This window comes from Streptomyces sp. CA2R106 (assembly GCF_037034245.1).
Classification (GTDB): domain Bacteria; phylum Actinomycetota; class Actinomycetes; order Streptomycetales; family Streptomycetaceae; genus Actinacidiphila.
In genome coordinates this window covers 56,321-112,485 of sequence record NZ_JBAGKC010000007.1, presented here as the reverse complement: position 1 = coordinate 112,485, position 56,165 = coordinate 56,321, and the positions used below count along the sequence as shown (strand labels likewise).

51 protein-coding genes (1 of these 51 cut by a window edge) are annotated in these 56,165 nt (G+C 74.1%); 20 read left to right on the top strand and 31 right to left on the bottom strand.

What is annotated here, in order from left to right:
* Positions 1-816, bottom strand: partial view of a Re/Si-specific NAD(P)(+) transhydrogenase subunit alpha gene (locus WA788_RS13020; RefSeq protein WP_335976920.1) — the 5' portion only. 753 nt of this gene lie to the left of the window's left edge; 816 of the gene's 1,569 nt are visible here — the first part of the coding sequence; its start codon is at positions 814-816; the stop codon falls past the left edge of the window.
* A gap of 299 nt (positions 817-1,115) precedes the next feature.
* Here WA788_RS13020 and WA788_RS13015 point away from each other — a divergent pair, with 299 nt between their 5' ends.
* The gene (locus WA788_RS13015; RefSeq protein ID WP_335976524.1) at positions 1,116-1,562 is read left to right on the top strand and encodes a cold-shock protein; all 447 of its coding nucleotides are present in this window, start codon (positions 1,116-1,118) and stop codon (positions 1,560-1,562) included.
* 157 nt (positions 1,563-1,719) lie between these two features.
* Here WA788_RS13015 and WA788_RS13010 read toward each other — a convergent pair whose 3' ends face one another.
* The gene (locus tag WA788_RS13010) at positions 1,720-2,550 is read right to left on the bottom strand and encodes a M55 family metallopeptidase (protein ID WP_335976522.1); all 831 of its coding nucleotides are present in this window, start codon (positions 2,548-2,550) and stop codon (positions 1,720-1,722) included.
* 10 nt (positions 2,551-2,560) lie between these two features.
* Positions 2,561-3,508 (bottom strand): N(4)-(beta-N-acetylglucosaminyl)-L-asparaginase, encoded by a 948-nt coding sequence (locus WA788_RS13005; protein WP_335976520.1) that lies wholly within the window; start codon positions 3,506-3,508, stop codon positions 2,561-2,563.
* 329 nt (positions 3,509-3,837) lie between these two features.
* Between WA788_RS13005 and WA788_RS13000 the strand changes: the two genes are divergently transcribed.
* Positions 3,838-5,529 carry a discoidin domain-containing protein gene (locus WA788_RS13000; RefSeq protein WP_335976519.1) on the top strand — a complete coding sequence of 564 codons (1,692 nt, stop codon included), beginning with the start codon at positions 3,838-3,840 and terminating at the stop codon, positions 5,527-5,529.
* A 38-nt stretch (positions 5,530-5,567) separates the two neighbouring features.
* Here the strand turns inward: WA788_RS13000 and WA788_RS12995 are convergent, their stop codons facing one another.
* The 6 genes from WA788_RS12995 to WA788_RS12970 all read right to left on the bottom strand — a co-directional run bounded on the left by WA788_RS12995 (position 5,568) and on the right by WA788_RS12970 (position 12,229).
* Positions 5,568-5,846, bottom strand: coding sequence for a DUF6126 family protein (locus tag WA788_RS12995; protein WP_335976517.1), 279 nt, complete (start codon positions 5,844-5,846; stop codon positions 5,568-5,570).
* Positions 5,843-6,487: a helix-turn-helix domain-containing protein gene (locus WA788_RS12990; RefSeq protein ID WP_335976514.1), complete on the bottom strand. Its 645-nt coding sequence runs from the start codon at positions 6,485-6,487 to the stop codon at positions 5,843-5,845. Before WA788_RS12990 ends, WA788_RS12995 begins: the two co-directional genes overlap by 4 nt.
* A gap of 99 nt (positions 6,488-6,586) precedes the next feature.
* Entirely contained in the window at positions 6,587-7,912 is a 1,326-nt protein-coding gene (locus tag WA788_RS12985) for a cation:proton antiporter (protein ID WP_335976511.1), read from the bottom strand.
* Between the two features lie 59 nt (positions 7,913-7,971).
* Positions 7,972-9,483: a cytochrome P450 gene (locus tag WA788_RS12980; protein WP_335976509.1), complete on the bottom strand. Its 1,512-nt coding sequence runs from the start codon at positions 9,481-9,483 to the stop codon at positions 7,972-7,974.
* Positions 9,480-10,586 carry an alpha-hydroxy acid oxidase gene (locus WA788_RS12975; protein WP_335976506.1) on the bottom strand — a complete coding sequence of 369 codons (1,107 nt, stop codon included), beginning with the start codon at positions 10,584-10,586 and terminating at the stop codon, positions 9,480-9,482. The genes WA788_RS12980 and WA788_RS12975 overlap by 4 nt, the downstream gene beginning before the upstream one ends.
* Positions 10,583-12,229 carry an NAD(P)-binding domain-containing protein gene (locus tag WA788_RS12970; protein ID WP_335976503.1) on the bottom strand — a complete coding sequence of 549 codons (1,647 nt, stop codon included), beginning with the start codon at positions 12,227-12,229 and terminating at the stop codon, positions 10,583-10,585. The genes WA788_RS12975 and WA788_RS12970 overlap by 4 nt, the downstream gene beginning before the upstream one ends.
* Before the next feature lie 251 nt (positions 12,230-12,480).
* Between WA788_RS12970 and WA788_RS12965 the strand changes: the two genes are divergently transcribed.
* The gene (locus WA788_RS12965) at positions 12,481-14,100 is read left to right on the top strand and encodes a class I adenylate-forming enzyme family protein (RefSeq protein WP_335976500.1); all 1,620 of its coding nucleotides are present in this window, start codon (positions 12,481-12,483) and stop codon (positions 14,098-14,100) included.
* Positions 14,101-14,162: 62 nt separating this feature from the next.
* Entirely contained in the window at positions 14,163-16,775 is a 2,613-nt protein-coding gene (locus tag WA788_RS12960; RefSeq protein WP_335976497.1) for a bifunctional FO biosynthesis protein CofGH, read from the top strand.
* Between the two features lie 49 nt (positions 16,776-16,824).
* On the opposite strand, the gene WA788_RS12955 is transcribed toward WA788_RS12960, so the two are convergent.
* The 3 genes from WA788_RS12955 to WA788_RS12945 are packed head-to-tail and all read right to left on the bottom strand — an operon-like array spanning position 16,825 to position 20,374.
* Positions 16,825-17,211 carry a UBP-type zinc finger domain-containing protein gene (locus WA788_RS12955; protein ID WP_335976495.1) on the bottom strand — a complete coding sequence of 129 codons (387 nt, stop codon included), beginning with the start codon at positions 17,209-17,211 and terminating at the stop codon, positions 16,825-16,827.
* Positions 17,208-18,695: an ATP-binding protein gene (locus WA788_RS12950; protein ID WP_335976492.1), complete on the bottom strand. Its 1,488-nt coding sequence runs from the start codon at positions 18,693-18,695 to the stop codon at positions 17,208-17,210. The genes WA788_RS12955 and WA788_RS12950 overlap by 4 nt, the downstream gene beginning before the upstream one ends.
* The gene (locus WA788_RS12945; protein ID WP_335976490.1) at positions 18,692-20,374 is read right to left on the bottom strand and encodes an FAD-dependent oxidoreductase; all 1,683 of its coding nucleotides are present in this window, start codon (positions 20,372-20,374) and stop codon (positions 18,692-18,694) included. The genes WA788_RS12950 and WA788_RS12945 overlap by 4 nt, the downstream gene beginning before the upstream one ends.
* Before the next feature lie 140 nt (positions 20,375-20,514).
* Here WA788_RS12945 and WA788_RS12940 point away from each other — a divergent pair, with 140 nt between their 5' ends.
* Positions 20,515-20,910 carry a TOBE domain-containing protein gene (locus WA788_RS12940; protein WP_335976489.1) on the top strand — a complete coding sequence of 132 codons (396 nt, stop codon included), beginning with the start codon at positions 20,515-20,517 and terminating at the stop codon, positions 20,908-20,910.
* A 54-nt stretch (positions 20,911-20,964) separates the two neighbouring features.
* On the opposite strand, the gene WA788_RS12935 is transcribed toward WA788_RS12940, so the two are convergent.
* On the bottom strand, positions 20,965-21,765 hold the full coding sequence (locus WA788_RS12935; protein ID WP_335976486.1) for a class I SAM-dependent methyltransferase: 801 nt from the start codon (positions 21,763-21,765) through the stop codon (positions 20,965-20,967).
* A 384-nt stretch (positions 21,766-22,149) separates the two neighbouring features.
* Here WA788_RS12935 and WA788_RS12930 point away from each other — a divergent pair, with 384 nt between their 5' ends.
* A complete protein-coding gene (locus WA788_RS12930) occupies positions 22,150-23,448 on the top strand; it encodes a cytochrome P450 (RefSeq protein ID WP_335976483.1) in 1,299 nt (432 codons plus the stop codon).
* A 38-nt stretch (positions 23,449-23,486) separates the two neighbouring features.
* Complete coding sequence (locus WA788_RS12925) at positions 23,487-23,684, top strand: ferredoxin (protein WP_335976481.1); 198 nt, start codon at positions 23,487-23,489, stop codon at positions 23,682-23,684.
* 80 nt (positions 23,685-23,764) lie between these two features.
* On the opposite strand, the gene WA788_RS12920 is transcribed toward WA788_RS12925, so the two are convergent.
* From WA788_RS12920 to WA788_RS12900, 5 genes are all read right to left on the bottom strand, one after another.
* Positions 23,765-24,892 (bottom strand): serine hydrolase domain-containing protein, encoded by a 1,128-nt coding sequence (locus tag WA788_RS12920; RefSeq protein ID WP_335976478.1) that lies wholly within the window; start codon positions 24,890-24,892, stop codon positions 23,765-23,767.
* Positions 24,889-25,812: a DUF6895 family protein gene (locus WA788_RS12915; RefSeq protein ID WP_335976476.1), complete on the bottom strand. Its 924-nt coding sequence runs from the start codon at positions 25,810-25,812 to the stop codon at positions 24,889-24,891. Before WA788_RS12915 ends, WA788_RS12920 begins: the two co-directional genes overlap by 4 nt.
* Positions 25,809-26,837: a DUF6895 family protein gene (locus WA788_RS12910; RefSeq protein ID WP_335976475.1), complete on the bottom strand. Its 1,029-nt coding sequence runs from the start codon at positions 26,835-26,837 to the stop codon at positions 25,809-25,811. Before WA788_RS12910 ends, WA788_RS12915 begins: the two co-directional genes overlap by 4 nt.
* A gap of 140 nt (positions 26,838-26,977) precedes the next feature.
* Entirely contained in the window at positions 26,978-27,760 is a 783-nt protein-coding gene (locus WA788_RS12905; RefSeq protein WP_335976473.1) for a hypothetical protein, read from the bottom strand.
* A gap of 16 nt (positions 27,761-27,776) precedes the next feature.
* A complete protein-coding gene (locus WA788_RS12900; protein ID WP_335976471.1) occupies positions 27,777-27,962 on the bottom strand; it encodes a hypothetical protein in 186 nt (61 codons plus the stop codon).
* Positions 27,963-28,217: 255 nt separating this feature from the next.
* On the opposite strand from WA788_RS12900, the gene WA788_RS12895 reads away from it, so the two are divergent.
* On the top strand, positions 28,218-30,614 hold the full coding sequence (locus tag WA788_RS12895; RefSeq protein ID WP_335976469.1) for an excinuclease ABC subunit UvrA: 2,397 nt from the start codon (positions 28,218-28,220) through the stop codon (positions 30,612-30,614).
* A gap of 85 nt (positions 30,615-30,699) precedes the next feature.
* On the opposite strand, the gene WA788_RS12890 is transcribed toward WA788_RS12895, so the two are convergent.
* The gene (locus tag WA788_RS12890) at positions 30,700-32,004 is read right to left on the bottom strand and encodes an amidase (RefSeq protein ID WP_335976467.1); all 1,305 of its coding nucleotides are present in this window, start codon (positions 32,002-32,004) and stop codon (positions 30,700-30,702) included.
* 33 nt (positions 32,005-32,037) lie between these two features.
* Entirely contained in the window at positions 32,038-32,451 is a 414-nt protein-coding gene (locus WA788_RS12885; RefSeq protein WP_335976465.1) for an ATP-binding protein, read from the bottom strand.
* 275 nt (positions 32,452-32,726) lie between these two features.
* Here WA788_RS12885 and WA788_RS12880 point away from each other — a divergent pair, with 275 nt between their 5' ends.
* On the top strand, positions 32,727-33,110 hold the full coding sequence (locus WA788_RS12880) for a VOC family protein (protein ID WP_335976464.1): 384 nt from the start codon (positions 32,727-32,729) through the stop codon (positions 33,108-33,110).
* 20 nt (positions 33,111-33,130) lie between these two features.
* Here WA788_RS12880 and WA788_RS12875 read toward each other — a convergent pair whose 3' ends face one another.
* Both WA788_RS12875 and WA788_RS12870 read right to left on the bottom strand, forming a co-directional pair.
* A complete protein-coding gene (locus WA788_RS12875) occupies positions 33,131-33,907 on the bottom strand; it encodes an SDR family oxidoreductase (RefSeq protein WP_335976918.1) in 777 nt (258 codons plus the stop codon).
* Between the two features lie 222 nt (positions 33,908-34,129).
* Positions 34,130-35,353, bottom strand: a complete 1,224-nt coding sequence (locus WA788_RS12870; RefSeq protein WP_335976460.1) for a lipase family protein — start codon at positions 35,351-35,353, stop codon at positions 34,130-34,132.
* 335 nt (positions 35,354-35,688) lie between these two features.
* Between WA788_RS12870 and WA788_RS12865 the strand changes: the two genes are divergently transcribed.
* Entirely contained in the window at positions 35,689-37,038 is a 1,350-nt protein-coding gene (locus WA788_RS12865) for a PucR family transcriptional regulator (RefSeq protein ID WP_335976458.1), read from the top strand.
* Positions 37,039-37,137: 99 nt separating this feature from the next.
* On the opposite strand, the gene WA788_RS12860 is transcribed toward WA788_RS12865, so the two are convergent.
* The 3 genes from WA788_RS12860 to WA788_RS12850 all read right to left on the bottom strand — a co-directional run bounded on the left by WA788_RS12860 (position 37,138) and on the right by WA788_RS12850 (position 40,417).
* Positions 37,138-37,986, bottom strand: coding sequence for a carbohydrate ABC transporter permease (locus tag WA788_RS12860; RefSeq protein WP_335976916.1), 849 nt, complete (start codon positions 37,984-37,986; stop codon positions 37,138-37,140).
* A 68-nt stretch (positions 37,987-38,054) separates the two neighbouring features.
* Positions 38,055-38,975 (bottom strand): carbohydrate ABC transporter permease, encoded by a 921-nt coding sequence (locus tag WA788_RS12855; protein WP_435135920.1) that lies wholly within the window; start codon positions 38,973-38,975, stop codon positions 38,055-38,057.
* Positions 38,976-39,073: 98 nt separating this feature from the next.
* Positions 39,074-40,417 carry an ABC transporter substrate-binding protein gene (locus WA788_RS12850; protein ID WP_335976452.1) on the bottom strand — a complete coding sequence of 448 codons (1,344 nt, stop codon included), beginning with the start codon at positions 40,415-40,417 and terminating at the stop codon, positions 39,074-39,076.
* 562 nt (positions 40,418-40,979) lie between these two features.
* On the opposite strand from WA788_RS12850, the gene WA788_RS12845 reads away from it, so the two are divergent.
* From WA788_RS12845 to WA788_RS12820, 6 genes are all read left to right on the top strand, one after another.
* A complete protein-coding gene (locus WA788_RS12845) occupies positions 40,980-41,981 on the top strand; it encodes a beta-ketoacyl-ACP synthase III (protein WP_335976449.1) in 1,002 nt (333 codons plus the stop codon).
* Positions 41,982-42,350: 369 nt separating this feature from the next.
* Positions 42,351-43,625, top strand: a complete 1,275-nt coding sequence (locus WA788_RS12840; protein WP_335976445.1) for a phosphodiester glycosidase family protein — start codon at positions 42,351-42,353, stop codon at positions 43,623-43,625.
* Between the two features lie 431 nt (positions 43,626-44,056).
* Positions 44,057-44,455, top strand: coding sequence for an RNA-binding S4 domain-containing protein (locus tag WA788_RS12835; RefSeq protein ID WP_335976442.1), 399 nt, complete (start codon positions 44,057-44,059; stop codon positions 44,453-44,455).
* A 149-nt stretch (positions 44,456-44,604) separates the two neighbouring features.
* The gene (locus tag WA788_RS12830; protein WP_335976441.1) at positions 44,605-45,792 is read left to right on the top strand and encodes a thiolase family protein; all 1,188 of its coding nucleotides are present in this window, start codon (positions 44,605-44,607) and stop codon (positions 45,790-45,792) included.
* Positions 45,793-45,936: 144 nt separating this feature from the next.
* A complete protein-coding gene (locus WA788_RS12825; RefSeq protein ID WP_435136593.1) occupies positions 45,937-46,818 on the top strand; it encodes a metallophosphoesterase family protein in 882 nt (293 codons plus the stop codon).
* A complete protein-coding gene (locus WA788_RS12820) occupies positions 46,815-47,522 on the top strand; it encodes a 4'-phosphopantetheinyl transferase family protein (protein ID WP_335976436.1) in 708 nt (235 codons plus the stop codon). Before WA788_RS12825 ends, WA788_RS12820 begins: the two co-directional genes overlap by 4 nt.
* Before the next feature lie 96 nt (positions 47,523-47,618).
* Here WA788_RS12820 and WA788_RS12815 read toward each other — a convergent pair whose 3' ends face one another.
* A complete protein-coding gene (locus tag WA788_RS12815; RefSeq protein ID WP_335976433.1) occupies positions 47,619-48,668 on the bottom strand; it encodes a LacI family DNA-binding transcriptional regulator in 1,050 nt (349 codons plus the stop codon).
* Here WA788_RS12815 and WA788_RS12810 point away from each other — a divergent pair.
* The 3 genes from WA788_RS12810 to WA788_RS12800 all read left to right on the top strand — a co-directional run bounded on the left by WA788_RS12810 (position 48,565) and on the right by WA788_RS12800 (position 51,315).
* Positions 48,565-50,082, top strand: a complete 1,518-nt coding sequence (locus WA788_RS12810; RefSeq protein WP_335976430.1) for an alpha-L-fucosidase — start codon at positions 48,565-48,567, stop codon at positions 50,080-50,082. The two genes, WA788_RS12815 and WA788_RS12810, sit on opposite strands and share 104 nt — an antisense overlap.
* Before the next feature lie 133 nt (positions 50,083-50,215).
* On the top strand, positions 50,216-50,713 hold the full coding sequence (locus WA788_RS12805) for a MarR family winged helix-turn-helix transcriptional regulator (protein WP_335976427.1): 498 nt from the start codon (positions 50,216-50,218) through the stop codon (positions 50,711-50,713).
* A gap of 62 nt (positions 50,714-50,775) precedes the next feature.
* Positions 50,776-51,315 carry a hypothetical protein gene (locus WA788_RS12800; protein WP_335976425.1) on the top strand — a complete coding sequence of 180 codons (540 nt, stop codon included), beginning with the start codon at positions 50,776-50,778 and terminating at the stop codon, positions 51,313-51,315.
* 22 nt (positions 51,316-51,337) lie between these two features.
* On the opposite strand, the gene WA788_RS12795 is transcribed toward WA788_RS12800, so the two are convergent.
* The gene (locus WA788_RS12795) at positions 51,338-52,225 is read right to left on the bottom strand and encodes an aldo/keto reductase family oxidoreductase (protein WP_335976424.1); all 888 of its coding nucleotides are present in this window, start codon (positions 52,223-52,225) and stop codon (positions 51,338-51,340) included.
* A 133-nt stretch (positions 52,226-52,358) separates the two neighbouring features.
* On the opposite strand from WA788_RS12795, the gene WA788_RS12790 reads away from it, so the two are divergent.
* Positions 52,359-52,775, top strand: coding sequence for a winged helix-turn-helix transcriptional regulator (locus tag WA788_RS12790; RefSeq protein WP_335976420.1), 417 nt, complete (start codon positions 52,359-52,361; stop codon positions 52,773-52,775).
* A 73-nt stretch (positions 52,776-52,848) separates the two neighbouring features.
* Here WA788_RS12790 and WA788_RS12785 read toward each other — a convergent pair whose 3' ends face one another.
* The 4 genes from WA788_RS12785 to WA788_RS12770 form a co-directional block, all read right to left on the bottom strand.
* Positions 52,849-53,655: a DUF6227 family protein gene (locus WA788_RS12785; protein ID WP_335976418.1), complete on the bottom strand. Its 807-nt coding sequence runs from the start codon at positions 53,653-53,655 to the stop codon at positions 52,849-52,851.
* A 143-nt stretch (positions 53,656-53,798) separates the two neighbouring features.
* Positions 53,799-54,467, bottom strand: coding sequence for a ThuA domain-containing protein (locus WA788_RS12780; RefSeq protein WP_335976415.1), 669 nt, complete (start codon positions 54,465-54,467; stop codon positions 53,799-53,801).
* Positions 54,464-54,703 (bottom strand): hypothetical protein, encoded by a 240-nt coding sequence (locus tag WA788_RS12775; protein WP_335976412.1) that lies wholly within the window; start codon positions 54,701-54,703, stop codon positions 54,464-54,466. The genes WA788_RS12780 and WA788_RS12775 overlap by 4 nt, the downstream gene beginning before the upstream one ends.
* Positions 54,700-55,896 carry an AraC family transcriptional regulator ligand-binding domain-containing protein gene (locus WA788_RS12770; protein ID WP_335976408.1) on the bottom strand — a complete coding sequence of 399 codons (1,197 nt, stop codon included), beginning with the start codon at positions 55,894-55,896 and terminating at the stop codon, positions 54,700-54,702. The genes WA788_RS12775 and WA788_RS12770 overlap by 4 nt, the downstream gene beginning before the upstream one ends.
* Positions 55,897-56,165 lie beyond the last annotated feature (269 nt).

The window sequence follows — 56,165 nt, the reverse complement described above, 5'->3', positions numbered from 1 at the left end:
TGGCGCCGGGCGGCCGGGGATGAGCGCGGTGGTGATGATGATGTCGACGTCCGCGGCCTGCTGGGCGTAGAGCGCGGCCGCGCGGGCGTTGTAGTCGTCCGACATCTCCTTCGCGTAGCCGGTGGCGCTGACCTCGGCCTCCACCGACTCCACCGACAGGTACTCGCCGCCCAGCGACCTGACCTGGTCGGCGACCTCCGGCCGCGGGTCGGTGGCGCGCACCACGGCGCCGAGGCTGCCTGCCGCGCCGATCGCGGCGAGCCCGGCCACCCCCGCCCCGGCCACCAGGACCTTCGCCGGCGGCACCTTGCCCGCCGCGGTGACCTGCCCGGTGAAGAACCGCCCGAACAGGTGGGCCGCCTCCACCACCGCCCGGTACCCGGCGATGTTCGCCATCGAGCTGAGCACGTCCAGCGACTGGGCCCGCGAGATACGCGGCACCGCGTCCATGGACAGCGCCGTCAACCGCCGCCCGGCGAGCGCGTCGACCAGCTCCGGGTGGGGGGCCGGGGCGAGCAGTGCCACCAGTACGGCGCCGTCGCGCAGCAGCCCGATCTCCTCCGCCGTGGGCGCGTTGACCGCCAGCACCACGTCGGCGCCCCACGCCCGGGCCCGGTCGACGACCGCCGCGCCCGCCTCCTCGTACGCCTCGTCCGACAGGCTCGAGCCGGCTCCCGCACCGGCCGCCACGACCACGTCGTAGCCGAGTCCGCGAAGTTGTCTCACCGTTGCCGGGGTGGCCGCGACCCGGGTCTCCCCGGGTAGTGACTCCGCCACGACCCCTACGACACCCACTGGTTGCGCAGACTGACTCATCATGGTCCCTTCTGGCCCGGACGGGTTCGCTTACGCAGCCTGCCATGCATTACCAGGAGGGCCTTGTTCATTCGCGATCAGCGACATCGACTTGGTTACACCGGGAGCACACATCGGCCAGGTCACGCCGTCGGCCGGCACGTCGCGCCGCCGGCCGCGCCGGGGCGTCAGCGCTGTCAGGGGAGTGTCAGCCGGCGGCGCGCGCCGGGGGCCCTGTATCGGACGGCGCGGTGCGGGCGTTAGGATGCCGGGCAGGTCATTCGGGCAAGGGGCCCGGGAGTGGTTGCTGGGGGTTTGGCATGGTTGCCGGTCGGGTTGTTCGGTTCGACGGTGCGCGCGGTTACGGGTTCATCGCACCGGAAACAGGTGGTGAGGACGTCTTCCTGCACGTCAACGACCTGCTGATCCCGGAGTCGTTCGTACGCTCCGGTGTCGCGGTCGAGTTCGAGGTCGAGGACGGCGACCGGGGGCTCAAGGCGTCCTCCGTCCGCCTCGCGCACAACGCGGACGGGGTGCCCGGCGGCATCACCAGCTCGCGCGGCTCCGCGGTTTCCTCGGCGCCCCGCTCCTCTGGCAGCGTGGACCTCGACGACCCGATGTGCGACGTGCTGAGCGAGTTCGAGTACACCCGCGAGGTCACCGAGCTGCTGCTGAAGTCCGCGCCATGGATGACCGGCGAGCAGATCGTGCAGGTCCGCCAGCAGCTGGCGCGCTTCGGCAAGGGCCACGGCTGGATCGAGGACTGACCCCTCCCGGGAGGCGCCCCGCGACCGCGGCGGCGACCTCCCGGCAGTCTGCTTTCGGCGGGAACCGGCACGTCCGGTTCCCGCCGAAACGCGTATCCGGGGCCGGCTCCTTGCCCCCAGCGCTGCGGTGCCGCGGGCAAGGGTCCGGCCCCGGCGGTTACTCCGCGATGCCGCGGGTGAGCAGCACCACGGTGACGAAGGTGCGGTACAGGCGGACCGGGTCCTCGTCGGTGAGGGTCACGGTGAGCGGATCGGCCGGGTCCGGCTCGACCCCGGTGATCCAGGTCGCCATCTCCGCCAGGTCGGGGTTGCGCATCCGCACGGTGAGGGTCGCGGGCAGCTCGATCGCCGGGAGGGACGCCGCACCGAGCGTCTCCACCGCGCGGCGCGCGGCCGTGCGGATCACCTCACGCGCGTCCTCGGGGTGCAGGCTGTCGGCCGCGAACCGCGACACCGACGACTTCACCACCGCGCCCACCGCGTCCGGGCAGAAGGGCCGCAGCTCCGCCGCGGTGGTGTCGTCGCCGGTGACCAGCACCACCGGCACCCCGTGGCCGAGCGCCACCAGGGCGTTGATGCCGCTCTCGCCCGCGACCACGCCGTTGAGCCGCACCTCGGCGATCGCCGCCGGGTTGTAGGTGTGTGACAAGGTGGCGGGCGCCCCGGTCATCGAGCCGTGGTAGGAGACGAAGAAGACCGCGTCGAAGCTGCTGTCCAGACCCTGCATCATGTACAGCGGCTTGTGCCGCCCGGACAGGTAGCGGGCCCGCCCGGCCAGCGCGTCCGGGCGCAGGTTCGCCATCGTGGAGTGCGAGTCGTTGACGAGGAACGCGCTCGCCCCGCCCGCCGCCGCCCCCTCGATCGCGGCGTTGACCTCCTCCTGGAGCAGCGTGCGGTAGTACGCGTACTCCGGCTGGCCGTGCCGGCACTGCGACCAGTCGACGACCCCGGCGGTCCCCTCCATGTCGGAGGACAGGAAGATCTTCACAGCGCTCTCCTCACAGCACGATCCGCGGCCGGAACTCCGGCTCGGTGGACGCGTCGGTCATCAGGCCGTAGACGCTGCCCTGCTGGCCGGCGGCGCCGCCGTGCCGCCCGTCCGGGGTCATCGCCAGCGCCCGCAGCTCCGCCCGGAAGTCGTCCGGCAGCGAGGCGGCGTCGGCCAGCGCGGCCCGGCACGCCTCGGCCGGCTCCTGCCCGGCCGAGATCAGCTCCACGATGGTGCGGGCGGTGCCGCCGCGCATGCTCAGCTCGCCGCGGCCGGTGCAGGCCGCGCCCCCGGCCCGCAGGTCGCACCAGTTCCCGGCGCCGGGCAGCGCCGAGTCGCCCACCCGGCCCGGGTACTTGTACGGGTAGCCGGAGGTGGACACGCCCACGCACATCTCGCCGGTGGCGTCGAGCGCGATGATGTTGATGGTGCCCCACGGGCCGTCGTGCGGCGCGAGCCGGCGGATCAGCGCGAGGGCGCTCTCCCGGTAGCGGGCGTCGCCGTCGGTGGCGGCGGTGTTCTCGCCCTCCACCGACTCGCGGGAGTCGGCGACCTGCTTGCGCCACAGCTCGCGCGACTCGTCGGTGATCAGCTCCGCGGTGGTGAAGCCGCACTCCTCGGCGAACAGGGCGGCGCCCTCGCCGACCAGCAGGCTGTGCTGCGGCAGCTTCTCCAGGACCGCGCGGGCCACCGAGATCGGGTTCGGGTAGCCCTTCAGCGCGCCCACGGCGCCGAAGCGCCGGCCGGAGCCGATCATCAAGGAGGCGTCCAACTCCACCTCGCCGCGCGCGTTGGGCAGTCCGGCGGTGCCGACGTAGTGGTCCGCCGGATTGTCCTCGCAGCGCCGCATCGCCGCCTCCACGGCGTCCAGTGCCGAGCCGCCGCGGCGCAGCACCTCCATGCCCGTCGCCAGCCCCGCCTCGCTGCGTTCGCTGCCGATGATCGTCGCTTCCGCCACGTGTCCTCCCGATCCGTGTCCGCGGCTGTCCCCGCGGGCGCAGTGTCGCACCCCCTGACCTGCCCCGACCACCCGCCCCCGCCCCCGTACCTGCCCGCCCCGGCCCGCCCGGCAGCCCGCCCGGGCGCCCGCCGCACGCCCGCCCCCGGTCCGCACAACGCTTCTTGCGTCGATCAAGCCGAATATTTCGTATCCTGCGCGCTCTATTGCCGTCCCGTGTCTGCCTCGTTACGATCCCGGCACCAGCCGCCGGGCCGGGCCGGGTCGCTCCGCTACCGCGCAACACGCCCCGGGGCTCAAGGAGTTGACGACCGATCGGAGGAGTCCGGATGGGTGTCACACGGAGGGTCTTCCTACAGGCCGCGGTGGCCGCCGGCGCGACCGGCACCGCCGTCCTGGCACAGCCCGCGGCCGCCGGCGCGGCGACGGCGGCGAGCGGCCCCGGCGACGTGGTCGGCAAGGTGACGGTCGGCTACCAGGGCTGGTTCGCCTGCATCGGCGACGGCGCGCCCATCGACACCTGGTGGCACTGGAGCGCGAACGGGTCGGCGCCGCCCTCCCCGTCGAACACCGGCATCGTCGCGTGGCCGGACGTCCGCGACTACACCCACACCTACCCCACCGGCTACGCGGCGCTCGGCAACGGGCTGCCCGCCGCGCTCTTCTCCTCCTACGACCAGCAGACCGTGGACACCCACTTCAGCTGGCTGAAGGAGAACGGCATCGACGCCGCCGCACTCCAGCGCTTCAACCCCAACGGCAGCGAGGGACCGACCCGCGACGCCATGGCGGTGAAGGTGCGCGCCGCCGCCGAGCAGTACGGCCGGAAGTTCTACATCATGTACGACGTCTCGGACTGGACCGCCATGCAGGCGGAGATCAAGACCGACTGGACCGCCAAGATGCGGGCCCACACGGCGAGTCCGGCGTACGCGGTGCAGAACGGCAAGCCGGTGGTGTGCGTGTGGGGCTTCGGGTTCGCCGACGACCAGCGGCCCTTCAGCGCCGACGCGTGCCTGGACGTCGTCAACTGGTTCAAGAACCAGGGGTGCTACGTCATCGGCGGGGTGCCGACCTGGTGGCGCACCGGGGACCGCGACTCGCGGCCGGGCTTCTCGGACGTCTACCACGCCTTCGACATGCTCTCGCCCTGGATGGTCGGCCGGATCGGCAACGTCGCGGACGCCGACAACTTCTACAACGTCGCCACCGTGCCCGACCTCGCGGAGTGCGCGGCCCACGGCATCGACTACCAGCCCTGCGTGCTGCCCGGCGCGGTCACCCTGCGCCAGCGCGCCCACGGCGACTTCATGTGGAGGCAGTTCTACAACATGGTCCGGGCCGGGGTGCAGGGCGTCTACATCTCGATGTTCGACGAGTTCAACGAGGGCAACCAGATCGCCAAGACCGCCGAGAGCCAGCAGTGGGTGCCGGCGGACTCGGGGTTCCTCGCGCTCGACGAGGACGGCACGGCCTGCTCCGCGGACTACTACCTGCGGCTGACCGGCGACGGCGGCCGCATGCTCAAGGGGCAGCTCGCGCTCACCGCCACCCGCCCCACGCAGCCGGTGCCGGACGGGGGCGGCACACCCCCGGCGGGCGGGAACCTCGCGCTGCACCGCGCCACCGCGGAGAGCAGCCACACCCAGGACTACGTCTGCGCCCACGCCACCGACGGCGACCCGGACTCCTACTGGGAGTCGGCCGACGGCGCCTTCCCGCAGTGGCTCCAGGTCGACCTCGGCGCGCCGGTCGCGGTGGGGCGGATCGTGCTGTCCCTGCCGCCCGCCGCCGCGTGGAGCGCCCGTACGCAGACGCTGTCGGTGCGGGGCAGCACCGACGGTACGGCGTTCACCCAGCTCGCCGGTGCCGCGGCGTATGCGTTCGACCCGGCCGCCGGCAACACCGCCACGCTCACGCTGCCGGCCGCGGCCACCACCCGCTACCTGCGGCTGGACTTCACCGCCAACACCGGCTGGCCGGCCGCGCAGGTGGGCGAGGTGGCGGTCTTCGCGAGCTGAGCCGGCCGCGGGGTCCTTTCCGAAGGGCCCGCCGGGGATCAGCGCTTGCCGATCACCGCGAACATCAGCCACAGGAAGAACGCCATGAAGTGCGCCACCGCGACGTAGATCAGGACGCGCAGCACGACCGCGCGCTCCTTGTGCTTCTCGGTGCTGCTGGGCTCGGGCGTCACCACGAGGACGGGCACCGGTTCGGGTACGGGCGCGGTGGCCGGGGCGGCCGGGGCTGGCGGCTGGTCCGGGCCCGGGCCGGACTGCTCGGGGCCGGGCTGTCCGGCTCCGGGCTGGACGCGCGGCTCGGCGGGGTTCGCGTTCATGAACGGCCTCCTCGGGGGGTGGCGGGCCCGTTCGGCACGACGCACAGCGCCGACGTCTCGCTCTGCATGAGGGTGTGGACGAAGAGCAGGTCGACGCCGTCCGGCCCGCCGGCCGCCAGCCGGTGCGGTACGAGCGAGTCGAAGTGCGCGGAGTCCCCGGCGCCGAGCGTGTGGTCGCGGTCGCCGAGGGAGAGTTCGAGCACCCCGGCGGTGACGTGCAGCCACTCCTCGCCGGGGTGCACCCGCACCAGGCCGCCCTGGGCGTGGGCGGGCACATGGACGCGCAGCGCCTGCATGGCCCGCCCGGTGCCGCCGGCCCGCCGGTAGGTCCAGCCCCCCGCGGGCACCGCGGCCATGGCGGCGCCGCGTACGATGGGGTCGGGCTCGGCGGCCGTCTCGCCCAGCAGGTCGGAGACGGTGGTGCCGTACAGGCGGGCGAGCCCGAGGAGCACCGGCAGCGACGGTTGCCGCAGGCCGGACTCCAGGCGGGACAGATGCGCTGCCGAGAGGCCGGCGCGGTGGGCCGCGGCCTCCAGGGTGAGACCGCCCGCGCGCCGGCGGTCACGCAGCCGCGGGGCCAGGGTCGGGGCGTCGGCACCGGCCGCGGGAGCGGCGTCGGGGGTGGCGGTCGCGGGGTCCATGCCTCCATGGAACAGCAGGATGTGCCTCACGGGCAAAAAACTTGCCCGTGAGGCAAAGGCGCTTCGGGTCGGGTCCGCGCGTCGGGCGGCCAGGGCAGGTCAGGCGGTGCCGCCCTCCGCCGCCCTCGCCACGCCGACCGGGGCACCGGCCTCCGCAACCGTACGGCCGCCCGCCTCACCGCCGGGCGGCGGCGCGTCGTACACCCCGCCGTCGCGCCGGTCCCACAGCCGCAGCAGCGGCGTGGCCATCACCGTGGTCACCACCGCGACGACCACCAGCACCGTGAACATCGAGGGCGACACGATGCCCTCGGACAGGCCGACGTTGATCGCGATGAGCTGCATCAGGCCGCGGGCGTTCATCAGGGTGCCGATCCGCAGCGCGACCGCGGGCGGCTGCCCGCCCAGCCGGGCGGCGGCCCAGCACGCCGTGAACTTGCCGACGACCGCCGCGGCGGTGCAGCCCACCGCGAACAGCAGCAGCTTGGGGTCGCTGAGCAGGCCGGTGTCGGTGTTGAGCCCCGAGTAGGTGAAGAACAGCGGCAGCAGCAGCGCCCGGCTCAGCGGCGCGGTCGCCTCGACGGTGCGGTCGATCCGCGGCGAGCGCGGGAAGGCGGCGCCGAGGCTGAACGCGCCGAACACCGCGTACAGGCCGACCCGGTCGGTGTACCAGGCGGCCAGGCAGAGCAGCAGCAGGACCGCGAGCAGGAGCTGCTCGTCGCCGATCCGCTCGGTGGCGGTCAGCAGCGGCTGCCGCAGCCGGATGAAAGCGGCCAGCAGGACGACCAGTCCAGCGGCGCCGACGGAGGCGAGCAGCACGGCGTGCGCGCTGCCGCGGGCGAGGCTGACCACGCCGGCGAGCATGATCCACGCGGCCACGTCGTCCATCGCGCCGGCCGCCAGCGAGATGGTGCCGAAGGACGTGCCGGACAGGCCGTTCTCGGTGATGATCCGCGCGAGCATCGGGAAGGCGGTGATCGCCAGGGTGACGCCGACGAACAGCACGGTGACGTGCAGCGGCACCCCGGGCGGCGAGGTGTCCACGGAGCCGTGCACCGCCCAGGTCAGCCCGGCGCCGAGCAGCAGCGGGGTCACGCTGCCCGCCGCGGAGATCAGCGCCGCCGACCGTGCGACCGGCTTGATCCGCTCCAGCCGGAAGTCGTAGCCGGACTGGAACATGAAGAGCACCAGGCCGAGTTGGCCGGTGACGTAGAGCATCGGGCGCAGGTCGGCGGGGAAGAGGTGGTGCTCCACGGAGGGCAGCACCAGCCCGAGGACGGACGGTCCGAGCAGCACGCCCGCGATCATCTCGGCGACGACCGGGGGTTGGCCGAGCGGCCGCAGCAGCAGCGCGACGAGCCGGCACAGCACCAGGATGACGACGACGGCCAGCAGGAAAGCGGTACCCAGTTCGGTGGTCGACATGGGGAACGGCCCTTCGGCGGGGACGGTGTGGGGGAGTGCGCGCCGCGGTGCGGGCGGGCTCAGCCGCGGCGGTGGTACGGGCAGCCCGGCGCAGCCCCGCCGGACGGCGGTTCGGCGGCGGACTGCGGATCGGCGGACGGTGCTTCGCCGGACGGCGGGGGCAGCGGGCGGCCCTGCGTGTCGTGCTCGGCGAACCAGTTCTCCGCCATCCGCAGCCGCCGCGCGTCCACCACCATCCAGGTGCCGAGCACGAACTGAAGGGTGCTGCGCCCCACGTCCTCCCAGCGGTCGCGGACCCGCAGCGCGGCCAGCGCCGCGTTCCTGCGGTGCCGGGGCAGCGGGCGGTCGCGGGGGACGAGCAGGCAGGGCGCCCGGTGCGGGATGGAGCGGGTGTGGGAGACCGACGAGTGCAGCGTGAAGCGGCGCAGCACCTCCCGGGTGGCGGCGCGCATCACCAGCGGTGCCAACCGCCATGCCGGGCAGGGCCGGTTGGCCGCGACCCCGAACGGGATGTGGTGCGCGTCCTTCACCGACAGCCGGTCCCAGCGGCCGGGGTCGAAGACGTCCGGGTCGGTGTAGCCGGTGGCGTGGTAGGCGGGGTAGTCGAAGCAGAGCACGGTGCCGGCCGGGTAGCCGGCGCCGTCCCCGAGGTCGATGTCGGCGCCGGTGATCCGGTGCGCGATGCCGAACAGCGGGTACAGCCGCAGCGTCTCGTTCATGACGTTGCTTAGGTCGCGGTCGTCGTCCGGGTGCGCGGCCAGGCGCTGCTGGACGTCCTGGTGCTGGGCGAGCACCAGCAGCAGGTGCGCCATCGCCTCCGACATCTGCACGACGGCGGTGTTGAAGAAGGCGCCCTGGAGGTAGTGCGCGCGGTCCAGCGGCGTGGCGAGTTCGGCGGGCAGGTCGTGCGGCAGGTCGCCCGCGGCCAGCCGGCGCAGCAGGTAGCGGGTCAGCCGGGTGCGGCGGCGCATGTGCCGAAGGCGGGTGTTCTTCAGGGAGTTGACGACGTCCTCGGCGTTGCCGACGATCAGGCGCCGCGCGTCGGGCGGGCACGGCTCGTGGAAGACCAGTTCGTGGAAGAAGTCGGCCCAGACCGGCATCATCAGGTCGCGCAGCCGCACCAGGTGGGCCCGGCGGCCCCGCGTTCCCGGCCGCGCTGGCGGCAGGTGGCCGTCCAGGACGCGTGCGGTGCAGCGGGCCGCGGCGGCGGACAGCTCGGCGCTGGACCCGGCGAGGATCGCGGTGGTGGTCCGGGCCACCGCGTCGTAGCGCGGCCCGGGTTCCAGGTGCTCCTGGTGCACCTCGGGCCCGGGGGACAGCCAGTACCAGAACAGGTCCGACAGCCCGGCGCCCTTGCTGCGCCCGTCGGCGGCGGGGTGCGCGTACAGCTCGGCGAACCGCTCGGGGCCGACCTGCTCGTTGGGGACGATGACGCCCTCGGGCCCGTTGACCTTCTCGAACACCTTGACGCGCAGGGCGACCAGGGACTTCGGCAGCCAGTACGGGCTGGACAGGGCGGCGGCGGTGGCCGCGGCGGCGACCGTCAGCCGCCGTACGGTGCTCGGCCTCATCCCAGCCCCACCCCCGGCAGCCGCCCGCGGACGACCACCTGGCCGCGGTCCAGGTCGGTGCGGTCGCGGGCCCCGCACAGTGCCAGCACGTGCGCGGTCTGCCCGGCCAGCTCCGCCAGTACCCGGGCCACGCCGGCCTCGCCCTCGGCGGCCAGCCCCCACAGCACCGGGCGCCCGACGCCGACCGCGGTGGCGCCGAGCGCGAGCGCGGCCACCACGTCGGCGCCGGACCGTATCCCTCCGTCGAGCAGCACCGGGACGCGGCCCGCGACGGCGTCGGCCACCGCGGGCAGCGCCTCGACGGTGGCGGGCGCGGCGTCGAGCTGCCGGCCACCGTGGTTGGAGACGATCACCCCCGCGGCGCCCTCGTCGACCGCGATCCGGGCGTCGTCGGGGTGCAGGACCCCCTTGACCAGCACCGGCAGTTCGGTGCGCGTGCGCAGCCGGCGCAGGTCGCGCCAGGACAGCCCGGGGCTCATCGCGATGTCGAGGGTGCCGCCGGGCGGTGCCCCAGGCAGGCCGCGCATGTTCTCCGCGGCGTAGCCCGGCGGCAGGTCGTGGAAGCCGTTGCGGTCGTCGCGGCCGCGGCGGCCGAAGACGGGGGAGTCGGCGGTGACCACCAGCGCGGTGCAGCCGGCCTGTTCGGCCCGCCGCACCAGCGCGTCGGTGACCTCCGCCCGCGGTTGCAGATAGAGCTGGAACCAGACCGCCGCGTCCTGCCGCACCTCCCGGGCGGCCGCCGCCACCTCGGCGACGGCGGTGGTGGCCGCCATGGAGGTGGTCAGCACGGTGCCGGCGGCCGCGGCGGCGCGGGCGGTGGCCCGTTCGCCGTCGGGGTGCGCCAGGCGGTGGAAGGCGGTGGGGGCGACCAGGACCGGGGTGGCCGCGCGGGCGCCGGGCAGCTCGACCGCGGTGTCGGGCGGCCCGGCGCCGCGCAGCACCCGGGGCAGCAGGGCGAGGCGGCCGAAGGCGCGGACGTTCTCGGTGAGTGCCTGTTCCCGGCCGGCGCCGCCCTCGAAGAAGTCCCGGTGGACGGGGTCGAGTTGGACCAGCGCCTTGCGGTGCAGCTCCTCGAGGGCGTCCGGCGGCGGCTGCGCGGTCACGGCGTCTGCGCGGCGGCGGGCTCCTCGGCGGGCGCCGCGGGGAAGAGGTGGGTGGCCAGGAAGCGGACGAGGGGCGCGCGGTGCACGTCCTCGCTGTCCCACTCGTTCTCCAGGTTCTCGGTGAGGTGGTGCTCGGTGAGCAGCTTCCCGTCCTGCCACAGCCGGACCACCGGGTGCAGGTAGCGGCTGTCGAGCCCGCCGGTGTCCTGTTGCGAGAGCCGGTTGACGGTGACGTCGAACGGGTTCACCTTGTCGTGGTCGGCGCCGTACTCCAGGGTGACGGTCAGGTAGTGGTCGACCGGCCCGAACTCGCCCTCGCCCACGGCCCGGTGGAGGTGGTCGACGGGCACCTCGTCGTAGTAGCCGACCGCGTCGGGGCCGACGAGGACGGCGTCGCCGAGGAAGCCGAACATCTGCCAGAGCGCCGAGGTGCGGTTGATCCGGGTGACGACGGCGTCGGCGACGGCCTCGGCGTTCGCGGGCAGTTCGGTGTGCGGCCACTGCTCGTCGTGGTAGCGCCTGTTCAGCACCCGGCTGAGCGCCCGCACGCCGTAGCGGAAGCCGTGGATGAAGCCGCTGGTGGACTTCTTGAAGTCGCGGGCCTGGGTGATGGTTCCCACGAAATACACATCGGGTACATTTGTGGACTCCCACGCATCGGTCTGCGCGGGGAAGCGGTCCTTGATGGTCAGTTCCGGCCGGCACTCCTCGTCGAAGAGCGACGCGTCGAAGCGGAATCCGGTGGCCATGATCACGCGGTCGTAGGATATTTCCTTGACTACTTCGTTCACCCGGACGAACTTCACCGCGACATGGTATTTTCCGTCCGATTCAGACTTTTTGATGGAGGCGATCTCGCCGTCCAGCAGGGCGTTCTGCGACTTCAGCTGATAGGTGTCCAGGAAGTTGTTGTTGACTGCCCTGAGGTGGCCCACGAAGTGGGTCTGCCAGGCCAGCTTGAGCGATCCGGGGCCGAGGACGTGAATGACGGCGGCGCGCTCGATGAGATTGTCGGCGGTCTCGAACGCGGAATTCCCGCGGCCGACGATCAGCACCCGCTGGTCGGTGAAGTCGTCCGGGTCGACCGAGACGTCGCTGTACTGCTCGGCGAGTTCGGCACCGGGAATCGGCGGAATGTAGGGGCGGGTCACCCCGGTGGCCATGATCAGGCGCTTCACCCGCAGCAGCGAGCCGTCGGCGGTGTGGACGAGGAAGTCCCCGCGCGGGGCGGCGCCGTCCGCGGCGCTTCCGGCGGCCGCCTCACGACTGATCCGGGTGACGCGGGTGTGGTAGCGGATACGCAGTTCGTGGGTGCGGGCGAAGTCCGCGAGGTAGCCGACGAAGTCGTCCGCGGGCGGGAAGTAGCGCGAGGTGACCTCGGTGAAGAGCGGGCTGCTCTCCTCCGAGAGCAGCGAGTTCCAGTCCGTGCGCAGATTCAGTTCCGGGTCGTCCCAGCCGGTGTGCACCTTGTTGCTGGATATCAGGGTCCGGTGCCGCGGGAACTTCGTGAAAAACGTGCCGGGCGCCGTGCCCGCCTCCACCACGAGATAATCGCGGCCGGCGCGTTCGAGGAAATATGCGGCCTGGATTCCGGCTGGCCCTGCGCCTACCACAAGGTAGTCGATCCGCTCTTCTCCGGACATTCTTCCTCCCGGTTGTCCCGACGGGTTCAACACCATAATTGATGTTTCAAGGATCGCTCCAGGGTTCCTGATGTGATCCATGTCACATGGCTTTGCGAGATTGGAAATGCTGTCGTGCGGATAATGTCGCCAACGACCAGGAGTGCGCACCCGCCGGCGCCTCCGCAATGCCCGTGCGCCGCCGAGGCGGTTTACCCGCTTGCCCGTGGCCGAAATGCCTGCCGGGCCGGCCGCGCGGATCGGAGGGGACGATGAACAATCCGGCCGAATCGCCGTTTCCGCAGGCCCTGATCGACGCGTTCGCCCACGACCCGGACACTCCGGCATTCGAGTTCCGGACCCGGCCGGTCGGCCGCGGCCGGGTGCTCGCCCTCGTCCGGGCCTGCGCCGAGCGCCTGGCCGCCGCCGGACTCGGCCCGGGCCGCGGGGTCGCCCTCACCACCGCCGTGACCCCCGCGGGCTTCGCCGCGCAGATCGCCGCCCACCTGCTCGGCTGCCGCGTCACCGGGCTGCGCCCGGGCCTGACGCCCGCTCAGCTCCACCATGTGCTCGCCCAGGACATCGACGCCGTCCTGGTCGACGACACCACCCGCACCGAACCGCTCGCCGACGCGGCCAAGGCGGCGGGCGCCGCCGTCCTGGACGTCGAACGCGACCTGCTCGACGGCCGCAGCGGCGACGGCGGCATCCACGACGACGGCACCCCCGCGCCCGGCACACCGTACGACGGCGCGCCCGGCGCCGGACTGGTCGCCCGCGGCCGCCCCGACGACGTCGCCCTGATCACCCTCACCAGCGGCAGCACCGGCCACCCCAAGGGCTGCGCCCAGACCTACCGCGCCCTCGCCGCCCACTGGTCCTGGCAGCCGGCCGACCGCTGGAGCGACACCGCCCGCGAACTCGCCGCCGGATACCGCCGGTTCCTCGTCTTCGGCACCCTCACCAGCGCGGTCATGCTCGAACACCTCGCGCTGTGCCTGCTCAGCGGCGGCACCGCGATCATCCCCGAACCCCCGGTCTCCTTCCCGCACACCTGGCAGCGCCACCGCGTCACCGCCTGCCTGTGCACCGTCCCGCGGCTGTACCAGGTGCTGGAGACCCTGCGCACCGAGGACGTCGACACCAGCAGCATGCGTGTGCTGCTGGTGGCCGGCTCGCCGCTGCCCGCGCACCGCCTCGCCGAGGCCGCCGAACTCCTCGGCCCGGTCGTCCACCAGGGATACGGCCAGACCGAGGCCGGCATGCTCGCCCTGCTCACCCCCGGCGACCAGGCCCGCCACGGCGCCGCGGTGCACGACTCCGTCGGCCGCCCGATGCCCGACGTGGCGATCTCGCTGCGCGACCCCGAAGGGCGCGAGGTGCCCACTGGCACCCCCGGCGAGGTCTGGGTCCGCTCGGCCGGCGCCATGTCCGGCTACTGGCGGGACCCGGAGCAGACCCGCGAGGTCGTCCAGGACGGCTGGATCAGGACCCGGGACCTCGCCACCCTCGCCGAGGACGGCTTCCTGCGCCTGCTCGGCCGGGCCCGCGAGGTCGTCTTCGTCAACGCGATCCTCTACTACACCGCCGCCATCGAGGCCGCGCTCGCCGGCCACCCGGACGTCGACCAGGCCTACGTCGTGGCCGCGCCCGACGAGCGCACCGGGGAGGCCCCGCACGCCTTCCTCGTCCCGCGCGCGCCCGGCCGGCCGCCCGCCGCCGGCGAACTGCGCGCCGCCGTACGCGCCGCACTCGGCGCCGACGCCGTGCCCGCCACGATCACGGTGCTCGACACCGTACCCGTCGCGCCCAGCGGCAAGCCCGACAAGAAGGCCCTGCTGGCGCGGGTGACGGCGGCCGCGGCCGGCGCGGCCGGCGATCAGCACGCGTAGCGACGCCGCCGGGGCACCGGGGGCGCCGGATGTACAACGGCCGGTGTGCTTATGCTCGAACAATGACGACGCGTGAACCTGAAGAGCCCGCCGCCGCGGGGACGGAGAGCCGGCCGACGGCGAACGCGATGCGCCGCGCGCTGCACCGCGCGGCGGAAGGGGTCGCCCTCGACGCCGCGGAGGCGGCCGTGCTGCTCCAGGCGCGCGGCGCCGACCTGGAACGGCTGTCGGACATCGCGGGCCGGGTCCGGGACGCCGGACTGGCCGCCGCCGGCCGCCCCGGCGTGATCACGTACTCGCGGAAGGTCTTCATCCCGCTGACCCGGCTGTGCCGCGACACCTGCCACTACTGCACCTTCGTCACGGTGCCCGGCAAGCTGCGGCGGGCCGGCGAGGGGATGTTTCTGTCCCCGGACGAGGTGCTGGACATCGCCCGGCGCGGCGCCGAACTGGGCTGCAAGGAAGCGCTGTTCACCCTCGGCGACCGCCCGGAGGACCGCTGGCCCGAGGCCCGCGAGTGGCTGGACGCGCACGGCTACGACGACACGCTCGCGTATGTGCGCGCCATGGCCGTCCGGGTGCTGGAGGAGACCGGGCTGCTGCCGCACCTCAACCCCGGTGTGCTGGGCTGGACCGACCTCGCGCGCCTCAAGCCCGTCGCACCGTCGATGGGCATGATGCTGGAGACCACCGCCACCCGGCTGTGGTCGGAGCCCGGCGGCCCCCATCACGGCTCGCCCGACAAGGAACCCGCGGTCCGGCTGCGGGTGCTTGAGGACGCCGGCCGCTCCAACGTGCCGTTCACCACCGGCATCCTGATCGGCATCGGGGAGACGTACACCGAGCGGGCCGAGGCGCTCTTCGCGATCCGCCGCACCGCCCGGCAGTACCACGGCATCCAGGAAGTCATCGTGCAGAACTTCCGCGCGAAGCCGGACACCGCGATGCGCGGCATGCCCGACGCGGAACTCGGCGAACTCGCCGCGGCCATCGCCGTGGCCCGGATCGTGCTCGGCCCCGCCGCCCGCATCCAGGCACCGCCCAACCTGGTCGACGGCGAGTACGGCAGGTTCGTCGCCGCCGGGATCGACGACTGGGGCGGCGTCTCACCGCTGACCCCCGACCACGTCAACCCCGAGCGCCCCTGGCCGCAGATCGACGAACTGGCCGCGCGCACCGCCGAGTCGGGCTACACCCTCAAGGAGCGGCTGACGATCTACCCGGAGTACATCCGCCGCGGCGAGCCCTGGCTCGACCCGCGGCTGCTGCCCCACGTCACCGCGCTCGCCGACCCCGCGACGGGCCTGGCCCGCGAGGACGTCCGGCCGCAGGGCCTGCCCTGGCAGGAACCCGACGACGCCTTCCCCGCCGCCGGCGGGCGCACCGACCTGCACCGCACCATCGACACCCACGGCCGCAGCGCCGACCGGCGCGACGACTTCGACGACGTGTACGGCGACTGGGCGAGCCTGCGCGAACAGGCCGCGCCCGGGCTGGTGCCCGACCGGGTGGAGGCCGACGTCCGGCAGGCGCTGTCGGTGGCCGCCGACGACCCGACGCGGCTGACCGACGCCCAGGCCCTGGCCCTGCTGCACGCCGACGGCCCGGCGCTGGACGCGCTGTGCCGGATCGCCGACGACGTGCGCCGCGACACCGTCGGCGACGACGTGACGTACATCGTGACGCGGAACATCAACTTCACCAACGTCTGCTACACCGGCTGCCGCTTCTGCGCGTTCGCCCAGCGCCGCACCGACGCCGACGCGTACACCCTCTCCCTGGACCAGGTCGCCGACCGGGCCGAACAGGCGTGGCAGGTGGGCGCGGTGGAGGTGTGCATGCAGGGCGGCATCCACCCCGACCTGCCCGGCTCGGCCTACTTCGACATCGCGCGCGCGGTCAAGGCGCGGGTGCCGGGCATGCACGTGCACGCCTTCTCCCCGATGGAGGTGGTCAACGGCGCGACCCGCACCGGCATGTCGATCCGGGACTGGCTGACGGCCGCGAAGGAGGCCGGGCTCGACACCATCCCCGGGACGGCGGCCGAGATCCTGGACGACGAGGTCCGCTGGGTGCTCACCAAGGGCAAGCTGCCCGCCGCGACCTGGGTCGAGGTGGTCAGCACCGCGCACGAACTGGGCATCCGCTCCTCGTCCACGATGATGTACGGCCACGTGGACCAGCCCCACCACTGGCTCGGCCACCTGCGGCTGCTCGCCGAGATCCAGCAACGCACCGGCGGGTTCACGGAGTTCGTGACGCTGCCGTTCATCCACACCAACGCACCGGTCTACCTCGCCGGGATCTCCCGGCCGGGCCCGACCCTGCGCGACAACCGCGCGGTCACCGCGATGGCGCGGCTGCTGCTGCACCCGCACATCCCCAACATCCAGACCAGCTGGGTGAAGCTGGGCGCCGAGGGCGCCGCGGAGATGCTGCGCTCGGGCGCCAACGACCTCGGCGGCACCCTGATGGAGGAGACCATCTCCCGGATGGCGGGCTCGCGTTACGGGTCCTACCGCTCGGTGCGCGACCTCGTCGCGATCGCCGACGCGGCCGGCCGCCCCTCCCGCCCGCGCACCACCCTGTACGGGCAGGTGCCGCAGGAGCGGATCGACGCGGCGCTCGCCTCCGACGGGCACCTGCCGGAGCTGCTGCCGGTGCTGGGCGACTGAACGGCGGTGCGGGCGGCGGCGTCGCACCGCCGCCCGCACCGGGTGCGCGCTACTGGTTGAGCCGGTCGCGCCAGTCCGGCGGCACCCGCTCCGAGGGCCCCGGCACGCCCTGGTCGGCCGGGTGGCTCTGCGGCGCCGCCAGTTGCGGGCCCTGCTCGACGTACTGCTCCCTGGCGTAGTCCCAGAACCAGTCCTCGCCCGGCTCGAAGCTGCGCACCACGTCGTGGCCGGTGGCGGCCGCGTGCGCGCTGGCGTGCTGGCCCGGCGAGGAGTCGCAGCAGCCGATCCGGCCGCAGGCCGCGCACCGGCGCAGGTGGAACCACCACCCGCCGTCCGCGTCGCAGCTCGCGCAGCCGGTGCCGCTGGGCGGCACCGCGGGGTCGATCGCGGGGGCCCCGGAGTCGCCGGGTGCGCCCATGTCGTCCGACGGGGTCATACGGTCTCCTCCTCAGTGTCCTGGCCGGCCTCCGGCGTGTTCAGCGGCAGGTACACCCGGAAGCGGGTGTCGCCCGGCTCGGACTCGACCTTCAGGTCGCCGTGGTGCTTGTTGACCACGATCCGCCAGGAGATGTCGAGGCCGAGGCCGGTGCCCTGGCCGACCGGCTTGGTGGTGAAGAACGGCTCGAAGATCCGCTGCCGGATCTCCGCCGGCACACCGGGACCGGTGTCGCGGAACTCCACCACCAGCCTGCCGTGCTCCGCCGAGGTCCGCACGGTGAGCGTGCCGGCGCCGTCCATCGCGGCCACCGCGTTGTCCACCAGGTTGGTCCACACCTGGTTCAGCTCGCCCGGGTAGCCAGGGACGCGCGGCAGGGTGTGGTCGAACTCCCTGACCACTTGCACCCCCGCGCCGATCTTCCCGGCGAGCATCTGGAGGGTGCTGTCGAGCAGGTCGTGGACGTCGACCACCTGGTAGGGCGCCCGGTCCAGCTGCGAGTACTGCCGGGCGGCGCCCACCAGGCCGGAGATCCGGGAGGTGGAGTCCTCGATCTCGTTCATCAGCAGCTCGGTCTCGACGGTGTAGTTGAGCCACCGCACCGCGCTCTCCAGCACCTTGCCGTCGACGGCCGCGGCGACCTGGTCGAGCCACTCCTCGTCCAGCCCCGCCTGCACGAACGCCGGCGCCAGGTCCCAGCCGCCGGCGATGCCGTGCGCGTCCATCCAGTCCGCGATCGCGTCCTCGCGGTCGGAGGCGTCCATCGGGCTGAGCTGCTCGGCCTTCGCGACCCGCTCGGCGGCCCGCTCCTGGACGCTGACCAGGGTGTCCAGGTCGGCCTGCCGGTAGGGGCCGCCGGCCAGGATCTTCAGCTTGTGCCGCATCCCGGCGACCCGCTCGCGCAGCGCGGAGGTGGCCCGCAGCGCGGCGGCGGCCGGGTTGTTCAGCTCGTGGGTCAGCCCCGCCGACAGCGACCCCAGCGCGAGCAGCCGCTCGCGCTGGCTGACCACCTGCTGGAAGGACTTGTTGCCGAAGAACAGCCCCTCCAGCAGGTGCACCGCCATCGGGAACCACTCGGTGACGATGTGCGCGAAGTCGTCGGCGGCCAGCACGAAGAACCGCGAAGGCGCCGTCACCCGCATCGAGTTCGTGTACCGCTGCGGCACCCGGTCGCCGAGGTACGCCTGGAAGGCGCCGGTGTACACGCCCCGCTGGGAGGTCCTGGCCACCTCCACGTCGTCGTCGCCGACCTTCCGGGAGGTCACCAGCGCGCCGTCCAGCAGCACGTAGAAGCAGGTGGCCGGCTCGCCCTCGGCGAAGACCGGGCCGGGCTCGAGGGTCTCCACCCGGCCGATCCGGCACAGCTTGGCCAGCTGCTCCGGGGTGAGCTTCTCGAACAGGAAGAGCGTGCGCAGCTCGTCCGGGTCGCACGGGTCGAGCGGGCGCTGCCGCGCCTGCTGCGTCTGCTGCGGTTCGTCGGTCACAGCCCCTCCAGGTAGCGGTGCACCAGCATCACGGCCATCGCGCCCTCGCCGACCGCGGACGCCACCCGCTTCGCCGACTCCGCGCGCACGTCGCCGGCCGCGAAGACCCCCGGCACGCTGGTCTCCAGGTGGTACGGCAGCCGGTCCGGCTGCCAGCCGGCCGGCCGCTGCCCGTCACCGGCCGGCAGGTCCGGCCCGGTCAGCACGAACCCGTGCCGGTCGCGGCGCACGGTGCCGTCCAGCCAGTCGGTGCGCGGCGCGGCGCCGATGAACACGAACATCCGCTGGGCGTCGACGAGCTCGTCCGAGCCGGTGGCGGCGTCGCGCAGGGTCAGGCCCGCCAGGTGGTCCTCGCCGTGCACCGCGGTGACCGACGTGCCGGTGCGCACCTCGATGGTGGGCACGGCCGCGATCTGCTGGATCAGGTAGTGCGACATGGACGCCTCCAGCGACGCCCCGCGCACCAGCAGCGTCACCGACTTGGCGTGCCGGGCCAGGTGGACGGCGGCCTGGCCCGCGGAGTTGGCGCCGCCGACGATGTACACGTCCTGGCCCTCGCAGCCGGCCGCCTCGGTCAGCGCCGAGCCGTAGTACACGCCCCGGCCGGTGAGTTCGGCCAGCCCCGGCACCTCCAGCCGGCGGTAGGCGACACCGGTGGCCAGCAGCACGCTCTGCGCGGTGACCGCGGAGCCGTCGGCGAACCGCACGGTGCGGGCCGAACCGTTGACCTCCAGCGCGGTGACCTCGCAGGCGGTGAGCAGCTCCGCGCCGAACCGGGTGGCCTGGCGGCGGGCCCGGTCGGTGAGCTGCGCGCCGGAGACGCCGTCGGGGAAGCCGAGGTAGTTCTCGATCCGGGCGCTCTGCCCGGCCTGGCCGCCGGTCGCGGTGCGCTCCACCAGGACCGTGCGCAGCCCCTCGGAGGCGCCGTAGACCGCGGCGCCGAGCCCGGCCGGGCCGCCGCCGATCACCACCAGGTCGTAGAACTCCTCGGCCGGCGCGGTGGACAGGCCGACCCGCACCGCCAGGTCCTGGTCGGACGGCTCCAGCAGCACCTCGCCGCCCGGCGCGATCACCACCGGCAGCCGCAGCCCGTCGTGCCCGGCGGCCTCCAGCAGCCGCCGGCCCTCGGCCTGGTCGGACTGGTACCAGCGGTAGGGCACCTGGTTGCGGGCCAGGAACTCCCGCACCCCCGAGGAGCGCGCCGACCAGCGGTGCCCGATCACCTTCGTCTCGGGCACCGGGCGGTGGTCGGAGCACAGCCAGCTGTCCAGCAGCTCGTCGACCACCGGGTAGAGCTTCTCCTCCGGCGGGTCCCACGGCTTGAGCAGGTAGTGGTCGAGGTCGACGACATTGATCGCGTCGATGGCGGCACCGGTGTCCGCGTAGGCGGTGAGCAGCACCCGGCGCGCGCCGGGGTACACGTCCATCGCCTGCTCCAGGAACTCGATGCCGGTCATGTTCGGCATCCGGTAGTCGGCCAGGACCACCGCGACCAGGTCCCCGCGCAGCTTCATCTCCCGCAGCGCGTCCAGTCCGTCCTGGCCGGATTCCGCCCGCACCACCCGGTACCGCTCGCCGTAGCGGCGGCGCAGGTCGCGGGCGATCGCCCGGGAGACCCCGGGGTCGTCGTCAACGGTGAGGAGCGCGGCGCGGCGCGTGCCGGCGTCCGGCTCGGTCATCGGCATCCCGTCCCGTGCTGTCGTCCATGTGTTCGGCAGTCCATGCAGTTCAGCGTAGTGGCACCGCGGTCCGGGCGCGCGGGAGAAAACCGCGGGCGTGCGCCGCGCCGCCGCCGGGCGGGCCGCCGTACGCTGGCGCCATGCAGTCCTACACGATCGGCCAGGCGGCGCGGCTGCTGGGCGTCAGCCCGGACACCGCGCGGCGCTGGGCCGACGCCGGCCGGGTCGCCACCCACCGTGACGAGGCCGGGCGCCGGCTCATCGACGGGCGGGATCTGGCCGCGTTCTCCGTCGAGCTGGCCCAGAGCCCCGACGCGGAGTCGGACACCTCGCACACGTCGGTGCGCAACGCGTTCCCGGGCATCGTGACGGCCGTCAAGCTCGGTGACGTGGCCGCCCAGGTGGAGATCCAGGCGGGGCCGCACCGGCTGGTGTCCCTGGTCACGCGGGAGGCGGTGGAGGAACTGGGGCTGGAGGTCGGGGCGGAGGCGGTGGCCCGGGTGAAGTCGACAAACGTCCATATCGACCGGCCGTAGTCGTAGGGGGCGTGCCGGGTCAGGGCGTGCCGGGCCGGGGCGTGCCGCGCCGGGTCAGGGCGTGCCGTGCTCCGGCACGGACCGGATCAGCACCAGCGACCCGTCCAGGTACGGCTGGTGGCGCAGCGCGCCGTACTGCGCGTCCCAGGCGCCCGACCCGATGGCCGCGCGCAGGTCGCCGGTGTACCGCGCGGCCAGCTCCGGCGGCACGAAGCTCCACGCCGAGCACGCCTGCCGGGCGCCGGGGTCGAGCAGCCGCTCCGGGCGGGCGTAGTACGCCTCGTTGAACCCGTCGGTGCAGTCGGCTGGGATCGGCACCGGCGTCACCGTGCACCTGCCGCCCAGCGCGGCCGTGATCGCCTCGACCGCCGGGTAGCGGCGCGCCTCGGTGTCCAGTACCAGCGGTGCGTACGCGTACAGCCAGAAGTCCCGGACGAGCGCCGGGTCGCAGGTCATGACGACCACGGGGCCGCGGGTCACCCGGCGCATCTCGCGCAGCCCGGCCGCGGCGTCGCTCCACTGGTGCACGCTGAACGTCGTCATCGACGCGTCGAACCGGTCGTCGTCGAAGGGCAGTTGCTCGGCGGAGGCGTCGATCGCGGGTGCCAGGTGCGCGGGCCGCTGGGCGCGCATCGTCGCCGACGGCTCCACCGCGACCACCTCGGCGTCCGCCGGCTCGTACGACCCCGCGCCGGCGCCGACGTTCAGCACGCTGCGGGCGCCGCCCAGCGCGTCGGCCAGCACCCGTGCGATCCGCGGGTCGGGCTGCCGGTAGTCGCTGTAGCCACCGCCGATCACCCCGTAGTCCGCGTCGCCCGCGCTTCCGTCCGCCACGCCACCCCGGATGTCTGCCATGCCTGCAATCTACCCGGCGGTGCTGTGGCCGGGCAGGGCTGCGCGGGGCCGCACGCAGGGCGCCGTGTGCGCTCCCGGCGGGCCGGAGCGCGCGCCGTTCGCCTCCGGTTGCGGCCGCCCCGGGGTGCGGAAGTGGCCGGTTCTCTTCGCTCGGGCCTTCCGCACCGGCTCGCCGCCGCCCGCACCGGGCCGCGCACCGTCGGCTTCGGGACAGTTTCGGCCGAACGCCCGAAGCGCCCTTCCGTCCGTACGGAGCGTGAACTACCGTGACCTACGGGTTAGTTGCTCAGAGCATCTAGTGCTGGGGCCAACTACCCCATGTGCCACAGCAGTCGCACCACGGAACGAAGATCTCACCCTCACCCCCGGAGGAGAGAGCCCGTCATGGCCGCAGCGATACCCAGCCCCGCATCCCCCACCGGCGCCTTTGTGCCCGCGCACCCCGCACCGGCGGCCGACCCGGGCGCCGCCGGCGCCTGCCCGTACAGCCCGCTGCCCGAGCCGCTGGCCGCGCCCGCGGCCCGCGCGACCTGCCCCTTCGACCCGCCGCCCGCCTACCAGCAGGCCCGGCGCGAGCGCCCGGTCGCCCGCACCACCCTCTGGGACGGCTCGTCCTGCTGGCTGATCACCCGCCACGACGACATCCGCCACACCCTGCGCGACGACCGCTTCAGCGCGGACTCCGCCCGGCCCGGCTTCCCCTTCCTGAGCGCCGGCCGCAGGGCGCTCAGCACCGACCGGCCCACCTTCATCAGGATGGACGACCCTGAGCACGCGCGGCTGCGCCGGATGCTCACCTCGGACTTCATGATCCGCAAGGTCGAGTCCATGCGGCCGCAGGTCCAGCAGCTCGCGGACGACCTGCTCGACGCGATGACCAAGGGGCGCCAGGAGGCCGACTTCGTCGCGGACTTCGCGCTGCCGCTGCCGTCGGTGGTGATCTGCCTGCTGCTGGGTGTGCCCTACGCCGATCACGAGTTCTTCCAGCAGTGCAGCAGCGCGATCCTGCGCACCGAGTCCACCCCGGAGGAGGTGGTCGCCGCGCAGAACGAACTGCTCGCCTACCTCCGCGACCTGACCCGCGCCAAGCGGCGCTCCCCGGACGACGCCATCCTCAGCCGGGTCGCCGAGCAGAGCGACCTGACCGACGCCGACATCGCCCGGATGGGCCGGCTGCTGCTGGTCGCCGGACACGAGACCACCGCGAACATGACGGCCCTGGGCATACTCGCCCTGCTGCGCAACCCCGGCGAACTGGCCCGGATGCGCGACGGCGGTCCCGCCGAAGTGCAGGCCGCCGTGGAGGAGTTGCTGCGCTACCTCACCATCATCCAGAGCGGGGTGGCGCGCGTAGCCACCGAGGACGTCACCGTCGGCGACACCCTCATCCGCGCCGGCGAGGGCGTGCTGTGCATGCTCAGCGCCGGCAACCGCGACGAGGAGGTCTTCCCCGACGCCGACCGCCTCGACCTCGCCCGCCCCGGCAGCCGGCGCCACCTCGCCTTCGGGTTCGGCGTCCACCAGTGCCTGGGCCAGCCGCTCGCCCGCCTCGAACTCCAGGTCGCGCTGCCCACGGTGCTGCGCCGACTGCCCGGACTGCGGCTCGCGGTCCCCTTCGAGGACGTCCGCTACCGCAACGAGACGCTCATCCTGGGCGTCCACGAACTCCCTGTGGCGTGGTGACCGCGCCCCCCGTGCCCCCCGGCGGAAGGACCCCACCGTTGCGTATCAACGTCGACCAGGAGAAGTGCTGCGGCTCGGGCATGTGCGTGCTCGCCGTACCCGACGTCTTCGACCAGCGGGAGGACGACGGCATCGTCGAACTCCTCGACGCCAAGCCCCCGCAGACCCTGTGGCCCGACGTCCGCGACGCCGCCGCCACCTGCCCCTCCTGGGCCATCACCCTCGACGAATCCTGACCCCCGCCCCCTCCGCCCGGCCCCGCCCCCTCCGCCCGGCCCCGCCCCCACCGGGCCGGGGCCGGGCCCTCTTCGCCCCGTCAGGCGGGTGGGGAGGGGGTGGCGAGGGTGTGGAGGAGGCGGTAGCAGGTGCCGATGAGGGCGCAGGTGCGGTCGTGGCGGGTGGCGGTGCCGACGACGGCGGTGGCGGTGGCCGGGTGGAGGCCGAGGAAGGACTGGCGGCCGAAGGTGGCGCCGGCGTGGAAGAGCAGGGGGCCGCCGGGGCCGGGGTGGAGGTACCAGGTGAGGGTGTGGGTGTGGCGGCGCCCGAAGCCGCGCCGCAGCTGCGGCACTTGGACGTCGCACAGCGCGGCGCGCAGGGCCGCGGGGGCGGCCGAGGAGTCGGGGGAGAGCAGCGCCTCGGCGTAGCAGAGCAGGTCGCCCGGGGTGGCGCTGACCGCGCCGGCCGGGCCGAAGGCCGCCATGTCGTTGGGCGGCAGCGGGGTCCGGCCGTCGGGGCGGTGGCCGACCGCGCCGTCCGGGTCGAGGCCCACGACCGAGCCGGTCAGGCCCAGCGGGCGCAGCACGCGCTCGGTGAGGAGCGCGGCGAAGCCGGTGCCGGTGGCGCTCTCCAGCGCCGGGCCGAGCAGCGCCACCCCGAAGTTGGAGTAGTGCCAGTGGCGGCCGGGCGCGTGCGCGGGGCGGGTACGGGCGAAGCCGCGCAGCAGCCGCTCGCGGTCGTACCCGGCGTAGCCGTTGGTGTACGGGTGCAGCAGCGCGCCCGGGATCAGGTCGCGCGGCACCCGGGGCAGCCCGGAGGTGTGGGTGGCCAGGTGCCGCAGGGTGATCGCGCGGGAGCGGGGGTGCGGCAGGCGCAGCCCCGGCAGGTGGGCGGCCAGCCGGTCGTCCAGGCCGAGCACGCCCTCGCGGGCGAGTTCGGCCAGCAGCAGGACGGTGAACGTCTTGGAGAGCGAGCCGAGTTCGTAGCGGAGCAATTCGCGTGGCCGCGCGGGCGGCACGGTGCCGCCGGTGGCGACGGTGCGGCGCCCGGCGCGGGAGACGGCCAGCACCACGTCGGGCGCCCGGACCTCGGTGAGCGCCTGCCGGAGCCGGGTGGCGGTGTCGGGGTCGGTGTCGGTGCCGGGGTCGGAGTCGGCGCCGGTGCCCGCGTCGCCGTGGAGGTCCGGGCCGTCGGCCCCGGTGCCCGTACGCGCCGCGGTCCCGCTCACGCGGCGGCGCCGGCGGACATCGCCCGGGACGTCGCCATCGCGGACGCGAACGCCGCGACCAGCGTGGGGTGGTGGACCAGGTCGAAGACCTCCGCGGGACTGCCGTCGGGCATCCCGTGGTGGACCGGCATCGCGCCGTCGGGGGCTTGCGCGGCCGCGTACCGCTCCCACAACTGCGCGTCGAGCACCGGCCGCGGCAGGCACGCGTCGAGCACGAGCAGCTCGCCGAGCAGGTCCCAGTGCTCCAACTCCGCCCAGTCCGCCGCCCACGCGGGCACGTACAGCGCGAGGTAGTCGGCGATCCGCGGCGGCAGCCGGTCCGGCGCCGCGCCCCAGTCGGTGAGGTGGAAGACGGTGTGCGTGACGTCGTAGGCGATGTGCAGCTGCACCGTCCACGGCTCGGGGGTGCGGCCCAGCCACGTGGCGGCCAGGGCCTGTTCGACGTCGCCGCTGGGCACCAGGCCGATCTTGCGCTCCGAGTTGAGCAGCCCCAGCCGCCGGGTCGGCAGCATCTCGACGGCCTGCCAGCTCGCGGTGGTGCGCGCCAGAGCGATCGCGGACTCCAACCCCGGGTGCCGGTGGCCGAGTTCGTGCAGGCTGCCGTAGATCTCCAACGGCACCGGGGACAGCGGCTCCTGCGCCTGCAACTCGGCCAGGACGTTGCCGCCGTCGAGCAGGTCCCGCCAGGCGAAGTCCAGCAGCCGCACCGACAGGTCGTGCTGCCGCGAACCGGCGACGCCCTCGCGGGCCAGCACCCGCATGTTGATCGCCAACTCGCCGATGGGCTTGAGGCGTTCGACCAGCCCGCGGCCGGTCTCGCGGTCGACGTCGGTGAGGCGGAACAGCTCCCGGTTGGCGTGCAGCCAGGCCAGCGCCTGGTCGCCGACACGGTGCAGCAGCGCGGGGGACGCGGCGGTCACGGCAGGACCTCGCTCTCGACGGGGGCGGATGCGGACGGAGAAGCGGACGGGGAGGCGGCGGCGGAGGCGTGCTGACCTGGGCCCCAGTCCGGAGCCGGATACGGGTACGGGTACGCGTCGTCCGGACCGGCCGGACCGGCGCAGGCGGCGGGCGCGGTTCGCGCCAGCGTCGCGGCGAACGCCGCCACCAGCGTGGAGTGGTAGCAGCCGGTGAACTCCGCCTCGGGCGAGCTCCCTTCGGGCGGGCCGTCACCGGTCTCGGGCACGGCGCCGTCCGGCCTCTGCGCCGCCGCCAGCGCCCGCCAGGCCACCGGGTCGTACGTCGCCCCCGGCATGCAGGCGGCCACCGCGAGGAGCTCCCCGGTCAGGTCCCACTGCCGCTCCTCGGCCCAGTTCACGGTCCAGGCGGGCAGCCACAGCCGCAGGTAGTCGGCGAGGAGCCGGGGCATCCGGTGCGGCGCGCGGCCCCAGTCGGTGACGTGGAAGACGTCATGGGTGACGCCGTACGCGGTGCGCAGGTCCAGCGCCCATGGCTCGGGGCGGGCGCCCAGGCCGGTCCGAGCCAGCACGGCGGCGAACTCGGCGTGCTCCGGCACGCCCACCCGCCGCTCGGCGTTGAGCACGTTGAGCGTGCGGGTGTGGTCCGCGCGCGCGAGCTGCCACAGCCGCAGCCCGGTGGTGGCCGCCATCAGCTCCTCGGCGGCCGGGTGCCGCAGCCCGGCCCGCGCGAACACGCCGTACAGCTCGACCGGGTACGTGGCCTGCGGCTCGCCGCGCACCAGCTCCGCGAACAGCTCACCGCCACCGGTCTGCTGCCAGGTGAAGCCGAACAGGTCGTCGGCCAGGGCGCGTACGGCCGGCAGCGGGTGGCAGCCGCGGATGACGTCGGTCAACTCGGCCAGTTCGCCCAGCGGTTTGATGGTGAGGTTCGGGTCGGCGTCGGTGGTCACGTCGGGCGGCAGCCGGAAGGACGGGCGCATCGCGTCGACCCGGGTGAGCGCGGCCGTGACGATCCGGTCCAGCAACTCCGCGTCCTCGTGCGGGCGTTCGCCGCCGGCGCCCGGGCGCGCGGGGAAGGCCGAACGGTCCGGCCCGCGCCCCCGCGAACCGGCAGGCGCACCCGGGCCCGGGGCCGGCGTACCCGGGCCCGTCCGCGCGCCGCCGTTCACCGCACCCCGCGCCCGTGGAAGCGCCGGGCCACCGCGGTGTGCAGCGCCACCCGGGGGTCGCCCGCGCTCATCCGCAGCACATAGACCAGCCCGGCGTCGAGCCCGAGCGTGTCGGGCACGTCCGGCATCCCGGCCAGCCAGCGGCCGATCCCCGCGGCCTGCACCCAGTCCCGGCGCCGCACCGCGCGGACGAAGCCGCGGGCCAGGTCCTCGGTGCGCGCGGCGAACCCATCGGCGAGCGCGGGCGCCAGCCCCGGCAGCGAGAGCGCGCCGAGCTGGGAGGCGCGGTGGGCGAGCTTGGGCCACGGGTCGGTGTGCAACCAGTCGGTGCCCGCCCGCGGTTCGGCCGGCCGGCCGTCCTGCCCGCCGGGACCCGCGGCGGCCCCGGAGCCGGCGGGCAGAAAGGCGCGCGCGGCCTCCACCAGCCCGCGGTAGCTCCACACGGACACGTCGGAGGCGTCCGCGGCCGGGGGATAGGCGGCGAGCGCCTTCCGGACGATCGCCTCGTCCGCGAGCCGGGCACCCTCCGCTCCGCCGCCGGCCGTGGCCTGGGGCCCGTTGCCGTCCATGTGTGCCGTCGTACCGGTGGCCGGCGCGTACGGCGCCAGCACATCCGCCCCCAGGACCCTGATGGCCGCGAGTGCGACCGGGTCGTCCTGCGCGAGGACACCCGACAGCGCGTAGGAGCCGCGCCCGCCCTCCAGGGCGAGCGCGACTCCCGTGGCGATGTCGGCGACCACAGCGCTCAGCGAGGTGTCTCCCTGCGGCTGCTCGGCCAACGTGTCGCCTGCCGCGTCAGCGGGCGTCCGTCTTCGGGCGCGGGGTGGGCGGCGAGATCAGGAGCAGTGCGGCGAGCAGGAGCGCGCCACTGCATTCACGGGTGTCGCGGTAGATACCTTCCGCCTCAGCGGAGTCGAGCAGTCCTTCGACCTCAGCGGCGAGCGCGGTGGTCTTGACCGGGGCGGTCAGTTCCGAAGCCATGGGATCATCTCCTCTTTGTTCGGCTTGGACTCACCTCAGAATGACAGTTCGGACATATGCCCGCAAATGGGATGTCCGACCCCGGGCGTGTCGCGCCGCCCGCTGCCGTGACAAGCCCGGGAAAAGCGGCCGAAGCGGGCGTTGTCAGACCCCGGTGCTTGGATCGGGGACAGGAGTGATCAGCCGGCAACGGGACCCGGCCGGCGGCTCCGCGGAGCGGACGGACAGACGGACAGACGGACGGACGGAGTATCGATGAGCACGGCCAGCAGACCCGGCGCGGCGGCACCTCCCGCCGACACCCATGACGTGATCCGGGTGCACGGCGCGCGGGCGAACAACCTCAAGGACGTCAGCGTCGAGATCCCCAAGCGGCGGCTGACGGTGTTCACCGGCGTCTCCGGCTCCGGCAAGAGCTCCCTGGTGTTCGGCACCATCGCCGCCGAGTCGCAGCGGCTGGTCAACGAGACGTACAGCGCCTTCGTGCAGGGCTTCCTGCCCGCCCTCGCCCGGCCCGAGGTCGACGTCCTGGAGGGCCTGACCACCGCGATCGCCGTCGACCAGCAGCGGATGGGCACCGACGCCCGCTCCACCGTCGGCACCGCCACCGACGCCCATGCGATGCTGCGCATCCTCTTCAGCCGCCTCGGCGACCCGCACATCGGCCCGCCGTCCGCCTACGCCTTCAACGTCCCCTCGATCCACGCCAGCGGCGCGATGACCGTCGCGCGCGGCGCCCGCACCGCCCAGAAGGTGACCTACGAGCGCACCGGCGGGATGTGCCCGCACTGCGAGGGCCGCGGCACCGTCTCCGACCTCGACCTCACCCAGCTCTACGACGACACGAAGTCGATCGCCGGCGGCGCCTTCACCATCCCCGGCTGGAAGTCCGACAGCTTCTGGACCGTCCGGGTCTACGCCGAGTCCGGCATCCTCGACCCCGACAAGCCGATCCGCGACTTCTCCCCGAAGGAGTTGCAGGACTTCCTGTACGGCGACCCGGTCCGGGTGAAGGTCAACGGCGTCAACGTCACGTACGAAGGGCTCATCCCCAAGCTGCGCACGTCGATGCTGGCCAAGGACCGCGACACGCTCCAGCCGCACATCCGGGAGTTCGTGGACCGCGTGGCCACCTTCACCGCCTGCCCGGAGTGCGGCGGCACCCGGCTCAGCGAGGGCGCGCGCTCCTCGCGGATCGGCGACCTGAGCATCGCCGACGCCTGCGCCCTCCAGATCAGCGACCTCGCCGCGTGGGTGCGGGGCCTGGCCGAGCCGTCGGTGGCGCCGCTGCTGACCGCGCTCGGCGACAGCCTCGACGCCTTCACCGAGATCGGCCTGGGCTACCTCTCCCTGGACCGGCCCTCGAACACCCTGTCGGGCGGCGAGGCGCAGCGGGTGAAGATGGTCCGCCAGCTCGGCTCCGCCCTGACCGACGTGACCTACGTCTTCGACGAGCCGACCGTCGGCCTGCACCCGCACGACATCCAGCGGATGAACAGCCTGCTGCTGCGGCTGCGCGACAAGGGCAACACGCTGCTGGTGGTCGAGCACAAGCCGGAGGCGATCGGGATCGCCGACCACGTGGTGGACCTCGGCCCCGGCGCCGGACCGGCCGGCGGCACCGTCTGCTTCGAGGGCACCGTGGAGCAGCTGCGGGCGTCCGGCACCGTCACCGGGCGGCACTTCGACGACCGCGCGGCGCTGAAGAAGACGGTGCGCGAGCCCACCGGGGTGCTGCCGGTGCGCGGCGCCTCGACGCACAACCTGCGGGACGTGGACGTGGACATCCCGCTCGGCGTGCTGGTCGTGGTCACCGGTGTCGCCGGGTCCGGCAAGAGCTCGCTGGTGCACGGGGCGCTGGCGAAGAGCCCGGTGGGCGCCGCCGCGGGCGTCGTCTCGGTCGACCAGAGCCCGATCCGCGGCTCCCGGCGCAGCAACCCGGCGACGTACACCGGGCTGCTCGACCCGATCCGGAAGGCGTTCGCGAAGGCGAACGGGGTGCAGCCGGCCCTGTTCAGCCCCAACTCGGCGGGCGCCTGCCGCACCTGCCAGGGCACCGGCGTCGTCTACACCGACCTCGCCGTGATGGCCGGGGTCGCCGCGGTCTGCGAGGTGTGCGAGGGGCGGCGGTTCGAGGCGTCGGTGCTCGAACACCGGCTCGGCGGCCGCGACATCAGCGAGGTGCTCGCGATGCCGGTGGCCGAGGCGCGGGAGTTCTTCGGCGCGGGGGACGCGCGCACCCCGGCCGCGCACGCGGTCCTCACCCGGCTCGCCGACGTCGGGCTCGGCTACCTCGGTATCGGCCAGCCGCTCACCACGCTGTCCGGCGGCGAACGGCAGCGGCTCAAGCTCGCCACGCACCTGGCCGCCAAGGGCGGTGTCCTGGTCCTCGACGAGCCGACCAGCGGTCTCCACCTCGCCGACGTGGCCCATCTGCTCGCGCTGCTCGACCGGTTGGTGGACAGCGGCAAGTCCGTGATCGTCGTGGAGCACCACCAGGCGGTCATGGCGCACGCCGACTGGATCGTGGACCTCGGGCCCGGTGCCGGGCACGAGGGCGGCCGGATCGTCTTCGAGGGCACCCCCGCCGACCTGGTCGCGGCCCGCGCCACCCTCACCGGCGAGCACCTGGCGGCGTACGTGGGCGGCTGAGCGGGCGTCAGGCGCGCGGACGGCGAGGTGGGCGGAAGACGGGTGGGCGCAGGACGAGGCGAGCGGACCACGAGTGCGGGCGGCCTCAGTACGCCGGCGGCTCCCCGGGCGGGGCGAGCAGCGCGGCGCCGGCCTCCGCCCAGGCCAGCAACTGCTCGTCCGCGCCCGGGCGGGCGACCCACTGCGAGCCGATCGGGAGCCCTTCGCCGGTGCGGCCGGCGGGCAGGCACAGCGACGGCCAGCCCGCGAAGCTCCACGGCCCGCACATCACCGGGTCGCCCGTGTCGGACAGGCCGCGCGGCGCGGGCCCGGTGGCGGCCGGGCAGATCCACACGTCCACCCCGGCCCGGCCGGTCGCGGCGAGCAGCCCGGTCCGGAAGGCGTCGCGGGCCCGCAGCGCCTGCTCGTACCGGGCGGGCGAGACCGCCTGCCCCGCGCGGACGGTGGCCGCGGACTGCGGACGGTAGTAGTCGCCGTACCGCGCGAACCACACGGCGTGGCTGCGCGCGGCCTCATGGCGGTTGAGGGCGGACAGGTCGTCGGCGACCGCCGCGAAGTCGGCGAACATCGGCACCCGCCGCACCTGGATGCCGGCCCGGGCCAGCGCCGCCACCTGCCGTTCGAGGGCGGCGCGCGCCTGCCGCCCGGCCCGCTCCAGATACGGCCCGTCGGGCACGCCGAAGACCGGTGGGCGGGGTGCGGCCCCTCGGACCGGCCGCCAGCCGTCGCACAGCGCGGCCGCCGCCGCGCCGACCGCGGCGGGCGTCGCGGCGAACACCCCGAGGGTGTCCAGCGTCGGCGCGTTGGGCACGACCCCGCCGGTCGGGATGCGGCCGGCCGTCGGCTTGAAGCCCACGACACCGCAGTACGACGCCGGGCGGACGACCGAGCCGACGGTCTGCGTGCCGAGCGCCAGCGGCACCATGCCCGCCGCGACCGCCGCGGCGGACCCGCTGCTGGAACCGCCGGGGGTGTGGTCGGGCGCGTGCGGGTTGCGGGTGGGGCCCGGCGCGCTCATCGCGAACTCCGCGGTCACCGTCTTCCCCGCGACCACCGCGCCGGCCGCGCGCAGCCGGTCCACGACGGCCGCCTGCGGCCCCGCGAACACTTGCGGGGGCAGCCGCGACCCGGCGCGCGTCGGCAGCCCGTCCACGCGCACGATGTCCTTGACCGCCACCGGCACGCCGAACAGCCGTGGCCGCTCGCCCGGCTCCGGCCATCGCGCGTGCACGTCGGCCAGTTCGCGGCGCAGCCGCTCCCGCCGGGCGGCAGTCGGCTCCGCGCCGCCGACGAACGCAGCGACACGGCCGTCCCGTTCCTCGATGCGCGCGCACAGTTCGTCCACCGTCACCGACGGCCGGCCGTCCACGCCATACGTTCGCAGGTCCACGACGGCCAGGGTGCCAGGCCGAGCGGCGGACGGTCAGGGGCGGTTGCCGAGTTCGGCCCAGACCTTCTTGCCGCGGCGCAGCGGGACGGCGCCCCAGGACGTGGCGAGCGCGGTCACCAGCAGGAGGCCGCGGCCGCGTTCGTCGCGCTCGTCGGGGCGCAGCAGCACCGGCAGTTCGGGGGAGTGGTCGGTCACGGCCACCCGGACGAGGCGGCCGCCCGGCCGGGTGATCGACACCCGCAGCCGCGTACCGGTGGTGTGCCGGGCGGCGTTGGCGACCAGTTCGTCCACCACCAGCGCGGTGTCGTCGGCGAGGTCGTCCAGTGCCCACACGCTCAGCACGATCGTGACGAGGCTCCGCGCCGGGCGTGCGCTCTGCGGCGCACAGGGCAGCGTCGCCTCGTAGCCGGGGTGGCCGCGGGGGTTGGCGACGGCGGTGACGGTCATGGGGATCTCGATGTGCGCTGGTGGGACGGGCGGTGGGCCGGTCGTTCTGCTGGTCGGTGTGGCTGCTGTGCTGGTGATCGGCTAGCTCCTGCCCGCCCAGGCGCCTCCCGCACCACGATTAGCCGGAATGCGTGGCAATTCCCTCCATTCGGCCGTACGGCGGGTGGGGCGCGGGTCGGCCGTGGCCGCGCCCGCCTGGGCGGATAGGGTCGGCCGCAAGCCCCGCAGCGGGCCGTTCGCAGCCGCCGTACCGGGAAGGAACCGTGCAGGGGCCCATGCGTGTCGACCGACTCGACCACCTCGTGCTGACCGTCCGGGACATCGACGCCGCCGTCGCCTTCTACACCGGCGTGCTGGGCATGACGGAGGTGACGTTCCGCGGCGGGCGGAAGGCGCTCGTCTTCGGGCAGAGCAAGATCAACCTGCACCGGGCGGGGCACGAGTTCGAGCCGAAGGCCGCCCGCCCGACACCGGGCAGCGCCGACCTGTGCCTCATCGTGGCCGAGCCGCCGGCCCAGGTCGTCGCCGAACTCGCCGCGCACGGCGTCGCGGTGGAGGAGGGCCCGGTCGAGCGCACCGGGGCGGCCGGCCCGATCACCAGCGTGTACGTGCGCGATCCGGACGGCAACCTGGTGGAGCTGAGCAGTTACCGGTCCTGACGGCAGGCGGGCCGCCCGCCCTACGCGAGGCCGCCGTTGCTGTGCAGCAGTTGGCCGTTGATCCACTGCCCGCGCGGCGAGCAGAGGAAGCCGACCAGGTCCGCGGTGTCCTGCGGGGTGCCCAGCCTGCCGAGGGGGGTCTGCGCGGCGAGTTCGGCCCGCAGCTGCCCGGTCATCCAACCGGTGTCCACCGGACCGGGGTTGACGGCATTGGCGGCCACCCCGAGATGTGCCAGCTCGCGCGCGGCGGCCTGCACGATCCGGTCCAGCGCGCCCTTGCTCGCGCCGTACGGCAGGTTGCCCACGGTGTGGTCGCTGGTGAGCGCCACGATCCGCCCGGTGCCGTACGGCCCGGCGAAGCGGCGGCCGAACTCCCTTACCAGCAGCCAGCTCGCGCGGGTGTTGACCGCGAAGTGGCGGTCGAAGCTCTCGACGGTGGTGTCCAGCAGGCCGGAGTCCACCGACTCGCAGTGGCACATCACCAGCGCGGTGACCGGACCGAGTTGCCGCTCGGCCGCGTCGAACACCTGCTCAGCGGCGCCTGCCTGGGCGAGGTCTGCCTCGATCGCGGCGGTGGCCGCGCCGTGTCCGGCCAGCTGGGCCGCCACCGCCCCGGCCGCACCGGCTTCCACGCCCCACGGCATCCGCGTGTCGTACGGCGTCCAGTAGCTGAACGCCAGGTCCCAGCCGGACGCGGCCAGGTGCGCGGCGATCGCCGCGCCGATCCCCACGGTGCGCCCGACCCCGGTGACCAGCGCCACCGGTCGGGAGGCGGGCGCGGCGGGTCGGGCGGGCACGGCGGACTGATCGGACCCGGCGGGCTGGGCGTCTGCGGCGGGTGGGGCGTCGTCGGAAGGTGTCACAGCCGCCGATCCTCGGCCCCCCGGCCCCCGCCCGCAACGGGTTTATGCCCCGGCGGGCACCCCCGCGGGGACCTGCGGACCTGCCCCCGCGGCCGGTCGGGCATCGACGGGTGCGACCGGCCGCGGGGAGGGTTCGGGGAGGGCGCGGGGGAGATGTCAGCAGTCGTTGTCCGCGGGCTTGCCGGCGAAGCGGTTCGCCAGGAAGATCTCGACGGAGACCGCCCGGAAGGCGACCTCTTCGGCGTGCTCGCCGAGCAGGTCGCGGACCTTGTCCACGGTGCCGCCGGCCGCGCACCAGTTGTCGACGGTGGTGTTGTCCTGGCCGACGGGCACGATCTCGTCGGTGTCGGCGTGGTAGTCGTACACGGGCGTGGCGGGGGCGGCGGTGCCGAGGGTGTTGGTGCGCAGGACGGCCGCGACCGAGGGGACGGAGAAGGGGTCGGAGACGGACGTGTCCTCGCTGAGCTTGCGGAAGGCGTAGGCCGGCAGGATGTTCAGCTCGCAGGTGCCCTTGATGGACGCGAAGTCCTGCTGCCCCTTGGCGTTGAGCAGCCCGGCGATGCCCGCCTCGGGGAACTCGGTGGAGATGCCGTAGGCGGCGGCGAACTCGAAGCCGGCGAACGCGGTGCCGTCGATGTACCGCCCGACGGCGGCCGGGTCGGAGGGCAGCCCGCCGATCGCGGCACCGGCCAGCTTCACGTCCGGCGCGTAGGACGGCTGGAGCTGCGCGGCCCAGCCCGTCGCCTCGGCGCCGCCCGAATAGCCATCCAGCGCCCAGGGGTTGGCGGAGCCGACGCCCGCGGTGTTGAACGCCTTGACCGCGCGGATGCCGTCCAGGACGGCGTGCCCGGCCTGCGGCCCGGCGAGGAACACCGACTTGGGCCCCTCGAAGTCCGGCACCGCCACCGCCCAGTTCGCGGCGAGCAGTTGGGCGCCGAGCGCGGCGTCCTGCACGTCCTGGCCGGTGGCGATCTGGTACGAGGGCGCGCAGCTGGTGCCGACGCTGTCCTCGGGCGTCTGGAGCGAAACCACCGGCCGCTTCCCGGACCCGGTCCAGGCGGCCTTGGGCACCACCAGCGTGGTGACGGCCAACTCCGGCTGCCCGTGCGAGTCGTTGGTGCGGTAGGAGATCTGCCAGGCGTTCACCGGCACGGAGATGCCGAAGAGGTTGACGTCCGGCACGGCGCGGCTGTCCACGATCGCCCCGGCCGGGTAGGAGGCGATGCCGGCGGGGGCGGCGTAGAAGGGGTCCTGGTCCGGCACGGTCGAGCCGGGCGCGGTGGTGGCGGACGGCGCCGCGGCCGAGGCGGCAGCGGCGGGCAGGAACATGCAGGTGCAGGCGAGTGCGGCGGTCACGGCCAGGGCGTAGGGCTTGCGCACGGCTCTCCTCGGGTGCTCGGGTGCTCGGGGTGCGGGGCTGTTTCGGCGGGCTCGGGGGCGCGGGGCGGTCCGGTGCGCGCGGGGCGGGTGGGCCGGACCGGGGGGACGGGGACGGCGGGTCTGCCGGGACGGGACCACGCCATCATGGGCCGGGCCGACCGCCGGTGAGCCTGGGGCGGTGGCGCAGACTTTCACCCGCGGGGTTGTGATCGCGCACAAAGCCGGGAGCGGCACTTCACACCGGGGTTACCCGTAGGTAATAGTGGAAGGTCCCGTATCGGGGCGCGTACGGCTCCGCGATCCGACCCGCGCGCCCGCAACCCGCGAGGTGCCCTGTGACGACGCAGCCCGCGGCGGAGCCAGGCCCCGCCGCCCCGACGCCCGCCCCGACGCCGGCTCCCGCCCCTACGCCGGCTCCGACGCCCGCCCCCACGCCGGCTCCGACGCCCGCTCCGATCACCATCGGCGGCACCCCGCTGGACAAGCGCCTGGTCACCTCCGTCCACGAACTGGCCGCGCGGGTGGTCGCCCGCCTGACCGAGCGGATACCGGTCTACGCCTCGCTGCCCGCCGAGCAGCTGCGCGGCGACATCACCGCGGTCGTCGTCCGCGGCATCCGCTCCTTCGCCCAGGTGCTGCGGACCGGACAGCCGCCCACCGCGGGCCAGTTGGAGCTGACCCACCGCTCGGCGGTGCGCCGCGCGCAGGAGCACATCCCGCTGGACGCGGTCGTCGGGGCGTACTTCCTGGGGGCGTACGAGTGCCTGGACGAGGTGCTGGCCGACGCCGGGCCCGACGACCTCGCGGACGTGCTCGCCACGCAGAAGCTGCTGCTGCGCTACCTCGACGTGGTCACCGAGTCGGTCTTCGCCGGCTACATCGCCGAGAGCCAGGCGGCACTGGGCGAGCGGCAGAGCGCGCGCCAGGCGCTGCTGTCGGCGCTGCTGGACGGGGGCGCGGCGCGGCAGGCGGCCGAGCGGGCGGGCATGCGGCTGCCGGACCGCTACTGGGTGGTGAGCGTGGCGGCCGCGCCGCACCCGGACGAGCGTGCCCCCGGCGTCGACCCGAACATCGCGGCGGGCCGCAAACTGCGGCGGATGCGGGCGGAGTTGGACCGCTGGGCGCATGGCGAGGCGCTGTCGGCGCTGTCGCCCGACGGGGGCGTGGCGCTGGTCCCGGCCGCGCCCGCCGCGCACCCGGAGGCAGCCGCGCCCGCCGATGCCGACGCCGACTTCGAGCGGCTGGCCGGGCTGCTGCGGGACATGGCGCGCTCCTGCGGCGCGCCGCTGACCGCCGCGGCGGTGGCCGCGCCGCCGCAGGACGTGGCCGGGGCGGCCCGGCTGGCCGCCCGGGTGCGGCAGGTCGCCGTCGGCTGCGGGCGCGGGCCGGGCCTGTACCGGCTGGACGATGTGCTGCTGGAGTACCAGCTCACGCTGCCCAGCCCGGCCCGCGACCGGCTCGCCGCGCTGCTGCGCCCGCTGGAGGGCCGGGCGGACCTGCTGGAGACGCTGCGGACGTTCCTGGCCTGCGGGCTGGACCGGCGGCGCACCGCCGAGCAACTGCACGTCCACCCGAACACGGTGGACTACCGGCTGCGCCGCACCAGCGCGCTGACCGGCCTGAACGCCGCGCACGGCCCGGACCTGCCCAGGCTCCAGGCCGCGCTGGCGGCGTACGGCGCGTGACGCGCCCGGTTGGGCTCCGCGCCGGTTCGGGTCGCTTCGGGCCGGCCTCCCGGCCGGCTCCCGATCAGCCCCCGGTCGGCCCGCCCGTCGGTTTCGTGCTCAGCCCTTGCTCGACCCGAGCGACAGGCCCGCGATGAACTGCCGCTGGAGGCACAGGTAGACCACCAGCGTCGGGATCGCCGCGATCATCGCGGCCGCCGCGATGAGGTTCTGGTTGCTCACGAACTGCCCCTGGAGGTTGGCCAGCGCCGACGTCACCGGGCGCTTGTCGCCCGAGGACATCAGGGTGATCGCCCAGAAGAAGTCGTTGTAGATCCAGGTCGTCAGCAGTGTCGCGAGCGCCGCCAGCGCGGGGCGGCACAGCGGCACCGTCAGCCGCCAGAACCGCGTCCACAGGCCGGCGCCGTCCACGAGCGCGGCTTCGTACATCTCGCCCGGGATCGACCTCATGTAGTTGCTCAGCACGAAGACGCAGAAGCCGAGCTGGAAGGAGACGTTGATGACGATCAGCCCGAAGATCGAGTTGTACATCAGCCCGCTGTCGGCCAGGAAGTGCGGCAGCGGGATCTTCAGGTAGATCCGGTAGAGCGGGGTGATGATGACCTGCTGCGGCAGCAGGTTGCCCGCGGTGAACAGGATCAGCAGCGCCACGTTGGCCTTGACGTTGACCCGGACCAGCACGAAGGCGACGCCCGAGGCCAGGGCCAGCACGATCACCACCGCCGGCACCGTGATCAGCACCGAGTTCCAGAAGAAGTGCCCCATGTCCGACTGCGACCAGGCGTCCGAGAAGTTCTTGAACGTCAGGTGGTGCGGCATCGACACGTAGCCGTACTTGCGGGTGTCGGAGTAGGGGCGCACCGCCACGTAGAGGGCGAAGAGGATCGGCAGGATCCACAGCACCGAGGCGATGATCAGGAACGCCTGTGAGGCGATCTGCCCGCGCAGCCGCGGCTTGGCGCCGGGGCCGCCGGTCCGCGGCTCCTTCGCCTGCGGCCGGGTAAGGGTCTCGGAGCTCACGGGGTGTCCTCCCGGCGGAACGCTTGATATAGGAAGATCGTGATCGGCACCAGGGAGATCACCAGGAGCACCACGCCGAGCGCGGAGCCGAAGCCGACCCGCTGCGTCTCGCCCACGATGTTCGAGGTCACCAGCACCGACAGCAGTTCAAGGCCGTTGATGCCCTTGTTGGTGATGTAGACGAGGTCGAAGGCGCGCAGGCTCTCGATGACGGTGACCACCATGATGACGATGTTGATCGGCTTCATCACGGGGAAGATCACCCGCCAGAAGGTCTGCCAGGGGTTGGCGCCGTCCATCAGCGCCGCCTCGCGCAGCGTCGGGTCGACGGCCTTGAGCCCGGCCAGGTAGAGGATCATCACGTACCCGGCCTGCCGCCAGGTCGCCTCCAGCAGCACCGCCCACAGGTTCAGGTGCGGATTGCCCAGCCAGTCGATCGCGTTGCTGTCGCCGTTTCTGCCGATCACCGTGTTGATCAGGCCGTAGTTCTGGGAGTAGACGAACTCCCAGATGATGCCGATCAGCGCCAGCGACAGCATCACGGGCAGGAAGAGCAGGCTCTGGTAGATCCGGGTGCCGCGCAGACCGCGGTCGAGCAGCACCGCGAAGAGCATGCCCAGCGGGGTGGCGATCACCACGAAGACCGCCAGCCACAGCAGGTTGTGCCGGACCGCGGGCCAGAACTCGGGGTAGATGGTGGCGGCCTGGTGGTAGTTCTGCACGCCGTACCAGCAGCCGTTGTTGAGGATCGACGGCATGTTCGGCTGGCAGGTCTTCTCGTGCAGGCTGCCCACGCCGTTCCACTTGGTGAACGACAGCAGCACCGTGCCGATCGCCGGGAACCAGACGAAGGCCAGGTCGAGCAGGAGGGGTATGCCGAGCAGTACCGCGACCACGACCCGGTCGCGGACGGTCATCGTGCGCAACCGCCGGCGGCGGCGCCGGGCCGGGGACGTGGAGTCCGCGGGCTTGTCCGACACCGCCGCCGGGGTACGCCCCTGGGACGTAGCGCTCATCAGGAGTAGATCGCCTTCGCCTGCTTCTCCGCGCTCTGCTGGAGCTTGGTGATGTTGGACGTGCTCGGGTCGTCGATGAACTTCTGGCAGATCGCGATCATCGCGTTGGCCATGGCCGGGTCCGAGTCGCGGTCCATGAACTGCGCGACCGCCTTGCACTTGGCGATCTCCTGCACCGACTTCTTCTGGATCGCGTCGTAGGTCGGCACCTGGAGGCCCGTGACCAGGCCGACGTCCCACTGGTCGGTCTTGAGGTACGTCGACTCGGCCGCGCCGGTGCCGATGTACTCCAGGATCGCCTTGGCGGCGTCGGAGTTCTTCGCCTTCTTGCTGAGCATGAACCCGTCGGTGGGCGCGTCCATGTAGTCCTGGCCCCACTGCGGGTTGATCGCCGGGAAGGTGAAGAAGTCCAGGTCGGCGAGGTCGGCCTTGTCCGCGACGTACTGCGCGGCGACCTGGTTGGTGCCCTGGAACATCATGCCGGCCTTCTTCTCCTCCAGCGTCTTCGCGGCGTCCTGCCACAGCCGGCCGTTGGCGCCGGTCTGGGTGTAGGGCAGGATCTCGGCCCAGTGCTGGAAGACGGTGTGCACACCCTGGTCGGTCCACGGGATCTTGTGGGTCATCAACTTGGTGTGGTAGTCGTACCCGTTGATCCGCATGTTGAGGATGTCGAAGGTGCCGAGCGCCGGCCAGCCGTCCTTGTCGGCGAAGGCGATCGGGACCAGGCCGTCCTTCTTCATCTGCTTCGCCAGCGCGACGTACTCGTCCCAGGTGGTGGGGATCGTGTAGTGGCGCTTGGCGAACTCGCTCTTGTTGTAGAAGACCACCCACGGGTAGTTGTAGATCGGCACCAGATACTGGTGGCCGTCGAGCCCGGTGGAGAGCTTTTTCGCCGCGGCGCTGAAGTTGCCGCCTATCTTCTCCCACACGTCGTCGAGCGGTTCGGCCAGGCCCTGCGCGGCGAAGTACTGCATGCGGTATCCGGCGAACCAGGTGAAAAGGTCGTCCGGGGTGCCTTGCAGGTAACTCGTGATGTTTGTCTGGAAAGTGTCGTGGTCGACCGTGTTGATTTTGACCTTCACCTTGGTCGCCGCGGTGGCCGCGGTGGTGAGGGCCGCGAACGCGGTCTTGACAGCCGGGTCGGAGTAGTTCGACCCGAATGTCACCGTGCTGCCCGCAACGGGCTGCTTGCTCTCCGACTTCTTCTTGTCGGAACCCCCGCACGCCGCGAGCAGGCCGCCGCCCGCGGCGGTGAGGCCCGCGGCCCCGACGCCCCTGAGCAGATTCCTGCGGGTCGCGGACAGCGGGCTGCCCGTGCTGCCCGACGACTCGACCTCCGACATGGTGCCTCCATGTGTGTGTGGGCGTATCCGGTGTACCGCTGGCGAAATCCGGCGGGTGAGCCCTGACGCGGCGTCACTGTCCGTCGATCCGTTTCCAACAGAAGTCACCAAGATGAAACGCCATCGCAATCGCAGGGTAGTTCTACGCCACATGTAGAAGGGCGTCAACGCCTCCCCGGGGATGCGTTGCCGGACCGTGATGCGCACATGTTGTTTAATCGTGTTCGCTTCCGTGAACTCGATCAACTCGATTGCGCGGAACGGCGAATACCGCAGGTCCGCGGGTATGGCGCGCGGCCGTCGGCCGCGCGCCGGGGCCGGGGTGCGCGCCACTGCGCCCGTGGCCGGGAACCGTTCGCCCGCGCCGCGCGCGCCGGGCGCTTCGTTCCGCGGGGGCGGCAAGTCCCGTGGTCGGGCGGGGACGCCGTGGCCGAAGTGGTCCGGTGCCGGGGTGGCTGTGCGCCGGGGGGCGGCGCGCGCGGGAGAATCGTCGGGGCGCCCGTGGGGGCGCCGCGGCCGGGGGTGTGGACCTCCCGGCCGGTCGATGGCCTGAAAGGCTCCCATGAAAGCTGAGATCGCCGTGCCCATGGGGGCACCGCACAGCCGCATTCTCGGAGTGGGTGCGTACCGCCCGCGGCGGATCGTGGACAACGTGGAGGCGTGCCGCCACATCGACTCCTCCGACGAGTGGATTCGCGCCCGGACCGGCATCGTGACCCGGCGCTGGGCCGAGCCGGACGAGACGCTGGGCGTGATGGCCGAGGCGGCCGCCCTCAAGGCGATCGCCGCCGCGGGGATCACCCCGCACGACGTGACCTGCGTGATCGCCGCGACCTTCACGCACCTGCTCCAGACCCCGGCGATCGCCACCGAGATCGCCCACCGGGTGGGCGCCGACCTGGCCGCGGGCTTCGACATCTCCGCGGGCTGCGCCGGGTTCGTGCACGGTGTGGTGCTCGCCTCCGACGCGGTGCGGGCCCGGGGCGGCCACGTACTGGTGGTCGGGGTGGAAAGGATGTCGGACATCATAGATCTGACGGACCGTTCGACCGCCTTCATCTTCGGCGACGGCGCCGGCGCGGTCGTGGTGGGCCCCTCGCAGACCCCCGGCATCGGCCCGGCGGTGTGGGGCGCCGACGGCTCGCAGGCCGACGCGATCCGGCAGAGCGTGCCGTGGAACACCCTCAGGGACGACCCCGGCCACCCCTTCCCCGCCCTGCGCCAGGACGGCCAGCGGGTCTTCCGCTGGGCGGTGTACGAGATGGCGAAGGTGGCCACGCGGGCGGTCGAGGCCGCGGGCCTGCGGCCGGAGGACCTGGACGCCTTCATCCCGCACCAGGCCAACGAGCGGATCATCGACAGCATGACCAGGTCCATGGGGCTGCCGGCCCGGGTCGCCGTCGCCAAGGACATCGTCACCAGCGGCAACACCTCGGGGGCGTCGATCCCGATGGCGATGGACACGGTGCTGGCCGCCGGCGACGTCTCCTCCGGGGACACCGCGCTGCTGCTCGGCTACGGCGCCGGCCTGTCGTACGCGGCGGTGGTGGCGACGCTGCCGTAGCGGCGTCAAGAGGGCCGTACCGGCCAGTGCGCGGCCGGGTGCGACAGCACGAGGAGGCGGTGATCCGCAGACCACCGCCTCCTCGTGTGGCACCCCGCCTGGGCGAAATGCGCTGCCTACGGCCGTGTCAGGGCGGCCGCGAGCCGCAGGGGCATCCTCTCAGAGCACCCGGCTCCTCCGAAAGGATTCGGCCACTTCCGTCACTGCCGGCCCCGCGGCGGCGCCCGGTTGGGCACCGTTTCGGCGGGTGCGCGGGGACGGGTGCGGCGGCCGGGTGTTTCCCGGCGTTCGCGTGATAGGACCACCGCCTTTCCGGTCAATACGTAGGAAAAGCGTATTAACGTGCGCGCGGCACGCGGAGGGAGCGGTATGACGATCGCGGAACAGCAGCCCGGCGGTGACACCGTCGACCCGCCGGGTGGCGGAGGCGGAGGCGGACGCGGACGCGGACCGCGCAGGCGGCTGCTGCCCTGGAAGCACCGCCGCGACCTGACCCCCGGTCAGCTGCGCCGCCGCCGCATGGTGACCCGCGGCGCGCTCGGCGTGTGCGTGGTGTGCGTCGGCACCGTCGGCTGGTCGGTCGGCAAGGCGCTCACCTACCCCGGCAAGGACAGCACCCAGGCCCGGCTGGCGGAGTGGGCCCGCGACCACGAACTCGGCTTCGTCGTCGACAAGCTGGAGAACGTCCAGTACCGGATGCACCCGCCGAAGGTCGGCGGCACCCTGTCCGCCGACGCGCTGGCCCGGATGAAGGCCACCGCGGGCGCCGCCGCGGCCCCCGCCCCCGGCGCCCACGCCGCCGCCCCGGCCCAGCCCCTCATCCCCATGCGCGCGGCCATGACGCCGCCGGTCAGCCCGGCGCTGCCCGGCGAGGGCGTCTACCGCACCCTCAGCAGCGCCCACGGCGAACCGATCGTCCAGGGCACCTATGTCCGCCCCGATGAGGAGCACACCTCCTACGAGGCGGCCGTCGCCTGGATCAGCGGCAAGCACGCCCGCTTCCAGCTCCACCCCGGCTTCATGGAGCCCGGCGGCACCTTCGACGTGCCGCCCACCATCCCCAAGGGCAGCCGCACCGGCCTGGTCGCCACCTGGAACGGCGGCTTCCGCATCACCGACGGCGGCTCCCGCGGCGGCTTCTACCTCGACGGCAGGACCGACGGCGAACTGCGCGACGGCGCCGCCTCGGAGGTCTTCTACAAGGACGGCTCCATCAAGGTCGGCGTCTGGGGCCGCGACGTGCGGATGACCCCCGACGTCGTCGGCGTCCGCCAGTGCCTGGAGCTGATGGTCGACGACGGCAAGGTGGTGCCCGACATCGACGACGGGTCCAAGTGGGGCGTCGCCGACCAGGGCGGCATGTTCGTCCCCCGCTCCGGGGTCGGCGTCACCGCCCAGGGCGACATCATCATGGTCGTCGGGCAGGCGCTGTCCGCGCAGAGCCTCGCCGGCCTGATGCAGCGCGCCGGCGCGGTCCGCGCCATGCCGCTGGACATGAACCGCGCCTGGCCGTCCTTCATGTCCTACGACAGCAGCCGCGACCCGTCCAACCCCAAGCCCACGAACATCCTCGACTTCGAGGACCCGCCGGACCGCTACTACGTCCAGGCCACGCGGGACTTCGTGGCGGTGTACGCGCGCTGAGCGCGCGGCACCGGGCCCGCGCGGTGGGCGGCCCCGCGGACCCGCGAGGCCGCCCACCGGTGCGCCGCTCGGCGGCCAGGTCCTCGCGATCGCGCCGGGCGCCGCGCGCAGGTCGTCCACCGCTCGTCCAGCCGGCACGTCCACAACCCGGGTGAGCGCCGCCGCCTCGCGCTCACCGGCCGCCGTCGTGGACACGTACGTCCCGGCCGGCGCCGGCCACCCGTCGGCCGCGGCCTGTTCGAACGCCGGCCGCGGCACCTCGGTGGGGCAGCCGCCCGTGCCTGCCCCACCGAAGGCGCATCCAGCGCCCGCGCCGCCCGCCCGCGCCCGCCCCGCCTGTTTCCGGCCGGACCGCGCCCACCTGGCGCGACGCCGTCACCCGTCCGGCCGAACCCCGGAAAAGCGGTGGCCGCCCGCCGTAGGCTTCCCCCATGGCGGCAGAACACGAGCACCCCGGCGGCAGCGTCCGCGTCGACTCCTGGATCTGGTGCGTACGGCTGACCAAGAGCAGGTCGCAGGCGGCGACCGCCTGCCGCGCCGGGCACGTGAAGGTCAACGGCGAGCGGGTCAAGCCCGCGCAGGCGGTGAAGGTCGGCGACGAGGTACGGCTGCTGCACGCCGGGCGCGAGCGCGTGGTTGTCGTGTCCCGGCTGCTCGCCAAGCGGGTCGGCGCCCCGGTCGCCGCGGAGGCGTATGTCGACAACAGCCCGCCCCCGCCGCCGCGCACCGACGCCCTCGCGATGGGGGTGCGCGACCGCGGTGCCGGCCGCCCCACCAAGCGCGACCGCCGCGAACTGGAGCGGCTGCACGGCCGCCGCGAGCGCGGCTGACACCCGGCGGCCGCCGGCGCGCAGGCGGGGCGCGGCGGGAACCTGTCTCCGCCGGCCGGCCGGCCGCACGCGCGGCCCGGGACGGTGTACGCCGGGCCGGAACCGGCTTAAACTCTCGGTGCTAGTTTTCCGGTACCGAGGAGCCCGCGATGCGCCCAGTCCACTTCGCCGCCGCCCGCCGCACTCCGATCGGGCGCCTGCGCGGTGCACTGTCCACCGTCCGGCCCGACGACCTCGCGGCCACCGTCATCCGCGGCCTGCTCGACGGCGTCCCCGCCCTCGACCCGGCCCGGATCGACGACGTCTACTGGGGCGCCGCCAACCAGTCCGGCGAGGACAACCGCAACGTCGCCAGGATGGCCGTCCTGCTCGCCGGGCTGCCCGACAGCGTGCCCGGCGCGACCGTCAACCGGCTGTGCGCCTCCGGCATGGAGGCCGTCACCACCGCCGCCCGCACGATCGCCGCCGGCGAGGCCGACGTGGTGCTGGCCGGCGGCTCGGAGTCGATGAGCCGCGCCCCCTTCGTCATGGCCCGCCCCGACGAGGCCCTGCCGCGCGCCCTCCAGACCCACGACACCCGCCTCGGCTGGCGCCTGACCAACCCGCGGATGAGCGACCTGCACGGCGTGCTGTCCATGGGCGAGACCGCCGAGGAGGTCGCGGCGCGCCACGACATCAGCCGCGCCGACCAGGACGCCTTCGCGCTGCGCAGCCACCGCAACGCCGCGCGGGCCCGCAAGGACGGCCTCTTCGACGCCGAGATCCTGCCCGTCACCCGCCCCGACGGGGTGGTGGTCGCCGCCGACGAGAGCATCCGCGAGGACACCACCGCCGAACGCCTCGCCGCCCTCGCCCCCGTCTTCCGGGCCGGCGGCAGCGTCACCGCGGGCAACTCCTCGCCCATGAACGACGGCGCCGCCGCGCTCCTGCTGGTCAGCGAGGACGCGCTCGCCGACCTCGGCCTCGAGTCCCTGGGCCGCTACGCCGCGGGCGCCAGCGCGGGTGTGCACCCCGACGTCATGGGCATGGGCCCGGTCCCGGCCACCCGCCGCGCCCTGGCCCGGCTCGGCCGCGGTGTCGACTCCGTCCAGGAGGCCGAGTTCAACGAGGCGTTCGCCGCCCAGGCGCTCGCCTGCGTACGCGAACTCGGCATCGACCCCGACCTGGTCAACCCCACCGGCGGTGCCATCGCGCTCGGCCACCCACTCGGCTGCTCGGGCGCCCGTATCCTCACCACCCTGCTGCACCGGATGCGCCGCACCGGCGCGGCCCGCGGCCTGGCCACCATGTGCGTCGGGGTCGGGCAGGGCGCCGCGGTCCTGGTCGACCGGGCCTGAGCGCCGTACGGCTCCCGCCCCGCGCCCCACCGCGGGCGCCAATACCCGTACGCACCGGGCATCTTGGGACGGTTCCGCGGCCGCCGGGGCGCAAAACGCCGAGCCGACCGCGGAAGTCGTACCGCGGACGGGGAGGCGTCTGACATGATCGGAACCGTGCAGACATCGACCGCCGGCGCCCCGCAACTCCTCGCGATCAGCGACCTGCACGTCGGCTATGAGGCCAACCGCGACATCGTCGAGAAGATGCGGCCGGGCGGTGACGGCGACTGGCTGATCGTGGCCGGCGACGTCGGCGAGATCGCCGAGGACATCCTGTGGGCGCTGCGCACCCTCAAGGAGAACTTCGGCACCGTCATCTGGCTGCCCGGCAACCACGAGCTGTGGACGCACCCCAAGGACGCGCTGACGCTGCGCGGCGAGGCCCGCTACCGGTACCTGGTCGAGCAGATCCGCGGCCTGGGCGTCATCACCCCCGAGGACCCGTACCCGGTCTGGGAGGGCGTGAACGGCCCGGTCGCCGTCTGCCCGATGGCGCTGCTCTACGACTACACGTGGCGCGACGGCACCCCCGGCGCCACCACCAAGGCGCAGGCGCTGGAGCAGTCCGGCGAGTTGGGCGTCGTCTGCACCGACGAGATGCTGCTGCACCCCGACCCGCTGCCCGGCATCGACGACTGGTGCCGGGCCCGCGTCGCGCAGACCGCCGAGCGCCTGTCGGCCCTGGACCCCGAGCTGCCGACGGTGCTGGCCAACCACTGGCCGCTGCACCGCGAACCGACCCGCGTGCTGCGCTACCCGTCGTTCGCGCTGTGGTGCGGCACCGAGCTCACCGAGGACTGGCACCTGCGCTTCCGCGCCACCGAGGTCGTCTACGGCCATCTGCACATCCCGCGGATCATCCACCGCGACGGCGTCCGCTTCACCGAGGCGTCGCTCGGCTACCCGCGCGAGTGGGGTGCGCGGGCCGCCGGACCGCTCGGCCCGCGCCGCATCCTCGCCGGCCGGCCGGGGGCGGCGCGATGATCGAGCGCCTGGTCCCCGCCGCGGTCCGCACCCGCGTCGCCTACGGCGACGAGCTCGACCGGGTCCCGCTGCTGCCCGAGGAGGAGCCCGCCGTCGCCCGCGCGGTGCCCAAGCGCCGCGCCGAGCACGCCGCCGGGCGGGCCTGCGCGCGCGAGGCACTCGCCGCGCTCGGGGTGCCCGCGGGGCCCATCCCGCGTGACGACGCCGACCGCGGCGCCCCGGTCTGGCCGGCGGGCGTCGTCGGCAGCATCACGCACTGCGAGGGGTACCGGGCGGCGGCCGTGGCGCGCGCCGCCGACGTCCTCGCGCTGGGCATCGACGCCGAGCCGCACGGCCCGCTGCCCGACGGTGTGCTGGACGTCATCCACTCCACGCCCGAGGAGCGCGCGGCGCTGGCCGAACTGACCGGCAAGCGGCCCGAGATCCACTGGGGCCGGGTGCTGTTCAGCGCCAAGGAGACCGTCTACAAGGCGTGGTATCCCTACCACCACCGGATGCTCGGCTTCGAGGAGGCCGAACTCCTCCTGACCGAGGAGCCGTTGCTGTCCGGTCCGCCCCAAGGCACTTTCACCGCGCGGCTGCTGGTGCCCGGTCCGCTGCTGGCCGAGGGCGTCGGCCCGGACGTGTTCACCGGGCGCTGGATCGTCCACGAGGGCATCGTGGCCACGGTCATCGCGATCACCGCGGAGCCGGCCGGGAGTTGAGCCGCCCGGGTCGGTGTCGGTCGGGTCGGCGACGGTCGTCCTGCTCGGGCCGCTCCGCTCGGGCCGCCCGCCGCAACAGGCCCTGGGCGGACGGCGTCAGGCGGACCGGCGGCGGACGAGCGTCGTCCTGAAGATCACCGAACGCGTCTGCTGGGCACTGTCGTCGATGAGGGCGAGCAGCAGCCGGCCCATCTCCGCTGCCATGTCCTCCACCGGCTGCCGCACGGTGGTCAGCAGCGGCCGGGAGGCGGTCGCCGCGCTGCTGTCGTCGAAGCCGACCACGGCGATGTCCTCCGGCACCCGGCGGCCGAGGTCGCGCAGGGCGAGCAGCGCGCCCTGCGCCATCAGGTCGTTGGCGACGAACACCCCGTCGGTGTCCGGGTGTTCGGCCAGCAGCGCGCGCATCGCCGCCTCGCCGCTCTCCTGTGTGAAGTCGCCCTCGACGGCGGGCGGGCGCGGGTGGCCGTGGCCGGTCACCGCGGCGCGGAAGGCCGCGCGGCGGTCCCGTCCGGCGGGGGAGTCGTGCGGGCCGGCGATGGTGGCGAGGCGGGTGCGGCCGAGCGAGACGAGGTGGTCGACAGCCAGTTCGACACCCGCCTGCTGGGAGATGTCCACGAAGCTGATCGGCACCGGCTCCGCCGGGCGGCCGAAGAGCACCACCGGCAGCCCGGCTTCGGCCAGCAGGGCGGGCAGCGGGTCGGCGGGGGCGATCGAGACCAGCACCACGCCGTCGATGTGCTGCTGGCGCAGGGTGGCGACGAGTTCGCGCCGCGCCTGGTCGGAGTCGGCGAGCATCAGCACCGGGTGCATGTCGCGCGGCCGCAGCACCGTGAGCAGGCCGCCGACGATCCGGCCGAAGAACGCGTCGCTGAACACCCGTGACATGAAGGGGTCGTCGGCGCCGTGCCCGGGCACCGAGAAGACCAGTGCGACCGCGTCGGTGCGGCGGGTGACGAGCGTGCGGGCCGCCCGGTTCGGCACGTAGCCGGTGCGGGCCACCGCCTGCTGGACCACCTTCTGGATCTCCGGGTCGACGTTCCGCGTGCCGTTGACCACCCGGGAGACCGTCGCCCGCGAGACCCCGGCGGACCGTGCGACGTCTTCGAGTGTGGGCAGGTGCGGGCGACCCGGACGGCTGGTGGTCATACCTGCCTTTATACCACGGTCGGAGAGCGCTCTCCGATCTTGGGGCGGCCGGGGATTGATCGGCGGCGCGGGGCGACTTAAGGTCAAGCCGTCCGGTCATACCTCCGATGTATGGGAGTGGGTGCGGCTCATGCCCATGCAACCCTGGTTCTCCGACGCCAAGCTCGGCATCTTCGTGCACTACGGCGTCTACGCGGTCGACGGCGTCCCGGAGTCGTGGGCGTTCTACGACGGCAGGGTCAGCCGCGAGCAGTACTTCGGCCAGCTGGCCGGGTTCACCGCCGCCCGCTACGACCCCGACGCCTGGGCGCGGCTGTTCGCCCGGGCCGGCGCCCGCTACGCGGTGCTCACCGCCCGCCACCACGACGGCGTCGCCCTGTGGGACACCGCGCAGCAGGGCCTGTCCGTGGCCCGCGACACCCCTGCCGGGCGCGACCTGGTCGGCGGCTACGCCGACGCGCTGCGCGCGCACGGCCTGCGCGTCGGGCTGTACTACTCGCACTCCGACTGGTCCCACCCCGACTACGCGACTGTGCGCCACCCGTCGCCGGACGATGGCACGGCCGGCATCCCCGTCAACGACAGCCGGTTCAGCGCCCCGGAACCGGGCGCCGAGGACCCGGCCGCGTGGCGCCGCTACCTGGCCTACCGCGACGCGCAGGTGCGGGAGCTGACCACCCGCTACCGGCCCGACCTGCTGTGGTTCGACGGGGAGTGGGAGCGGTCCGTCGAGCAGTGGGGCATCGACGCGCTCGCCGACGACATCCTCGCGGTCACCCCGCAAGCCGTGCTCAACGCCCGCATGCTGCACCGCGGCGACTACGCCACACCCGAGCAGGGCGTCCCGCTCGTGGCACCGGACGGCCCCTGGGAGCTGTGCCTGACGGTCAACGACTCCTGGGGCTTCCAGCCGCAGGACCACCGGCACAAGTCGGTCGGCCAGCTCGTCCGCTACCTCGCCGAGACCGTCGGCGCCGGCGGCAACCTGCTGCTGGACGTCGGCCCGCGCGAGGACGGCACGATCACGCCCGAGCAGGCCGACCGCCTGGAGGGCCTGGGCGCCTGGACCGCCCGGCACGCGCCGGCGGTGTACGGCACCTCGGCCGGACTGCCGCCCGGCCACCACTACGGTCCCAGCACGCTGTCGGCCGACCGCCGCACCCTGTACCTGACCTGCTTCGACCCGCCGCGCGAGACGGTGTCGGTGCGCGGCCTGCGCAACGCCGTCCGGCGGGCCACGGTGCTCGGCACCGGCACGGAGGTCGGCCACCACGTCACCGGCGGGCTGCACGACGTGCCCGGCGTGCTGTGGATCGACGCCCCCGCGCCCCGCGACGTCGACCCGTACGCCACGGTGCTGGCGCTGGAGCTGGACGGCGAACTGGAGCTGTACCGGGGGACGGGCCGGGACTGAACGGGGGGTCGGCTGTCGGCACGGGCCGCAGACACAGGGGGCAGGGGCAGGGGCAGGCATCCGATGTCTGCCCGGGCTGCCGTACGGGCTCCCGGGTGACCGGCCGGAAGGCGGCCGGGGGATACTGGGCCCCATGGTGGCGCAACCCCCGAGCCGCAGCGCGGTGCACCCGGGCCCCGACGCGGACGAGCTGGCCCTGCTCACGCGGTGGCACGCCCTTCACACCGGGGTGCGGCGGCTCACCGACGGCATGCTCGCCGTCGTCGAGGCCGAGCAGGAACTGGCGCCCAGCTCCTTCCAGGCCCTGATGTTCCTGGCCGCCGCACCCGGGAGGGCCGCGCCGATGAACCAGCTCTCGGCCGCCCTCGGCTTCTCCACCGCGGGCACCACCAAGCTGGTGGACCGGCTCGAAGGCGCGGGGCTCGTCGAGCGCCGCCCCTGCGCCACCGACCGCCGGGTCGTCCACACCGCGCTGACCCCGGCCGGCGCCGGGTCCGTACGGGCCGCAGCAGTGTTGCTCGCGCGGACGCTGCGGGCCCGGGTGGTCGAGCCGCTCGGCGAGGACGCCTTCCGCTGCCTGGCCGACACCGTCGGCTCCCTCGACCCGTTCGGCCCGGTGCCGTGCTCCTGAGGCGGGGACGCGGCCGCAGGTCCGCGGCGCCGGGTGGCGGTGCCTTTGGCACAGTGGACGGCATGGATGACGAGGTCCCGTCGCCGCACGACCCGCACGTGCGGCACCTGCGCCAACTGTTCCTCGCCGTCGTCACGGGCAGCTTCCTCTTCCTCGTGCCGTGGATCGGCTACCTGTCGGCGAGCCTGCCCGACCACCACGAGGTCGACCAGTGGCGCTTCGCCTGGGTCGGCTTCGACTGCGCCCTGATCGTGGCGATCGGCATCACCGCGCTGTGCGCCTGGCGGCGGCTCCAGATCTTCATCCCGTGGGCGCTGGTCACCGCCGCCCTGCTGTGCTGCGACGCCTGGTTCGACATCGTGCTGGACTGGAACAGCGACGAGCTGGCCGGCGCGGTCGTCACCGCGGTGGTCGCCGAACTCCCGCTCGCCGCGCTGCTGGTGTACGTGGCCCGGAAGATGATCCGGCTGACCGTGCTCATCGCCTGGCGGCGGGCCGGCCGCACCGGCGCGCCGCCGCCGCTGTCCCGGCTGACCCTCATCAAGCTCGCCGACGGCGAAGGCGCCCCCGCTTGCGCCTGCCGGGAGCCGCACGGCCCGTAGGGCGCCTTCGCACCGCGCCGGGTCAGCCGGCGATGGCGTCCAGCGCGGCCAGGTCCTCGGCCGACAGCGGGAGGGCGGCGCCGGCGGCGTTCTCCCGCAGGTGGGCGGTGGAGGAGGTGCCGGGGATGAGCAGGATGTTCGGCGAGCGCTGCATCAGCCAGGCCAGCGCGACCGCCATCGGCGTCGCCCCGAGCCGGTCCGCGACGCGCGAGAGGGCCTCGGACTGGAGCGGCGCGAAGCCGCCCAGCGGGAAGAACGGCACGTAGGCGATGCCGTCGGCGGCCAGGTCGTCCACGAGGGCGTCGTCGTGGCGGTGGGCGAGGTTGTACATGTTCTGCACGCACACGACCGGGGCGATGCCGCGGGCCTCGGCGACCTGCTCCGCGGTGGCGTTGCTGACGCCGAGGTGGCGGATCAGCCCCTCGCGCCGCAGGTCGGCGAGGGTGCCGAACGCCTCGGCGATCGAGCCGGGCCGGGTGCCCATGGCGTCGCCCATCCGCATGTTGACCAGGTCGAGGGCCTCGACGCCGAGGGAGTCGAGGTTCTCGTGGACCTGCCTGCGCAGGTCCTCCGGGCGCCGGGCCGTGGGCCAGCCGCCCTGCGCGTCGCGGTTCGCCCCCACCTTCGTGGCGATGAGCAGCGAGTCGGGGTAGGGGTGCAGCGCCTCGCGGATCAGCGCGTTGGTGACCCCCGGACCGTAGGCGTTGCTGGTGTCGATGTGGGTGATGCCGAGGGCGACCGCCTCGCGCAGGACGGCCAGTGCGCCGTCGTGGTCCGCGGGCGGCCCCATGACTCCCGGGCCGGCCAGCTGCATCGCGCCGTATCCGAACCGGGTGACGGCCTTGTCGCCCAGCGGGAAAAGTCCGCCGGGAAGGGGTGTGGAGGGCGGGGGTGTGGAGGGCGTGCTCATCGCCGTGCCTTTCGCTTCGTGCCGTACGGGGGTGGTCTCTGAGGTCCCCTTGCACCATTCTTGGAGAGATGCTTCCTTTCGGGAAGGAGGCACTCTGAAGTGCGTAACGACCCGTGGGTGAGAGGTGGGACCGGTGGCGACCAGGGCGGAACGGAAGGCACAGGCCGCGGCGGAGTACAACGCGTTCCTCGCGGGGTGCCCCAGCCGCCAGCTGCTCGACCGGATCGCGGACAAGTGGGTGGTCCTGATCCTGTGCGCCCTGGGCGGCGGCGGGGACGGCGGCACCCCGCGGGCGATGCGCTACTCCGAGCTGGCACGGCAGTTGGCCGGCGTGAGCCAGAAGATGCTGACCCAGACCCTGCGCGCCCTCGAACGCGACGGCCTGCTCACCCGCACCGTGACCCCCACGGTGCCGGTCACGGTCACCTACGAGCTGACCGGCCTCGGCCTGTCGCTCCACCACCTGACCCGCGGGCTGCGGCAGTGGGCGCAGGGCAACATGGACCAGGTCCTCGCCCACCGGGAGCAGCACGACGCGGCGAACGCGTAGCAGGGCCGGCGGCCCGGTGCGGCCCGGGGGCGGCGGTCGGGTGGGACCAGGGCCCGGCGGAGCTCAGCGGGGCTCAGCCGGCCTCGATGCGGCGGACCGCCGTGTCCAGGGCGGCGTCGCGGGTGGCGTAGACCTCGCACACCGGGCTGCCGGTCGGGGTGCGGGTGTGGTCGATCTCCCACAGGCTCAGCTCGGTGCCGTCGGGCAGCAGGAAGGCGTGCTCGTACAGCGACCAGGTCACCGTGCGCCCGGCGACGTGCGTGCTGCGGCGGCCCACCATGCCGATGGTGTGGGCGACCGCCGCGTGCAGGCGGCCCTGGACGTCGGCGCCCGGCGGGTTCGCGTTGGCCGCGCGGCGCAGCAGGCGGCGGGCGTGCTCGGGCGAACCGGCCTCGGTGTACGCCCGGTTGCGGCCGCCCGCCGAGGGCAGCGGCTCGGCACCCGGCAGACCGGCCGACCCGGCGAGGTCCGCGAGGTCGGCCGGGCCGGGCCCGGTCCGCACGGGCAGCGGCGTCCCGAACGCGGTGTCGGCCTCCCACTCGGCGAGCGCCAGCTCGCCCCGGTCGGTGAAGACCGCGCGGGTCAGCTCCCCGCCGGGCCCGGTGTTGTGCTCCAGCTCCCACACCAGCCGCACCCCGCCGTCCGGCAGCAGGAAGCTGTGCCGGTAGGTGCGCCGGTCCATCGCCCGCGGCGGCCCGTTGGTGTGGCGGCAGGACTGGAGGCCGCAGTAGTGCATCAGCGCGCCGCGCACCTCGGCCAGCTGCCGCGCGGCCTGCGCGCCGTTGCGGGCGCGGCCCAGTAACCGCGCCAACTGCTCGGCGGGCCGCCCCCCGGACCGTACGACGTCCGGCTCGACCGCCCGTGCAGGTCCAGCGTCCATACGGCCCTCCCACTCCCCGGCGCCGCCACTCTCCTGCTGCCACTCAGCGTAGTAGCGCCGTCGCCCGAGGAGTATGCGGAAGGCCGGAATTACGGGCGTGTACGCTGCAACGCGCGCCCCCCCGCGGGCGATCGGGACGAGCCTCACTCCGCCGCCCCGGCGCACCATGCCAGCGCCCCGCCGAGGTGGCGGCGGAAGTCCGGGTCGGCGTAGGCGGACGGGAGGTGCCCGAGCGCGGTGTAGAACACCCGCCCGCCGCCCGCCCGGTGGCACCAGACCAGCGGGTGGTCCGTGCCCGTCCGGGTGCCGTCGTAGCTGCCCTCGTCCACGGAGGCCAGCACCCGCACCGCCCGTCCGGCCGGTCCGGCGCGGAAGTCGTACCACTCGTCGGTCCAGCGCCAGCGGGCCGGCAGGTGTGCGGTGGCGGGGTGGCCGCGGTCGTGGACGATGACGTCGGCGGGCTGGAGGGGCGGGTGCCCGGCGAAGCGCGCGCCGAGCAACTCGCCGTAGTACGGCCAGTCGTACTCCGCGCACGCCGCCGCGTGGACACCGAGGAAACCGCCCCCGCCGGTGACGTGGCCGCGCAGCGCCGCCCGGGCCCGGTCGTGCAGGACCTCGCCGGTGGGGGAGAGGAAGACCACGGCCGCGCAGCCGGCCAGCGCGGCCGGGCGCAGGTCGTCCGGGTCCTCGGTGTGGCGGGTGGACAGGCCCTGTGCGGCGGCGAGTTCGGCGAGTGCGGCGGCCCCGGCGCCGATCGACGCGTGGCGGTAGCCGGCGGTCGCGCTGAAGACCAGGACGGCGCCGCGGCTCACCGGTCGGCCCGCCGCCCGGACGGCTGGGGTCCTTCCGAGGATGGCGAGGGCGGGGGCGGGGTGACGGTGCCCGGGAAGGGAGTGCCGCAGCGGGCGCAGTCCGGGCCGGCCGTCTCGCGGAAGGCCCCGCACTCCTCGCACACCCGGTCCAGCCAGCACACCGGGTCGCCGCCCTCGCTGATCTCCCCGCCCCCGCCGCCCTTTTCGCCTTCGGCCCGCTCGGTCCCGTCGCTCACGCCGTGCCCGCCTCCTGCGCTCTGCCGGCCCGGCGGCCGGTCCCGGTCTCCTCGGTGCCGCCGCCGTCGCCCGCCGCGCGGCCCTCCCGCGCGTCCGCGTCCCAGCGGCTCATCGCCCGCCGCAGCGAGCGCGACTCGGCGAACCCCAGCCGCGCCGCGCGCTGCGCCGATCCCGCCTCCTCGTGCCGCAGCCACTGCTCACGCCGTACGGTGTCCAGTTCGGCCCGCCAGGTGGTGCCGAAGTCGCCGAGCCGCCGTTGCAGGGTGCGCGGGCTGATCGCCAGCCGCCGCGCCGCCTCCGCCAACGAGGGGCGCCCGTAGGGCAGTTGGGTGGCGATCAGCTCACGCAGCCCGGGAACGGGAGCGGCATCCGTCATCGCGGGCGCTGTCGTTGTCGCTGTCGTTGCCGCGGGCGCCTGCGGGGGCGGTGTGGCGGCGGCCGCGCGCAGCATGATCGCGGCCAGCGCCGGGTCGGCGGTGTCCAACGGCCGCTCCAGGTCCCGCCGGTGCAGCGTCAGCGCGTCGGCGTCCGCGCCGAACTCCAGCCGGGCGGCTCCGAACGACTCCCGGTACGGCGCCTGCCGCCGCGGCGCCCGGTGGGCGAACTCCAGCCGGACCGGGCCGAGTTCGCGCCCGGTCGCGTGCCGGAGCTGCGCGGTCAGCACCGCCATCGCGAACTCCGCGACCACCCAGCGCAGTTCGTCGTCGCCGCGCCGCACGCCGTAGCCGATGGTCACCTCGTCCCCGGACTCCTCGATGGTGAGCAGGGAGTTGCTGCTGATCAGGTGGATGTGGGCGGCCTCGCGGGCCAGGCCCTCGCCGACGGTCGGCGCGGAGGACATCAGGTAGTCGAACACGTCGAGCAGGCCGGGCCGGTAGCTTTCGGCGGCCAGCAGGCCGGCGTCGCGGCAGCCGGTGTGCGCGAGCACCGCGCCCCACAGCCGGTAGGTGTGCGCGGAGGGGGCGCGGGTGGTCTCCGGCGAGGACAGCAGGTGGGGCAGCCCCGCGGCGCGCGCGAGCTGTTCCGCCTCGCGCGGGCTCTTCGCGGCGGCGGTGGCGATCAGGCGGGTGACCACCACGGACTCGGTCTGCGGCGGGACCTGCGCGGCGCGGGCGGCGCCGCCGTCCGGGCCGGGCTGCTGGTGCGCGCGGGTGGACAGGTGGGGGTCGGCAGTGGGCGCTGCTGGCGGCATACCGGAACTCCGGCGGTCGGCGGTCGTCCTGGGTGGGGGCCCCGCGGCTGCCCGCCGGGGGACGTTCCAGCAGCCTACGCGTGATCTGGCGCGTTTCGACCACCGGCTGTCGCGTTCCGTCCTCCCGTACGGCGGTCGTCCGCCCCATGATCGGGGGGCGGCATCCCTGGGAGCCGCGGCGCACGAGAGGGGCGCGGGCCGGCGGGGGAGAGCCGGTGCGGAAGCGGGCCGAGGTCCGTACCGACTCCAAAAGGCCCAGTTCGCGCCCC

What these genes read in the sequence shown, in the direction of transcription:
- WA788_RS13015 (WP_335976524.1), top strand. Translation starts at nt 1,116, where the DNA reads ATGGTTGCCGGTCGGGTTGTTCGGTTCGACGGTGCGCGCGGTTACGGG.
- WA788_RS13000 (WP_335976519.1), top strand. Translation starts at nt 3,838, where the DNA reads ATGGGTGTCACACGGAGGGTCTTCCTACAGGCCGCGGTGGCCGCCGGC.
- WA788_RS12995 (WP_335976517.1), bottom strand. Translation starts at nt 5,846, where the DNA reads ATGAACGCGAACCCCGCCGAGCCGCGCGTCCAGCCCGGAGCCGGACAG.
- WA788_RS12990 (WP_335976514.1), bottom strand. Translation starts at nt 6,487, where the DNA reads ATGGACCCCGCGACCGCCACCCCCGACGCCGCTCCCGCGGCCGGTGCC.
- WA788_RS12985 (WP_335976511.1), bottom strand. Translation starts at nt 7,912, where the DNA reads ATGTCGACCACCGAACTGGGTACCGCTTTCCTGCTGGCCGTCGTCGTC.
- WA788_RS12980 (WP_335976509.1), bottom strand. Translation starts at nt 9,483, where the DNA reads ATGAGGCCGAGCACCGTACGGCGGCTGACGGTCGCCGCCGCGGCCACC.
- WA788_RS12970 (WP_335976503.1), bottom strand. Translation starts at nt 12,229, where the DNA reads ATGTCCGGAGAAGAGCGGATCGACTACCTTGTGGTAGGCGCAGGGCCA.
- WA788_RS12965 (WP_335976500.1), top strand. Translation starts at nt 12,481, where the DNA reads ATGAACAATCCGGCCGAATCGCCGTTTCCGCAGGCCCTGATCGACGCG.
- WA788_RS12960 (WP_335976497.1), top strand. Translation starts at nt 14,163, where the DNA reads ATGACGACGCGTGAACCTGAAGAGCCCGCCGCCGCGGGGACGGAGAGC.
- WA788_RS12955 (WP_335976495.1), bottom strand. Translation starts at nt 17,211, where the DNA reads ATGACCCCGTCGGACGACATGGGCGCACCCGGCGACTCCGGGGCCCCC.
- WA788_RS12945 (WP_335976490.1), bottom strand. Translation starts at nt 20,374, where the DNA reads ATGACCGAGCCGGACGCCGGCACGCGCCGCGCCGCGCTCCTCACCGTT.
- WA788_RS12940 (WP_335976489.1), top strand. Translation starts at nt 20,515, where the DNA reads ATGCAGTCCTACACGATCGGCCAGGCGGCGCGGCTGCTGGGCGTCAGC.
- WA788_RS12935 (WP_335976486.1), bottom strand. Translation starts at nt 21,765, where the DNA reads ATGGCAGACATCCGGGGTGGCGTGGCGGACGGAAGCGCGGGCGACGCG.
- WA788_RS12930 (WP_335976483.1), top strand. Translation starts at nt 22,150, where the DNA reads ATGGCCGCAGCGATACCCAGCCCCGCATCCCCCACCGGCGCCTTTGTG.
- WA788_RS12900 (WP_335976471.1), bottom strand. Translation starts at nt 27,962, where the DNA reads ATGGCTTCGGAACTGACCGCCCCGGTCAAGACCACCGCGCTCGCCGCT.
- WA788_RS12895 (WP_335976469.1), top strand. Translation starts at nt 28,218, where the DNA reads ATGAGCACGGCCAGCAGACCCGGCGCGGCGGCACCTCCCGCCGACACC.
- WA788_RS12885 (WP_335976465.1), bottom strand. Translation starts at nt 32,451, where the DNA reads ATGACCGTCACCGCCGTCGCCAACCCCCGCGGCCACCCCGGCTACGAG.
- WA788_RS12880 (WP_335976464.1), top strand. Translation starts at nt 32,727, where the DNA reads ATGCGTGTCGACCGACTCGACCACCTCGTGCTGACCGTCCGGGACATC.
- WA788_RS12855 (WP_435135920.1), bottom strand. Translation starts at nt 38,975, where the DNA reads ATGACCGTCCGCGACCGGGTCGTGGTCGCGGTACTGCTCGGCATACCC.
- WA788_RS12850 (WP_335976452.1), bottom strand. Translation starts at nt 40,417, where the DNA reads ATGTCGGAGGTCGAGTCGTCGGGCAGCACGGGCAGCCCGCTGTCCGCG.
- WA788_RS12845 (WP_335976449.1), top strand. Translation starts at nt 40,980, where the DNA reads ATGAAAGCTGAGATCGCCGTGCCCATGGGGGCACCGCACAGCCGCATT.
- WA788_RS12840 (WP_335976445.1), top strand. Translation starts at nt 42,351, where the DNA reads ATGACGATCGCGGAACAGCAGCCCGGCGGTGACACCGTCGACCCGCCG.
- WA788_RS12835 (WP_335976442.1), top strand. Translation starts at nt 44,057, where the DNA reads ATGGCGGCAGAACACGAGCACCCCGGCGGCAGCGTCCGCGTCGACTCC.
- WA788_RS12830 (WP_335976441.1), top strand. Translation starts at nt 44,605, where the DNA reads ATGCGCCCAGTCCACTTCGCCGCCGCCCGCCGCACTCCGATCGGGCGC.
- WA788_RS12825 (WP_435136593.1), top strand. Translation starts at nt 45,937, where the DNA reads ATGATCGGAACCGTGCAGACATCGACCGCCGGCGCCCCGCAACTCCTC.
- WA788_RS12820 (WP_335976436.1), top strand. Translation starts at nt 46,815, where the DNA reads ATGATCGAGCGCCTGGTCCCCGCCGCGGTCCGCACCCGCGTCGCCTAC.
- WA788_RS12815 (WP_335976433.1), bottom strand. Translation starts at nt 48,668, where the DNA reads ATGACCACCAGCCGTCCGGGTCGCCCGCACCTGCCCACACTCGAAGAC.
- WA788_RS12805 (WP_335976427.1), top strand. Translation starts at nt 50,216, where the DNA reads ATGGTGGCGCAACCCCCGAGCCGCAGCGCGGTGCACCCGGGCCCCGAC.
- WA788_RS12800 (WP_335976425.1), top strand. Translation starts at nt 50,776, where the DNA reads ATGGATGACGAGGTCCCGTCGCCGCACGACCCGCACGTGCGGCACCTG.
- WA788_RS12795 (WP_335976424.1), bottom strand. Translation starts at nt 52,225, where the DNA reads ATGAGCACGCCCTCCACACCCCCGCCCTCCACACCCCTTCCCGGCGGA.
- WA788_RS12785 (WP_335976418.1), bottom strand. Translation starts at nt 53,655, where the DNA reads ATGGACGCTGGACCTGCACGGGCGGTCGAGCCGGACGTCGTACGGTCC.
- WA788_RS12770 (WP_335976408.1), bottom strand. Translation starts at nt 55,896, where the DNA reads ATGCCGCCAGCAGCGCCCACTGCCGACCCCCACCTGTCCACCCGCGCG.